Genomic DNA, 56,402 nt, shown 5'->3' with positions numbered 1-56,402 from the left:
GCGGGATGTGTCGGGTGCGGGTGGTCCGTGGCTGGGCGCGCAGTTCCCCGCGCCCCCTTCGCCTACGGGGGTGGTGAGTTCTGTTCTTCGGCGGCTGTCGCGTGCGTTGTGGTTGCTCGCGCAGTTCCCCGCGCCCCTTACGGGGCGCCCAGCGTCCCCGGCGCCAGGGACAGTTCGCGTTCCGCCAGCGTGATCGCCATCCTCGCCACCGCCGGTGGCACCTCGTCCGGGGTCAGGGTGCCGTCCGCGCTCAGGCCGTCCAGGACGACCAGGATCTGAAGGGCGACGATCAGCGGGTCGGGGGTGCGGAACTCGCCGCGGTCGACGCCGTCCGCGAGGAGGCCGGTGAGGCGGGCCCGCCAGCCGGCCTCCTGGTGCGCGACCTGTTCGCGCAGGGCCGGGCGGTAGCGGCTGAGGTGACGGGCGTTGATCCACAGGGCGCTGATGTCGTCCCACGCCGGATGGCCCGTCGTCCGCGCCAGGAAGCGGGCCAGATGCTCCGTCGGGGTGCCGTCGGGGCGCTCCGCCGGGATGAGCGCGTCGAGCTCCGCCGTCGCCGCCGTGCCGAACGCCTCCGCGACCAGCTCCTCCGCCGAGGGGAAGTAGTGACTCACGAGCCCCGGCCGGACATCCAGCTCCTCGCCGATGCGCCGCAGCGTGATGCCCTCCAGACCTTCGGAAAGCGCAATCGAGGCGGCCGACGCAACGATTTCCGCACGTCTGGCGGCCGGTGACTTTCGAATTCGCTTGCGCTCAACGCTTGACGACATGCCCGGCACGTTATTGAGTGTGCGACCAATAAGCAAGCAGGCGGATCGGTCAAGCACCGCTCGGCATCTCGGAGGGCTCGATGGCGTCCACACTTCCCGACCCGTCCCCACGCACCGACGCGGCCGCCGGCGTCCCGGCCGGTGATCAACGGGCGGGCCGGATCGAGGCCCACGGCATCGACGTGATCCCGGACGCGGACCGGCGGGGCAGGGCGCGCGAACTGTTCGCGGTGTGGGCCGCGACGGGCGTGAACTATCTGAGCCTCGTCGTCGGCGGCTCGCTGATCCTGATGGGGCTCGCCCTCTGGCAGGCGATCGCCGTCCTCGTCGTGGGCAGCCTGTTCTCGGTCCTCACCGGTGTGCTCGCCGTCCCCGGCCCGGCCGCGGGCGCGCCCAGCGAAGTCGTCACCCGCGCGCTCTTCGGCGTCATCGGCAACCGCGTGAACAACGCGATCACCGGCTGGCTGATATCCGTCTGCTACTTCGCGCTCAACCTGTCGGCCGCCGCCGTCGCCGCCTTCTCCCTCGTCGCACGGGTCGGCATCACGGTGAACACCCCGGTCAAGGTCGTCGTCATCGTCGCCATCGCCGCGCTCACGCTGACCGTCAGCGTCTACGGCCACGCCATGATCGTGAAGCTGTACCTCCCCATCACGCTCGCCCTCGCGGCGGTCTTCGCCGTGGTCGCCGTCGTGGTCGTCCGGCACACGGACTTCGGGTACGTTCCGCAAGCCCCGCTCACCGGGGCCGGCCTGTGGGCCGCCGTGCTCGCCGGGGTCACGATGGTCGCCTCGGCCCCGCTCTCGTACACCACCAGCGCGGACTTCTCCCGCTATCTGCCGCGGACGACGCCCAAGCGCGCGATCATCGGCTGGACCGCCCTCGGCAACTTCGTCTCCGGCCTCCTGACCTGCCTCATCGGCGTGCTCGCCGCGACCGCCGTCGACATGGCCGACCCGCAGTCGGCCCTGGAATCGATCCTGCCCGGCTGGTTCATCCCGCTCTTCCTGCTCGCGCTCGTCCTCGGCACCATCGCCGTCAACGCCCTCACCGCCTACAGCGCCGGCCTCGCCCTCCAGGCCGTCGGCCTCACCATCCGCCGCCAGGTCAGCGTCCTGTTCGACGGCACGGTCGCCATCGCGCTCACCCTGTACGGGCTGCTGATCTCCAACTTCCTCGACACGGTCAACAACGTCCTTCAGCTGACCGTCGTCCTGCTCGGTCCGTCCGTCGCCGTCTACGCCACCGACATCGTCCTGCGCCGCAACCGCTACGACGGCCCGGCGCTGTGCGACGAGAGCCCCGGAAGCCCGTTCTGGTACCGCGGCGGAGTCAACTGGGCGGGCGCCTTCTCCCTGCTGGCGGGCGCGGGAACGGCCGCGCTCTGTGTTAACACCCTCTACACCGGTCCGATCGCCGCCGCGCTCGACGGTGTCGACCTCGCGCTGCCGGTGGGGATGCTGGTGTCCTGCGCGTGCTACTGGCTGACGATGCGCCGCTCCCTGGCGGCGATCGCCCGCGACTGACCGGACCGCGTCGTGTTACGCGCCGCGCTCGTCCGGCGGCAGCAGGAGCACCTCCAGGGCCCGCGCGCAGGCCCTGGCCCGGTCCAGGAGCCAGGGGATACGGGCGTCGGGCAGCAGCTCCGGCGTCCCGCGCACCGCGAGCGCGAACCGGGCGTGGCCCGCGCGGTCCAGGACCGGCACCGCGAGCGTGCGCACGCCCTGCGCGGACTCGCCGTCGTTCAGGGCGTGCCCAGACGCCCGTACCGACGCCAACTCCCGCTCCAATGCGGCCCGTTCGACGATCGTGCGCTCGGTGAAGGCGGGCAGCGGGGGCAGCGTGCCGAGGTCGCCGTCGCCCGGACGCGGCCAGGCGAGCAGCACCTTGCCGAGCGCCGTGGAGTGCAGCGGGCGGCGCAGCCCCACCTTCGGGGTGACCGAGCCGCCCGCCACGATCACCGCGTACGGGCCGCTCCGCAGCGCCAGATCCGCGGTGGCGCCGGTGCGCTCGGCCAGGTCCGACAGTTCCGGCGCGGCCAGGTGCAGGCCCCGCTGGTGGTACGAGAGGCGGCCCAGCTCGGTCACCGCAGGGCCGAGCCGATAGCGGGCCGTGCGGAAGTCCTGCTCCAGAAAGCCCGCCGCGAGCAGCGTGCGGGCGAGCCGGTGCGCCGTGGAGCCGGACAGTCCGAGGCGCCGGGCCAGATCCGAGGCGCTCAGATCCGGCCCGTTGTCGTGGAAGCAGTGCAGCAGATCGAGGGCGCGGCGCACGGCCTGGGAGCCGGAGGGCGGTCGGGGGGCATCGGTCACGGCGGGCCCAGAGGGAGGTGAGGGAGTGAGGGGACGACAGGAAACGTCCCACATCGCGGCAGCCCCGAGCACCCCTGGCCCCCTGCCGCAACAGTGCGTTCACACCCGCTCCCACATCGTGGGACGTCGCTTGCCGCCCGGCCGCGGCCCGTGCGAGTCTGCGGCCACACCGCACCAACCGTGCCTGTTCCGGACATCCGGGGAAGGGAGCCGCGCCATGCACCACCGTCACCACCGCATCGCGCCCGCCGCCCGCCCGCTCCCGGTCCCGGCCGCCTTCACGCTGCGCCGCCACATCGATCTGGCCCGCGTGACCAGCGCCGCCTGTCGCCGCGCCTGACGCGCCGCCGCGCACCGCTCTTTCTCTCCCCCCTTTCTTTATTGCGGCTTGCCGCCCGTGGGCCCCGCCCGCCCGCGCACCGCCCTGCCTCGAACGCCCCGCACCCTGACACCCGGGACCCGCCATGCCCTCGCACGCCCCGACCCGCACCACCCCCGACACCCTCTGGTTCACCCGTTGTCCCGTGCCCACGGCCACCGGCATCGCCGCCGACCGGCACTGGCTCGCCGAGGAGTTCGCCGCCGACGGCATCGCCGTACGGTCGCTCCAGGACGCCGCGCCGGACGTCGACCGGCAGACCCACTACACGCACGCCCTGCCCGGGCTGTTCCGCGAGGGCGGCAACGTGCCCGCGCTGTGGGCCCGTTCGCGCGGCGAGGAGACCCGGCTCATCGGGCTGACCTGGATCGAGGAGCGGCAGGTCGTCCTCGTCGCCCCCGGCAGCGCGGTGCGCGGCGCCGAGGACCTGCGCGGCCTGCGCCTGGCCGTGCCCCGGCACACCGTCGCCATCGACTTCTGGCGGGCCATGGCCCTGCGCGGCTTCGAGGGCGCCCTCGCCTCCGCCGGCCTCGCCCTGGACGACGCCCGCCTCGTCGACGTACCCGCCGACGGACACCGGGGGCAGTGGGCCGCCGAACTGGCGGCGCTGCGCCGCGGCGACGTCGACGCCGTCTACGTCAAGGGCGCCCTCGCCGTCGAGGCGGCCCGCCGCGCCGGAGCCCGAGTCGCCGTGGAACTGGATGAGTTGCCGGACCGCACGCATCGCGTCAACAACGGCACGCCGCGCCCCATCACCGTCCACCAGCGGCTCCTCGACGACCGGCCCGACCTCGTCGACCGCTTCCTCGCCGTGCTGCTGCGCGCCGCCGACTGGGCCGCCGGGCACCCCGGCGACGTGGCCCGCATCCTCGGCGCCGAGACCGGCGCCGGAGCCGAGGGAGTCGCGGGCGCCTACCGCCCCGGCACCCACCGCACCCTCCACCCCGACCTCTCCACCGACCGCCTCGACCTGCTCGCACGGCAGGAGAACGCCCTGCGCGCGCACGGCTTCCTGCCCGCGCCCGTCGACGTGCACCAGTGGGCCGACCCCGAGCCGCTGCGCCGGGCCCGCCTGCTGCCGACCGCCCCCGAAGCCCCGTGAGGACGCCCGCCATGCGCACCAAGAACTCCGTCGCCGCCCTCGTCGCCGCCGCGGCGCTCACCGCCCTCGCCACCGGCTGCGGCACCTCGCAGGCCGACGAAGGGGCCGCCGGGCAGGTCGTCATCCGCATCCCCGACCCGGGGAACTCCGGCACCCTCGCTCTCGGCAAGAAGGACGGCAGCCTCGACAAGGCGCTCGCCAAGGTGCACGCGAAGGTCGAGTGGACCGGCAGCGCCGGCCCGTTCGCGCCCGCCGCCCAGGCCATGAACGCCGACCAGCTCGACATCGCCACCGGCTCCATCACCTCCGGCGTCACCTCCCTCGCGCAGACGCCCGGCTTCAAGTTCTTCACCGCGACGGCGCCCGACGGGGCCGGTGAGGGCATCCTCGCCAAGAAGGGGTCCGGCATCGACGACGTCGAGGACCTCGTCGGCAAGAAGGTCGCCGTCAACCAGGGCGGCACCGGCGAGTACCTCCTCCTCAAGGCCCTCGCCGAGCACCACATCCCCGCCTCCAAGGTCCAGCGGGTCTATCTGCGCCCCGACCAGACCGCCGCCGTCTTCAACAGCGGCAAGGTCGACGCGTGGGCCGTCTGGTCGACGTACTCGGTCGCCGAACTCGGCACAGGAAAAGCCGAGTTCATCGCGGACGGCAAGGAGATCGGCTCCGACAACTACAGCCTCACCGCCGTCCGCACCGCCTTCGCCGACCGGCACCCCGAGGTCGTCCGCGCCCTCTACGGCTACCTCCACACCACCAGTGCCAAGGAGAAGGCGGACCCGGCCGCGTACCTGAACGTGAACACGGACGCCGGACCGCAGGCCCTGGGCGGCGCCGCGAAGAAGACCCAGATCGCCATCACCCGGCAGGGCGGCACCGTCGAACCCATCGAGGACGCCGACATCGAACGGTTCAAGGCCGTCGCCCGGTTCTACGCCGACCAGAAGGTCACCAAGACCGAGGTCGACGTCGCCGCGCACCTCCTCGACGTGCGGACGCTGTCATGACGACGGCCACGACCGAAGCGAAACCGCGGCCCCGCCCCACCACACTCGTCACCCCGCGCCCGCCCCGGATGCGGCCCCGCCGCCGCGGCTACGCCCTCACCGTCCGCGCCCTCGGACCGCTCCTCCTGCTCGCCGTCTGGTGGATCGCCTCCGCCACCGGCCTGCTCACCAAGGACGTCCTCGCCTCACCGGCCGAAGTCCTCGACGCAGTCGGCGAGTTGTGGGGCAACGGACAGCTGTCCGACGCCCTCGCCACCTCCCTCACCCGCTCCGGCCTCGGCCTCGTCATCGGCCTGGTCGTCGGCCTCACCCTCGGTGTCGTCACCGGCTTCACCCGCCTCGGCGACGAACTCCTCGACTCCTCCCTCCAGACCCTGCGCACCATCCCCTTCCTCTCCCTCGTCCCGCTGTTCATGGTCTGGTTCGGCATCAACGAGACCGCGAAGGTCCTCCTCATCGCCGTCGCCACCACCTTCCCCATGTACGTCTCCACGTACGGCGGCGTCCGCAACGCCGACCGCAAACTCGTCGAGGCGATGCGCAGCTTCGGCATGGGCCGCCTCGCCGTCGTCCGCGAGGTCGTGCTCCCCGGCGCGCTGCCGTCGCTCCTCGCGGGCCTCCGCCTGTCGATGACGCTCAGCGTGATCGCCCTGATCGCCGCCGAGGAGATCAACGCCACCGCGGGCATCGGCTACCTGATGGCGCAGGCCCAGAGCTACGCCCGCACCGACATCCTCGCCGTCTGCATCCTCGTCTACGGCCTGCTCGGCCTCACCGCCGACGCCGCCGTACGCCTCCTCGAACGCGCCCTCATGCCCTGGCGGCGCGCCACCCAGGGAGCCACCCGATGACGACACCCGCCACCGACACGGCCGTCCACATCGCGGGGCTGCGCCGCACCTTCGGCGACCGGCACGTCCTCGACGGACTCGAACTGACCATCCGCCGCGGCGAGTTCGTGGCGCTGCTCGGCGCGAGCGGCAGCGGCAAGACGACGCTGCTGCGCATCCTGGGCGCGCTCGACGCCGCCGACGACGGCGAGGTGCTCGTGCCCCGGGCCCGCACCGTCGTCTTCCAGGAACCCCGGCTCGTCCCCTCCAAGAAGGTCCTCGCCAACGTCACCGTCGCCCTGCCGCGCGGCCGCGCCACCCAGGACCGGGCGCGCACCGCCCTCGCCGAGGTCGGCCTCGAACGGCACGCGGACGCCTGGCCCGGCACCCTCTCCGGCGGCGAGGCGCAGCGCGTCGCCCTCGCCCGCGCCCTGGTCCGCGAGCCCGAACTGCTGCTCCTGGACGAGCCGTTCGCCGCACTCGACGCCCTCACCCGGCTGCGGATGCAGGACCTCGTCGGCGAACTCTGCCGCGTCCACCGCCCGGCCGTCCTCCTCGTCACCCACGACGTCGACGAGGCCGTACGCCTCGCCGACCGGGTCTGCGTCCTGCGCGACGGCCGCCTCGTCACCGACGAGACCGTCCCCGTCGACCACCCCCGCGACCCCGGCGACCCCGCCTTCGCGGCCCTGCGCCGCCGTCTCCTCGCCGACCTCGGCGTCCACGCCTCCGCCTCGTCCGTCTCGTCGCCCTCGTCCCCATTGGAGCGAACCGCATGACCATCACCATCGGCGTCCACAACAGCAACCCGACCCTCTACTACCTCTCCCGCCTCGACCACGCCCAGGAAGAGCTGGCCGCCGTCGGCGAGACCGCCGTCTTCCACCCGTACACCAACGGGGTACGCACCGGCGCCCTGCTCACCGACGGCACCATCGACTTCGGCGGCACCGGCTCCACCCCGCCCGTCACCGCGCAGTCCGCCGGCCACGACATCGTCTACGCGGCCGTCTCCGCGCCCCGCCCCGACCACGGCGCGCTCCTCGTCGCCGAGGACGGCCCCGTGCGCACCGTCACCGACCTCAAGGGCGCCACCGTCCACCTCTCGATCGGCTCCTGGCAGACCCACCTCGTCGCCAAGTCCCTGGACGACGCCGGACTCTCGTACGCCACCGACATCACGCCGGTCCGCTCCGACGACACCAGCGCCGCGCTCCTGCGCTCCGGCGAGATCGCCGCCTGGGTCGCGCAGGGGCCGCAGCTCGTCGCCGCGCTGCGCGAGGGCGGCGTCCGGGTGCTGCTGCGCACCGGCGACGTCATCTCCGACCGCTCCGTCTTCTTCACCCGCCGCGACCTCGCCGAACAGCGCCCCGACGTCGTCGCCGCCCTCGTCCGGGCCCTCCAGCGCGCCGACGACTGGGCGAAGGCGCACCCGCGGGAGGCCGCCGAGATCGCCGCCGAGCACCAGGGCGGCACGGCGGACGACTGGGAGAGCGCGCTGAAGGCGCTGCCCTGGAAGATCGAGGAGGTCAGCGACGCGTTCCTCGCCGAGCAGCAGGAGGCCGCCGACATCTTCGTAAGGACCGGATTCGTCGAGCGCCCGGTCCGGGTCGCCGACGCCGTCGCCCGCACGGCCGGGGAGCAGCGGGCATGAGCGCGAGCGCCCCGCCCGAGGTCCTCTGGTACATCATCCCGCGCGAAGGCGCCTACCCCTGGGAGCCCGAGGGCCGCCGCCCCGTCGACCTCGGCTACCTCCAGCAGCTCGCCGGAACCGTGGAACGGCTCGGCTACACCGGCGCCCTCCTCGCCACCGACCTGTACGACGTGTGGCCGCTCGGCAGCGCGCTGGCCGCCTCGACCAGCACCTCCTTCCAGCCGCTCCTCGCCGTCCACCCCGGTCTGATCTCCCCGACCCTCCTCGCCAAGATGGCGCTGAGCTTCGACACCCTCTTCGGCGGCCGGCTCCGCTTCAACGTCGTCAACGGCTCCACCGCCTCCCTCCAGGAGTACGGGCTCCACGTCGAGCACGACGAACGCTACGAGCTGAGCGCCGAGTACTGGTCGATCGTCAAACGCCTCACGGCCGGCGAGGTCTTCGACCACAAGGGGCGCTTCTACGACCTGAAGAACGCGGGAGGCTCGTTCCGCGACCTCAAGCCGGTCCAGGCCCCGCACGTGCCGCTGTGGTTCGGCGGCTCGTCGGCGCCCGGCATCGAGATGGCCGCGGAACACGTCGACGTGTACCTGACCTGGGGCGAACCCCCGCACCTGCTGAAGGAGAAGCTCGACCGGGTGCGCGAGCGCGCCGCCGCACACGGCCGCACCCTGCGCTACGGCCTGCGTCTGCACCTCATCGTCCGGGACACCGAGGACGAGGCGTGGGCCGCCGCCGACCGTCTCCTCGACGTCACGAGCGAGGCGACCTATGCCCGTCAGCTCGGCGACCGGGCGGGCGAGGACGGCGTCGGCTGGCAGCGCCAGTTCCGCCAGCACGGCGGCCGGGTCCCGGCCCGCGCGAGGGAGTTGGAGACCCACCCGAACCTGTGGCCCGGCATGAGCCTGTTCCGGCCAGGACCCGGCACCGCCGTCGTCGGGTCCACGGCCCAGGTCGTGGAGCGGCTTCAGGAGTACCGGGAGCTGGGCGTCGACACCTTCATCCTCTCTGGCAACCCCCTGCTCGAAGAGGCCTACCGGGTGGCCGAGACCGTCCTGCCCGCGCTGGGGGTGAAAGCGCGGCGCTGAGATCGAAACCGCAACCGGCTGTGTACGGTCGGCCCCGCCCGGGTGTAGACCATCGGTAACACCTGTAGGAGCCAACAGCCCTTAAAGGGAGCCGAGTTGAGCAAGGACCGTACGTACGACTACGTCATCGTCGGGGCCGGGTCGGCCGGCTGCGTGCTCGCGGGGCGGCTGACCGAGGACCCCGCCGTCAGGGTCGCCCTCGTCGAATCGGGGCCCCGCGACCGCAAGACGGAGATCCGGATACCGGCCGCGTTCCCGAAACTGTTCAAGACGCCGTACGACTGGGACTTCGCCACCACCAAGCAAGCCGCTCTGGAAGACCGCGAGTTGTACTGGCCGCGCGGTCACACCCTCGGGGGGTCCTCCTCCATCAACGGGATGATGTGGGTGCGCGGCCACCGCGCCGACTACGACGCGTGGGGCGAGGCGGCGGGGGAGGAGTGGGCGTACGACGCGTTCGCACCGTACTTCCGGCGGGCGGAGCGGTGGGGCGGCGAGCGCCCCGCGCAGTCCGTGTACGGCACCGACGGGCCCCTGCACATCTCGCCGCAGCGCTCCCCGAACCCCACCACGGCCGCGTTCCTGAACGCCTGCCGTTCCCAAGGCCTGCGCGAACTGGGGGAGTTGAACGAGCCGGACCACGCGGGCTTCGGCATGACCCCGGTCAACCAGTACCGCGGGCGCCGCTGGAGTGCCGCCGACGGCTACCTCAAGCCCGCCGCGCGCCGGCCCAACCTCGACATCTACACCGACGCCCGTGTCACCCGGCTCGACTTCGACGGCACCCGGGCCGCCGGGGTCGTGGCCGAAGGCATCTCCGCGGGCACCCTGCGCGCCACCCGTGAGGTCATCCTCAGCGCCGGCGCCGTCGGCTCGCCGCACCTGCTCCAGCAGGCCGGGATCGGCGACCCCGAGACGCTGGCCGCCGCGGGCATCGACACCTTCGTCGCCTCGCCCGGCGTCGGCCGCCACCTCCAGGACCACCTCGCCTACGCGGTCACCGTCCGCTGCCCGCGCCCGGTCTCCCTCACCGGCGCCGACACCCCCGCCAACCTCGCCCGCTTCCTGCTCGGCGGCCGCGGCCCGCTCACCTCGAACGTCGGCGAGGCCATCGCCTTCGTCCCGTCCCGGCCCGAACTGGCCGCACCCGACGTGGAGTTGCTCTTCGCTCCCGTGCCCTTCGTGAACCACGGGCTCACCCCGCCCACCGAACACGGCCTCACCATCGGCGTGATCCTCCTCCAGCCGCACAGCGAGGGCCGCATCACCCCGACCGGCGCGGGCCGGGGCCCCGCCATCGACCCGGACTACCTCACCGCGGACGACGACCTGCGCGCCCTCGTCGCGGGCGTGCGCCGCGCCGAGGAACTCCTCGCCGATCCCGCGCTGAGCCCGCTGCACAACTCGCCCATGGGCGCCTACCCCGGCGTCGTCGACGACGACGCCCTCGCCCGCGCGATCCGGTCCGGCGCCGAGACCCTGTACCACCCGGTCGGCACCTGCCGCATGGGCACGGACGAGAACGCGGTCACCGACCCGCGGTTGCGGGTGCGCGGCACCGAGGCGCTGCGTGTCGTCGACGCCTCCGTCATGCCGCACATCACCCGCGGCCACACGCACGCGCCCACGGTCGCCCTCGCGGAGAAGGCGGTGGAACTGATCCGCGAGGACGCCCGCGACTGAGCCGCGTGCGGACCGGCCTACGAGCCGACGCTCACCGTGAACCGGCGCGGGTTCCCGTCGTTCGCCGCGCCGGACACGTCCGGCTCGCCGTCCGGCCGCACGTCGTCGTACGGGAACGCGTACCCGATCGGCGAGTTGGCGTGCACGATGCGGGACCAGTGGTTCGTCGTCGCTTCCTGGTAGTAGTCGGCGGACGACGCGCCGTTCGGCTGCTCGGGGTGCGTGAGCATGATGCCGCGGTTGAATCCGGCGGCGAGCCGGGCCAGCAGGCCCTTCTTGTCGTCGGAGTCCGACGGATTGTTCGCGAACGGGCCGTAGTTGCAGGTGAAGATGTCCTTCGCGGACGGCTTGGTGAAGGTGTGGCCGCCGTTGAAGGTGAGGGTGTCACCGCTGACCCGGCCGGTGAACACCCCGCGCCCGCCCTGGAGGTCGATGCTGAAGTCGGTGTCCGTGTACTTCGCCCACACCTGGTCGGCGTAGGCGTCGAAGTAGTCGCGGAACGGCATCTGGTCGGGCTGCCCGAAGAACGGCGCCATCAGGTTCTGCGGCGCGATCACGCGCAGCACCTTCCCGTCGCCGCCCTTGATGACGAGCTTGTCCCAGGGCTGCCCGTCCTTCGCGGCCTGCGCGGCGAGATCCGTCGCGATCTTGTCGACGGCGCCGTCCGGCAGCGGGGCGACGGTGTGGGTGGCGTCGCCCTCCAGGGTCAGCCCGATGGGCAGCGCGGTGACCAGGTCGACGTAGCTGATGTTCGCGTACAACTGCTCGGTGTTGAAGGTGAATTCGCAGAACGACCAGGTCTTGCCGTAGTTCGGGTCGGCCTCGGTGGCGAAGGCGGGCTCGACGAGCGACGGGCCCGGGTTGAGGAAGAAGTCGAGCGTGTCGTCCCGGACGAAGTAGACCCGGGCGCCGTACATCTGAGGCAGCGTCACCACCTTCGGCGCGGAACCCGCCGAGCCCAGCGGGATGGCGCAGTCGACGGGCAGCGGGGTCTGCGGGGCGCCCGGCGACTCGGGGTGGTAGACACTGCCGTCGGCCTTGAGCAGCACCCAGTTGCCGGTGGACTGCTCGTGCCCGGTGACGTACGCGTTGACGGCGCCGCTCAACGACTTGTTCTCCAGAGCCAGTTCACAGGTGGCGGGCGCGGCGCCCGCGGTCCAGGACGGCACGGTCAGTGATGCGGCCGCCGTTCCGACGGTCGCTGCGGCACCGGCGAGAAACAGCCTGCGCGATATCACGATCGGTTCTCCCGACATGTGGGGGGTGTGGGGGAGCCCCACTGTGGCGAGAGTGACCAGAAGCGTCAAGACTTATGGCAGGGAGCGCTCCCAGCAAATGATCGCGTTCACATGTTGAAGACGGTCGGTATACAAACGATTGGTCCGTACCTTGCCTGGTCAGGCCCGGTGGGACGGCGATTGTCAGTGGGCGGTGGAAGACTCGGCAGTCCGGAGCGGAAAACGGAAATTCCCTCGATGAGGAGGGCACGACCATGATCACTACAGACTTCGTGAACGGCGGGCCGGTCTGGCTGGACCTCGGTACGCCGGACCTGGACGGGGCGGTCTCCTTCTACGGCGGACTCTTCGGCTGGCAGTTCGCGTCGGCGGGTCCCGAGTACGGCGGATACGGCACCTTCCGGCTCGGCGACAAGGCCGTGGCCGGCGCCATGACCGTCACCCCCGAGCAGGGCGGCCCGGCCTGGAGCGTGTACTTCCAGACCGGTGACGCCGAGGCCACGGCCAAGGCGGTGGAGCAGGCCGGCGGCACCACCCTCTTCCCGCCGATGGACGTCGGCGACCTGGGCCGCATGGCGATGCTCGCCGACCCCGGCGGCGCCGCCTTCGGCATCTGGCAGCCGGGCGTCCACAAGGGCCTGGAGCACGTGACGGAGGACGGCGGGCTGAACTGGGTGGAGCTGTACGTCCCCGACCCGGCCGCCGCCAAGGCGTTCTACGGCACGGTCTTCGGCTGGGGCACGTTCGACGTGGAGTTCCCGGGCGGCACGTACACGACGGTCAACCCGGCGGGCACGGACCCGAACGCCATGTTCGGCGGGATCGTCCCGCTGGACTCCGACCCGGCGGAGGCGCGGGCGGGCGGGCACTGGACGCCGTACATCCACGTCCCGGACGTGGACGCGACGGCCGCCACGACGCAGCGGCTCGGCGGCACCGTCCGCTCCGCCCCGGTCGATGTGCCCGGCGTGGGCCGGATCGCCAAGCTCGCCGATCCGTACGGCGCGGGCTTCGCCGTCCTGAAGGGGGACCCGGACCAGAGTTGAGGACGGGCGGCCGTCCGGCGGGGCGTTGATCGCGCGTTGATCGAACGTTTTTCGCCGGGCGGCAGGCTCGCCCCATGCACGCGAACACGACCTTCCCGCCTGCCGAACCCACCTGGCAGGACCAGGCCCTGTGCGCCCAGACCGGCGGCGACTTCTTCTTCCCCGAACCGGGCAGCTCCGTCAGAGAGGCCAAGCAGATCTGCCGGCTCTGCGAGATCCGGCCGGCCTGTCTGGACTACGCGCTGACCAACGACGAGCGTTTCGGCGTCTGGGGCGGCCTCTCCGAGAAGGAGCGGCACCAGCTCCGGCGCGGCTGACGCACGCCCCAGGGCCTGCCCGCCGGACAGGCCCTAGGGCGTGTCCGGCGGATCTTGTCGCGGGCGCGGGGTCTGGCACGCCCATCTGCGGCGTTGTCGTCGGTTGCCAACGCTCCGCGTTGTCGCCCTCCTCCGCCTTGCAGCTGCACGCACCAAACCCCGCTCGCCAGCACAGAAGGTGCGGGCCACCCGGACGCGACCTGATCCGCCGGACACGCCCTAGCTCGTCGGTGTGGCCCGGATCGCCGAGATGTCGAACTGCAGGCGCACCTTCTCGCTGACCATGGTGCCGCCCGCCTCCAGGCGCTTGTTGTAGACCAGGCCCCACTCGGTGCGGTCGATGGTCGTGGTGCCGTCGAAGCCCGACCGCTCGAAGCCGAAGGGGTCGAGCACCGAGCCCAGATAGTCGAGTTGCAGGTCCACGGAGCGCGTCACGCCGCGGATCGTCAGGTCCCCGGCCATGCGGAACGTCTCGCCGCCCTCGTGGACCGTGGACGTGCTGCGGAACACCATCTCCGGGTGGCGGGCCGCGTCGAAGAAGTCCCGCCCCACGATGTGCGCGTCACGCTGCTCCACACCGGTGTCGACGCTCGCGACCCGGATCACCAGCTCGGCGCGCGACCGGGACGGCACCGCCCCGTCGAAGTACAGCGTGGAGTCGTAGTCGGCGAAGGCGCCCCGCACCGTGGTGACCATCGCGTGGCGCACCGAGAAGCCGATCCGGCTGTGCGGGCGGTCGATGGTCCACTGCCCGGAAAGCGCGCGCAGCGCCGGATCGAGCGCCGCGTCGCCGGCGCTCTCGCCCGGGAACGGCGTACGAGGGCTGACGACGGCCGGGGCCGGATCGACGGTCGCGACCTGGTGGCGACGGTTGAAGATACCCATGCGGGCGGAGCCTCCTTCGGTTTGATCACTCCGTGTTATCACGCCACCGGCGGTGCGCGGACGGCGAGTTGAGCGGTCTCGTCCGAGTTCTTGGTGGTCAGGCGGCGAAAGCTGCACAGGATCGCCATCAATGTGAATGCACGGCCAGACACGCCGATGTCGCTCACCGTCATCACCGACACCTCCGGTAAATCGCTGGGGTCCGCGCGGCGAACCCGGCAGACTCCTCCCATGTCCGCCCCGCGCACCAGTGCCGCCGCCCGCCTCCTCGACGATCTCGCCCCGCTGCCGTACCCACGCCGCACCAGCGAGGCCGCCCGCCGCGCCCGCGTGCTCGCCGCGAACGGCGAACTCGGCGCGATCGTCGCCGAACTGTCGGCCCTCGGCGCCTACGAGCGCGGCATCGCCGCGATCCTCGCCTGCGCCGCACGTGACACCGCCTGGGCGGCCGGACACCTCGCCGACCCCGACCCGTTCGTCCGCGGCCACGCCCGGCGTGCCGCCCGGGCGCCCGGCGTGCCCGACACGGCCTTCGAGGCCGCCCTCGACGACGCGCCCGAAGCCGTCCGCCGCCCGCTGCTGCGGGCCATCGTCGTCCAGCGGCGCACCGCGCTCGCCGACCGTCTCGTCGACCCCGTCCGCGCGCAGTGGGGCGACGCGGAGGCCGCGCGCCTGCTGCCCGGCTGCTCCCCGGAGGTCGTCGACCGCGTCCTGCCGGACGTCTTCCCCGCCGTACGCGGCTGGACGGGGCTCGCCGCGCGGCATCCCGGTGCCGTGCTCGACACCGCCGCGCGCGAACTCGCCGAGGTGCCGGACACCGCCCGCGACGGCTGGTGGCACCACTACGGCCGGGCCCTCGCCGCCGTCGCCCCGGCCGAGCCGCTGCGGGTCCTCGACCTCCTGGACGCGCATCCGCCCCGCCACTTCCCCTGGCCGCTGCGCCCGGTCCTGCGCGTTCTCGCCGCCGCCGACCCGGCCCGCGTGCTGCGCATGATGACCGGCCCCTGGCAGGGGCGGCTCAGTGGTCACGGCACCCTGACGACGGCGGTGCTCCGCGCCGTGGCCCGCTTCGACGGGCCCGAGGCGGCCGCCTACGCCCGTGCCGCCGCCGAGCGGCCCCACGACCTCGCCGCGCTCCTGCGCGCCCAGGCCCCCGCCGACCGGCCCGCCACCTACGAGACGGCCCTCGCCGGACGCGGCACCGCGGACCGCGGCGTCGACTCGGACGTGCTCGACGCGCTGCCCCGCTTCTACGTCGCCGACGTGGCCCGTCCCGCCGCGCAGGCGGCACGCGAGCGCGGCGAACCCTGGGACGTCGTGCTGCTCGCCCAGTCCTACCTGCCGCCCGACGAGGTCCGCGAAGCCCTCGACGCCGCCACCCGCAGACCTGTCGCCGACCATCGCGCCACGGCCTGGCCGCTGTACGTGAGCAACGCGGCCCGCACCGCCGACCCCGCTCGGATCACCGTCGTAGCAGCCGAGTTGGCAGGGCGGTTGAGCAACGAACAGGACCCTGTCCGCTTCGCCGCCCTGAGCGCACTCGCCAACGACGTCCACCCCGCGCTGTGGGAAGCGGCCGCGCTGCCGGACCTCGGCCGGCTCGTCAAGGACGCGCTGGAGGCCCGCGACAGCTCGTACGCCACGCGGCACGCGATCATCGGCCTCGCCGTCGGCATTCTGCGGGAACACGCGGCGAACCCGGAGCGGGAACCCGTCGAGTGGGCGCTCGGGGCGCTGGCCGCCGTCCACCACCATGTGTCGGCGACCGCCCTCGGCGACCTCGACGAAACCCTGCGCCGGGGCCAGGAACACCAGATCTACGCGGTGCTGCGGCGCCGCCTCCTCGAGGACGAGAGCAGGGGCGACTTCCGTCTCCTCCTCGCGCTGGCCCGCTCCCTGGGGCGCCGTGCCGCCGGACTGCCCGAGCTCCAGAGCAAGCTGCGCGCCGCCGTCGAACACGGCGACCACGGCACCTCCTGGGACGCCATCGACCTGTGGCTCGAACCGCGCGAGACCCGCGACGAGCGCGTCGCCGAGGTCCTCGACCTGGTGCCGTCCGCGATCGAACTGCCCTCCGTGGCGACGGTGGTGGCCCACCGGCGCACCGATCTCCTCGACCGCTACCTCGAAGGCCCCGCGCCGTACGGGCGGTTCCTGTCGGGGAAGGGGCCGTGGGCCTTCCCGGCGGAGCACTACGGGCGCGCGGTACGCGGCTGGTTGCCACGCCAACAGCGCGCGTACCTGGCGCAGCTGAAGGCACTCGCCGAGGACGCGTCACTCGACACGGGGCGGCGTGCCGAAGCGATCCGTGCCGCCGCCGATGTGCCGGAGGGCGGCCGGGAGTTCGTCCGGCGGTGGGCCGCCGCGCCGGAGGTCCCCCTCGCCGAAGCGGCGCTCGGCGTACTCGGCCGCACCGCCGACGAGCTGCCCCTGCTGCTCTCGCACGCGGGCGACGACCGGGCCCGCGTCGCCGCGTACGCCCTCACCCAGGCCTCCCGGCAGGCCCGCCCGTCCGAACTCGCCCCGCTCCTCGACGAGTTGCTCACCGGCGACGGCAAGAAGGTCACCAGCCGCAAGGAGGCCGCCCGGCTCACCGCGGTCCGGCTTCCCGCGCCCCAGGCCGCGCACCGCCTCGCCCGCGCCTACGCGGACCCGGCCGCCCACCGCGACGTACGCGCCGCGTGTGTCGCCTTCGCCGCCGACCGGCTGCTCGGCGAGGACGCCACCTGGGAGATCCTCGCCGACGCGGCGTCCGAGGGCAGCGCGGCCGTGCTGCGCCGTGCCGCACTGCGCCTGGCCGTGTACGACGTCGCCCCGGACCGGCGCGCGCGGTACGCCGCCCTCGTCGCCCGGATCGCCGACACGGCGGGTGACGACACGGAACTCGCCGACGCGGCCCTGACCGCCCTGGCCCCCTGGGTGCCGTGGGCGCCGCAGGCCCTCGACGCCCTGGTGCGGCTGCTGACCGACCTGGAGCGGCGGGCCCCCGGGGTATGGAGCGCGGCCGGGGCGGGCCTCGTCACGGCCGCGGGCGGCACCCGGGCGGCGGCGGACGCGCTGACCGGCGCCGTGCGGACCCTGATGGCCGCCGGGCCCGCGCCCGACGCGGGGGAGGGGCGGGACCGGCCCGCGCACCGCCGCGTCGAGAACGTCGCCGGGGTCCTGGCGGGCGCGGCCACGCTGGACCCGGCGATGCGGCCGCTCGCCCGTGAACTGGCCGGCGTCCTGGCTGCCGACGACGCGTTCGTGGCCCCGGCCGCGCGGGTGCGGCTCGCCGCGGTGGACCTCTCGGCGCCGGGTGACGACCTGCGAGCGCTCGCCCGGCTGCACGAGGGACGGCCCGCGCTGGCCCTGCGGACGGCGGAGCGGCTGCGCGAGCGGCTGGGTCGGGGGCTGCGCGGGGAGCGGGTGCCCAGCGCGGTGCTGTTGCCGGTGGCACGGGAGCTGGCCTCGGCCGGGCCCCTCGCCGAGGGGCTGCTCGCCTGGGCCGTCACCGTGGCCCAGGGGGAGCGCGAGGGGTGGCCCGAGCCGTGGCGCGACGTCCTGCGGACCTTGCGGGCCCACCTGTACCCCGATGTCCGCGACGCGTCGGCGCAGGTGAGTACAGCCCCGTAGGAGGCGCGGGGAACTGCGCGAGCAACCACAAACAAGCCGCAGACGCGTCTGCTCGGTGCATGAGCAGACGCGTCTGCGGCTTTCGTCGTGGCCGGCCGCGCCCACGCGGCGGATCCGCACATCGAAACAGCCCCGCGCCCCTTACGGGGCTAGACGGCGGCGGCCCGAGCCGCCATGCGGGCCTTGCGGGCGGAGAGCTTCTCGTCGAACTTGGACGCCTCGGAGTCCAGGCCGCCCATGAACAGGCCGATCTCCTCCTGCGCCTTGAGGCCCTCCGGGCCCAGCCCGCCGATCTCCATGATCTTGAGGAACCGCAGCACGGGCTGGATCACGTCGTCGTGGTGGATCCGCAGGTTGTACACCTCGCCGATCGCCATCTGCGCGGCGGCCCGCTCGAAGCCGGGGATGCCGTGTCCGGGCATCCGGAAGTTGACCACCACGTCGCGCACGGACTGCATCGTCAGGTCGGGCGCCAGCTCGAACGCGGACTTCAGCAGGTTCCGGTAGAACACCATGTGCAGGTTCTCGTCGGTCGCGATGCGCGCCAGCATCCGGTCGCAGACCGGGTCACCGGACTGGTGGCCGGTGTTGCGGTGCGAGACCCGGGTCGCCAGCTCCTGGAACGCGACGTAGGCGATCGAGTGCAGCATCGAGTGGTTGTTGTCCGACTCGTAGCCCTCGCTCATGTGCGACATGCGGAAGGATTCCAGCTGGTCGGGGTCGACGGCGCGCGACGCGAGCAGGTAGTCGCGCATCACGATGCCGTGCCGGCCCTCCTCGGCGGTCCAGCGGTGCACCCAGGTGCCCCACGCGCCGTTGCGCCCGAAGAGCGTCGCGATCTCGTGGTGGTAGCTGGGGAGATTGTCCTCGGTCAGCAGGTTGACGATCAGTGCGGTGCGGCCGACCTCGGTGACCTTCGACTGGTCCTTCGCCCAGGCCTCGCCGTCCTCGAAGTGACCGGGGAAGTTCCGGGCGTCGGACCAGGGCACGTACTCGTGCGGCATCCAGTCCTTGGCGACCTTCAGATGGCGGTTCAGCTCCTTTTCGACCACTTCCTCCAGCGCGTACAGAAGGCGGGCGTCGGTCCATGTGGTCGACGAGCCGAGACGGGGAGAGATGACGGTCACGGGGGCTCCTGGGGGACGGAGGTACAGCGAGCGGTTCTACCTACGGTGTCGTAGGTTACGTTGCCGTAGGTTAAGCGCTCCATAAAGAGCTGTGGTTACACGTAGAGGTCGCGCAGCCTCACTGAGAGGCACGTCACACACCCCTCGAGCTTCTCGAACTCCGAGATGTCCACCAGGACGGGCTCGTGGCCGAGGTCCGCGAGCAGCTCCGCCGATTTGGGCGCGCTGGCCGCCATGAGCAGCCGGTTTCCCCCGAGCAGGACGACATGGGAGCCCGATTCCTCCGGCACGGGAAGGAAGCGCGGGAAGAGCGAGGCGTGGTCGACCAGCGGCTCGTGGCCGATCACCGTGCCGTCGGGGAGCGCCGTGACCGCCGACTTCAGGTGCAGCACCTTGGCCACGGGGACCGCCACCACACGGGCCCCGAGCGGCTCGAAGACGGCCCGCAGCTGCTGGACCCCGGCCGCGTTCGTGCGTCCGCCGCGGCCCACGTAGAGCGTGTCGCCCACCTTCAGTACGTCGCCGCCGTCGAGAGTGCCGGGTTCCCACACCCAGTTGACGGAGCAGCCGAGGCGCGCCACGGTCTGCTCGACCCCCGACGTCTCCTCGCGCCGCGACGCGGCGCCGGAGCGCGCGATCAGCGCGACGTTGCGGAAGACGACGACGGTGTCCTCCACGAACACCGCGTCGGGGCAGTCGTCGGCCGGCTCGACCAGGACCGTCTCCCAGCCGTGCCCCTCCAGCGCCGAGACATACTCCTGCCACTGCTCATCCGCCCGCCCAGGATCGACGGGCGTGCGCTCGACGTGCGTGACGAGCCCCTCCGCCAGGCGCGGGCCTGGCCGGCGGACGAGGGCCTTCTTGCTGGGCACGGGCGATCTCCACGGGTCACGGCGGATGCGGTGCCGCGGATGAGGGGTGACCGCGGCGCGCACATCATGCACAGCCCGGCGGGCGCGGCGGAATCCCCCGTTACGCGGCTGTCACCTCCTTCTCACTCCTTCTCACCCGGGCTGCCCCACGTGCCGGCCCCGCCCCGGCGTCCACCCCCTACCGCTCACCTCCCAGCTCCAGCCACCGCGTCACCCCGATCGACTCCAGGAACGGCAGGTCGTGGCTCGCCACGATCAGCGCCCCTTCGTACGACTCCAGCGCCGACGTCAGCTGTCGCACGCTCGCCATGTCGAGGTTGTTCGTCGGCTCGTCCAGCATGAGCAGCTGGGGCGCGGGCTCGGCGAGCATCAGCGCGGCCAGCGTCGCGCGGAAGCGCTCGCCGCCCGACAGCGTCGCCGCCTGCTGGTCGGCCTTGGCCCCCTTGAACAGGAAGCGGGCCAGCCGCGCCCGGACCCGGTTGACGGTGGCGTCCGGCGCGAACCGGGCCACGTTCTCGGCGACGGTCGCCCCGTCGTCGAGCACATCGAGCCGCTGCGGCAGGAACCGCAGCGGTACGTGTGCGATCACCTCACCCCCGACCGGCGCCAGCTCACCTGCGACGGTCCGCAGCAGCGTCGTCTTGCCCGCCCCGTTCCGGCCGACAAGGGCGACCCGCTCGGGGCCGCGCAGCTCGAACTCGCCGCCCAGCCGGGCCCCGTACGGCAGGGTGAGCGAGCGCAGTGTGAGCACGGAGCGCCCCGGCGGCACCGCCGTGAACGGCAGATCGATCCTGATCTCGTCGTCGTCGCGCACCGCCTCCACGGCCTCGTCGAGCCGCTCCTTGGCCTCGGCGAGCTTCTCCTCGTGCATGATGCGGTGCTTGCCGGCGGAGACCTGCGCCGACCGGCTGCGCAGCTTCATCACCGCCCGCGGCTCCCGTTTCGTGTCGTACATCTTCTGCGCGTAGCGCCTGCGCCGCGCCAACTTCACGTGCGCGTCGCTCAGTTCGCGCTTCTGCTTCTTCAGGTCGGACTCGGCGACCCGGACCATCCGCTCCGCCGCCTCCTGCTCGACGGCGAGCGCCTCCTCGTACGCGGAGAAGTTGCCGCCGTAGCGCGTGACCTCCCCGCCGCGCAGATCGGCGATCTGATCGACCAGGTCGAGGAGCTCACGGTCGTGGCTGACCACGATCAGCACCCCCGGCCAGCTCTCCACGGCCGCGTACAGCCGCTGCCGCGCGTACCGGTCCAGATTGTTGGTGGGTTCGTCGAGCAGCAGGACGTCGGGGCGGCGCAACAGCAGGGCGGCGAGGCGCAGCAGCACCGACTCGCCGCCCGACACCTCCCCGACCGTGCGGTCCAGATCGATGTGGTCCAGGCCCAGTTGGGCGAGCGTGGCGACGGTCCGCTCCTCCACGTCCCAGTCGTCGCCGACCGCGGCGAAGTGCTCCTCTGCCGCATCGCCCGACTCGATGGCGTGCAGCGCGGCCCGGGCGGCCGCGATGCCGAGGACCTCGTCGACGCGCAGCGCGGTGTCGAGCGTGACGTTCTGCGGCAGATGGCCGACCTCGCCGGCCATCCGCACGGTGCCGTCCGCCGGACTCAGCTCACCGGCGATCAGCTTCAACAGGGTTGATTTCCCGGACCCGTTGGAGCCGATCAGGCCGGTGCGGCCGGTCCCGAACGCGACCTGGAGACCGTTGAAGACGGCGGTGCCGTCCGGCCAGGCGTAGTCGAGGCCGGTGACGGCGACGGACGTCGTGGGGGAGCCGGGGTGGCTGTGGGGATGTGACATACAGGCCTCGCGGTTGCTCGGTGCGAACGGTGACGGGATGCGACACGTTCGAGACACCGCGGGACACAGGCAACAAAAAAGGGCCTGTACCGAGGGGAGGACGGCTCATTCGCCGAGGTCTCACACAACGCCGGACACGCAGCGCACAGCGGCTGCGGAACACGCGCGGTGTCTCAAGACCTCAGAAGAGCAACGTCCTTCTCCGTTTCGACGGCAACAGAACCGACACCCAACGTAAGGACCTGTCAGAGAGCTGTCAAAGAATTATCGTGAGGACGTGCCCCACGTGTCCCAAGGCCCTCCCGCACTGCCCGCCCGCCTTCTCCTCCTCGCGTACGACACCGGCAAGGACCGGGTGTCCCGCGCCCCCGACCTGGCCCTCGCCGTCCGCGCCGGAGCGCTGGCCGAACTCGCCGCCCGCGGCCTCGTCCACGAGATCGACGGCATCGTGACCCCGGTGCCCGACGCCGACGTCGACGACCCCGTGCTCGGCCAACTCCTCGAACTGATCCGGGAGTCGAGGCCGCGCTCCTGGCGCCGCCTGATCACCCACCGGGCCCGCGTCACCCGGGACACGGTGCGCCGTGAACTGGTCGCGGACGGCTACCTGGCGGCCGAGCGGCGCCGCGTCCTCGGCCTCTTCCCCGGCACCCGGTACACGCTGCGGCGCGCCGGATACGTGGAGGTGCTGCGCATGGAGGCACGGGTCGCCCTGACCGGACCCGCCGCGCCCGACGCCGTCCACCCCGACCAGGCGGCCCTGCTCGTGCTCGCCGCGGCGGGCCACTTCCGGGGCCTGCTCTCCGGACGCGAACGCCGGCGCCACGCCGACCGGCTCGCCGCCCTCGCCGACCACGCGGGGCCCTGCGTACCGGAGATCCGCCGGGCCCTGGAGGCGGCGGTGAAGTCCGCCGAGGCCGCCCGGGCGTCGGACGGGGGCGGAGGCTGACCCAGGCGTCTCAGGCGTCTCAGGCGGCTCGGGAATCTTGGGCGGCCCGGGCGTCTCGTGCTCAGCCGAGGGCGCCCGAGTCGCGCACCCGCCCCCGGACCAGCAGCGCGACCCCCGTCCCGCCCGCCGCGAGCACCAGCGCCGCCAGCGGGCGGCCCGCCCCGGACCCCGGCAGCTCCACCGCTGCGGCGCCGACCACGGCCGCCGACGCAGCGCAGGCCGCCAGCGCCTCGCCCCAGGTGCGCCGCGCGGGCCGGGTGGCGGTGAGCCCGGTCGACCAGGCGTCGCTCGCCGCGAGGTAACCGACCAGGAGCACCGCCGTGCAGAGCGCCTGCCACGGCGGCGGGTCGCCGAACGCGGCGATCAGCACGGCCGCGCAGGCGAGCGCGGTCGTGCGGTGCCGCGCGAACCGGTACCACCAGCGGATCGAGTGCAGCGTCGGACGCAGATCGAGGCCCGGCGCCGCCCACAGGCCCAGCAGCAGCGCAGCGCAGAACAGAAGGAGGCCGAAGCCGCCGTGACCATCGGCCCACGGCCGGTACGCGGCCACGAGCAGCGCCGCCCCGAGCACCCGCACCGGCAGCGTACGGACGGCATGGACGGCGTACGGCCTCCAGGACGCGGTCGTCGACGCGGTCATCGCGGACGCCCTCCCACCCGGCCGGACAGCAGCGGCGCGAGCGCCAGGTCCAGCGGCTCGCCGGCCGTGTGCCGCAGCACCGGCACCCCGCTGTCGCGCAGCGCGAACCGCATCGCGGCCCGGTCGGCATGCCACAGGCGCAGCCCCAACTCGCCCGCGACATCGCCCGGTTCGACCTCCGGATCGCCGCTCGGGATCTCCACGACGACCGGCCGTCTGGCCCGGGCCTGGAGATCGCGCAGCACCTTCAGCACGCGGGCGTCGCTCAGCGGCGTGAACACGTAGACGAGCGCCCCCTCGGGCAGCGCGGGCGGCGGCACCTGCTGCAGCCCCGGGGCGTCGAAGCCGCGGTCCTTGCGGACGTCGAGGACGCTCTCGACGATGCGGTAGAACGCGGCGTCCGCCGCCTGCGGCTGCAGCCAGCGCGTCGCGCCGCCGACGGAGACGACACCGACCCGGTCGTGCGTGCGCAGATAGGCGCGGGCGAGTCCGGCCGCGGCGCGGACCGTCTCGTCCAGCGAGGAGACACCGGTCGCCGGGTCGACCACGTCACCGAACGCGTCGATCAGCATCACCGTGTCCGCGGCCCGCTCGGCGGCGAACCGGTGCAGCTGCACCGCGCCGCGCCGGGTCGTCGACGGCCAGTGGATGCGCCGCTGCCGCTCACCGGGCTCCCACTGCCGTACGCCGATCAGCTCGACGCCCTCGCCGTACTGCGCGGCCGTGTGCTCGCCGAGGCGCTGCGGCAGCCGCACCGGGACCGGCGTGAACCGCGACCGCCCCGCGTACGGGAACACCGCCACCTCCTGCGCTGCCACCCGCACGCTGCGGCGGACGGTGCCCCCGGCGTCGTACACGTCGAGATCGACCGGACCCAGCGACCAGCGGCCCCACTCCAGGGCGGTGAGCCGCAGGGTGAGCGAGGACCGGCCGACGGTCACCTCGTCGAGCCGGACGCCGGGGCCGAGCGTGACGCCCGGATCGAGCCGGACCTCGCCGCCGTCGTGCGCGACGGCGATCCGCACGGTGACCGTGTCGCCCTCGAAGCAGCGCCGGGGCGTGACGTCCACCGACGTCTCGACGCGGCGCGGATACGCGCGCGGCAGCGACAGCGCGAGCAGCACCAGCGGGCCCGCGGCGAGGGCCAGCAGCCACGCCCTGCCGGTGAGCAGCGCCGCGGCGAGCGCCACCACGGCCACCGTCAGCAGCCGCAGCGTCCGCTCGCCGGGGCGCGGCCCCGGCGGCGGTGGCGGCGGCGCCTGCGCCGGACCGGTCCTGCCCTCCAGGGCGCGCAGCACCGCGGCGCTCGGCGGACCGCCGCCCGGGGCCCCGGCACCGGTCATGAGGGGACCGGCTCCGTGCGGCGCGTCGCCGGGGTCGGCACCGTGCCCGCTATCTCGCGCACGACGGCGTCCGTGGACACCTCGCGCACCCACAACTCCGGCCGCAGCGACACCCGGTGGGCGAGCGCGGGCACCGCGAGGATCTTCAGGTCCTCCGGGATCACGAAGTCGCGCCGCTCCAGGACCGCGCGGGCGCGGGCCAGCTGGACCAGGGCGAGACCGCCGCGCGGGGACGCGCCGATGCTGATCTGGGGGTGGTCGCGCGTGGCGTTCACCAGCGCGACCGCGTACGCGAGGAGGTCGTCGTCGATCTCGACCCGCTCCACGGCGTCCCGCCAGGCCACCACCTCCGCGGGGCTCGCGAGGGTGTCGAGGACCGTCTCGGGCGCGGCCCGCTCCACCCGGGCGCGCAGCATCGCCAGCTCCTGAGCCGACGTCAGATAACCCATGCGCACGCGGAGTTGGAAGCGGTCGAGCTGGGCCTCAGGCAGCGAGTACGTGCCCTCGTACTCCACCGGGTTGGCGGTCGCGATCACCAGGAACGGATCGGGCAGCGGACGCGTCGCCCCGTCCACCGTCACCTGCGACTCGGCCATCGCCTCCAGGAGCGCCGCCTGGGTCTTGGGCGGCGTCCGGTTGATCTCGTCGGCCAGCAGCAGATGGGCGAAGACGGGCCCCGGGTGGAAGACCATCTCGCCGCCGCGCTGGTCGTACAGGGACGCGCCCGTCACGTCGGACGGCAGCAGGTCGGGCGTGAACTGGATCCGGCGGAAGTCCAGGCCGAGCGCCGTCGCGAAGGACCGCGCGAGGAGGGTCTTGCCGAGGCCCGGCAGATCCTCGACGAGGACATGGCCACGGGCCAGGACGCCGAGCATGACCAGTTCGAGGGCGTCGGACTTGCCCACGACGGCACGGCCGACCTCGCGCAGCACGGCACCGGCCCGCTCGCCGGCCTCCTGCGGAGTCATGGGCGCGAGCGTGGGCTGGGCGGGCGGCTCGGCGGACGGCTCGGAGAGGCTTGTCACGACGCTTCTTCCTTCGGCAGGTGCGGACGGGGGCCGGTGCGAGGGGTGCCGAGTGCTTCTAGGCTGTCGACGAGCCGGCCGAGGACGTCGGCCGGGATCGCGCCGTCGGGACCCGTCGTGGGTGGTTCGGGGCCCAGCCAGCCCCACAGTTCGGGGCCGATCAACTCGGCCGCCCGCTCGGGCTGTTGACCGAGGGACACATGGTGGTGCTCGGCGAGCGCGGCCGCGAAGAGCCGGCGCAGCTCGGGCCGCAGGACGGCCCGGTAGCACAGGGCGCCGTCGGGCCCCAGGGAGATCCGCACATTGCGGTGCCACTCGCCCATGCCGGGAGCCCGCGTCCGCAGCAGCCGCACGTCGCCCCGCCGCCCGGAGTCCTGCGCGTCGGCGCCCGCGACGAACCGCGCGCAGAGGAGCGTGCCCGCGCCGAGCGCGACGGCCGCGGCCCCGGCGGCGGTCCAGCCGTCGACGAGCAGGATCAGCACGACCGCGGTGGCCGCGAGCACGGCCACCAGGAGGAGGAGACGGGGGACGGTCAGCGGGGGACGGTCGCGCCGCACCCGTATCGGCTCGGGCGTCGTCATCGGGGCGCCCCCCGCTCGTGCCGCTCCCGCAGCGGCCCGGCGATCTCCTCCAGCGCCTCGGCGGCGGCCACCCGCCGGGAGTCGTCCATGGGGTGCGAGGAGTAGCGCGCCTCCCGGAACAGCGCGGTCAGCCGGGACGCGGCCGTCCCCGCCGCGAGCCCCGCACGCGACGCGCGGGTGAGCAGGTCGGCCGGGCTGTCGGAGGCGTGGCGCGGCACACCCGACGCGGCGAGGGCCTCCTCCATCGCGGCGTAGCAGGCGATCACGGCGGCCCGCGCGTCGGTGCCGTCGGCCAGCGCGCGGCGGCCCTCGCCGATCACGGACAGCAGCAGCTCCCGCTCGGCGTCCTCCTCGGCGGCGACGGGCCGCTCCGGCGGCCGGGGCAGCGACAGGCCGTGCCGGCGCAGCCGGACCACCAGCACCACGACGACGACCACCAGCAGGGCCACGGCGAGCCCCGCCGCCACGACGGACAGCGACACGCCCGACGCGTCGTCCGAGCCACCGACGGGGGACTTCGTGGGGGCGGGCGGGGACGGCAGGACGATCGGCTCACCGGGCCGGGCGTCCGGGTCGCTCGCGGGGAAGTCGTGCAGCACCAGGGCGAGCACCGCGAGCGCGACCGGGCCCACGATCAGCAGCGGCACGAGGACCTGGCGCAGCCGGTCCTCGCGCGGCGACAGCGCGCCGCGGTCGCCCCGGATCCGCGGCCGCAGCCGCCGGAGCACCAGCACCCAGCCCGCCGTCCAGACCAGGGCGATACCGACCGCGAGGAAGGGGGACCTGCCGAGCGGGCCCTCACCCGGGCTCAGCAGTGTCGAGGCGGGGCGCAGCAGCAGGGCGGCGACAGCCAGCGCGACGACGGCGCCCACGGCGACCGCCGGTCCGGGACCCGCCCGGCGAACGTCTCGGCGTACGCGCACCGCGCCTCCCCCCGCATGCCGGTCCACGCATCCTCACACGCGGCGACACCGATGTCAGCCGTCTCCCGGGCCGCGCGGGGAATTCATCGCCGGGCCGCCTGCGTCACCGGTGACGGTCAGTACGACTCCCGCAACAGCTCGGCGAGATAGCCGTCCACGTCGACGTGCCGGCCCTCGTCGCCGGTCGGCACCAGCCGCGTCGTGCCCGTCAGGAACTGCCGCACGTCGTCCGAGCGGACATGCACGACCGCGGTGCCCTCCACGGCGTGGAACTCCAGGACCGTGCGGTCGTAGCCGTACGGCCGCACCCGCACGTCCCCGGCGCCGACCGACTCGGTCAGGCCACTGGTCAGCAGCTCGCGGGCGAACGTCCAGCACACGTCGACGCCCTCGAGGGTCGCCGCGGCGGGGAACGACATACGGACGGCGAACGGGTCGTGCGTGTCGTACCGGAGGGTCGCCGGGATGCTCGCCATGCGCGGCGCGGCAGCGACGAGACGGGCCTCTACGGCTTGCTCGATGACGGTGGACAACGCCTGCTCCCTTGCGACGACTGGACGGAGAGCGACGGACGCTCTGAGGGCCTCTTCTTGAATAGACGGCGGAACGAGCAAATCCGTGCATCTGATGTCGGACGAAAAACGAGTGACCTCTGTCACCGGTTTCAATCGAGGTGCTCTGGACGCGGCCGTGACGGTGGACTAGCTTCGCGCGCCATGGGGGGACAGTGGACATCGAGGCGTCAGAGGACACTGCGCACCGTGGGGCTGGTGGTGACGACGCTGGTGGGAGCCCTGACCTGGGCCACCGGGCCGGCATCCGCGGCCGCTTCCGGGCCCGCCGGGCAGCCCGCCTGGCAGCTGACGGACACCGGCCGTCCGGATGTACGTTTTCGTGGTCTGGCCGCGGTCGACCGGTCCGCCGCCTGGCTGGCCGGAACCGGGGGGACGGTGCTGCGCACCACCGACGGAGGCGCGCACTGGCGTGATGTGTCGCCGCCCGCCGCGGCCGGTCTGGAACTGCGCGACATCGAGGCGTTCGACACGCGCCGCGCGGTCGCCCTGGCGATCGGCGAGGGCGACGCCTCCCGGATCTTCCGCACCGACGACGGCGGCGCGAGCTGGACCGAGTCGTTCCGCAACACCGACCCGAAGGCGTTCTACGACTGCGTGACGTTCTTCGACTCCCGGCACGGCCTCGCGATGAGCGATCCCGTCGACGGCCGGTTCCGCATCCTGTCCACCCGCGACGGCGGCCGGTCCTGGACGGTGCTGCCCAGCGCCGGGATGCCGCCCGCGCAGTCCGGCGAGGCGGGCTTCGCCGCGTCCGGGCAGTGCCTGGTGACCTCGGGCCCGAAGGACGTCTGGCTGGCGACCGGCGGCGGCACGAGCGCCCGCGTGCTGCACTCCGCCGATCGCGGTCTCACCTGGACGGCGAGCGCCACGACGATCCCGGCGGGCGATCCGGCCCGCGGCGTCTTCGGCCTCGCCTTCCGCGACCGCGGCCACGGCATCGCGGTCGGCGGCGACTACCGCGCCGATCAGCCCTCGCCGCGCGCCGCCGCGGTGACCGGCGACGCGGGGCGCACCTGGACCCCGTCCGCCGACGCGCCGCCCGCCTACCGCTCCGGCGTCGCCTGGCTCCCGCACCACCGCGCCGCCGCCCTCGCGGTCGGCCCGACGGGCACCGACCTCACCACGGACGGCGGCCGCACCTGGCGCACCGTCGACACCGGCTCGTACGACACCGTGGACTGCACCCGCGACGGGGGGTGCTGGGCCTCCGGCGAGCGGGGGCGGGCGGCGCGGCTTCGGTAGGCGGTTCCTCGCCCTCCTAGGTCACCCGTCGTTCTCCGCCGACGGGATGAAGGCGCCCGGCACGTCCTCAGGTGCGTACAGCTTCTTCTCGCCCGGGTAGGGCTTGGTCCAGCCGTGCGTCTCGTACCAGGTGAAGTGGTTCATCTGCGCCGGGTTGGCGTAGTCCGGCACGGCGTGCGGGCCGGTCAGCCGCTGTTTCGACTTCCAGGTGGCCCACTCGGCCGCCAGGCCGTCGCGCGCCGCCGGGATCCTGGCCGACGGCGCTGCCGCCGCCGTCGGGTCCTGGGCCGCCGGAGTGTCCACGCCGCAGGACGGCGGGGTCTTCAGGCCGTCGGTGAGCGGGGTGCGGTTGGGCAGTGCGGTGAACGGCGTGTAGTCCGGCTTCTTCGTGAAGGCCGTCGCCATGGGCGTCGCAGCGCTGTCCTTCTGGTTCATCGGGTGCACACCGAGGATCTGCTCGATGGTGCGGATCATCGTGATCTGCGAGTAGTAGCGACTGTCGACCGTGCCGTGCCGCGCCCAGGGGCTGATGATCTGGATCGGCGCGCGGTGGCCGTCGATGTGGTCGAGACCGGCCTGGGAGTCGTCCTCGACCACGAAGATCGCGGAGTCCTTCCAGTACTTGCTGTGCGAGATCGTGTCGACGATGCGGCCGGTCGCGAGGTCGTTGTCCGCGACCTGTGCGGGCGAGTTCGCCGGTCCGCCGGTGTGGTCGCTGGAGAGCCAGAACATGTTCAGGTTCGACGGACCGTTCTTCTCGAAGTCCTTCTTCCAGATCTCGCTCCGGTAGATGTCGGGCACGCTCGTGTCGAACTTCGCGAAGCCGGGCACCGACACGGAGTTGAGCGACGGGATCGGCGACGACGACACCAGGTCGTACGCGGTGTCGGCGCCTGTCGATCGCATGGCCTTGGCGTCGCAGTACAGGTTCTGCCAGCTCGCGTCGGCGGGCTTGGTGAGGAACTGGTGGAACTCGCCGAAGTCCCGTACGGACTTCCCCGCGTCCTGGGCCCCGGTCCACAGGAACCCGGTCCGCTGGTGGCCGAGCGCGTCGTCCTCGGTGTCGTAACTGCGTGTGTACTCACCGGCCGACGACTCGGTGTACTCCGGATCGTCCGCCTGCATCAGCCAGTTGTGGCCCTCGGCCGAGTTCGTGCCGATGTCATAAGTGTTGTCGTACAGGCCGAACTGTTCGGCCAGAGCGTGCTGGTTGGGCGTCACGTTCTCGCCGAACTCCGCGAGCGCCGGATCGCCGTCGCCCTGCGTCATGTCGCCGAAGAGCTGGTCGTAGGTCCGGTTCTCCTTGACGATCAGGAAGACGTGCTTGATCGTCGACGGGTCGCCGAGGCGCTGCGGAACCGGCACCGGCTTCGCCCTGTGCTTGCTGCTCGCCTTCTCGACGGCGCCGTGCGTCCAGCCGTTCTGCTGGAAGACCTTGGACGTCCGGGACCGGATCACGCGATCGCTCGGCAGGGTGAAGTGCTGGACGCTCGACGTCGTGTCGTGGGTGGCGTGCCCGGCCTTCGTGGTGGGCCGGCGCGCGTCCACGCCACGAGTGTTGGAGACGACGACCTGGTCGCCGACGGTGGCGATCTCCGAGGGGAAGTAGTCCGTCGGCAGCAGACCGACGTAACTCACCGGTTCCTGCGGGGCGCTGTACCGGTAGACGGCGACCGCGTCGGCGCGGCCGAGGGTCACCAGGAGGTGGCCGTCGTCGGTGAGCGTCACCGCGTCGGGCTCGTAGCCCACCGATGCCTCGGGCCACGGCTCGGTGGAGATGGTCTGGACGACCTTGTCCTTGGCGGTGTCGATGACCGACACGTCGTTCGTCGCCGTGTTGGTGACGAACAGGGCGCCCTTGTGGGCGTACAGCGCCGTCGGGTGCAGACCGACGGTGATGGCGGACGGCGCGGCGTCCGGCTTCGCCAGGTCGATGACGCTGACCGTGCCGGTGGTGGTGGCCGCGGTCTTCGGGTCGGCCGGGACCTGCGTGTTGTACGAGTTGATGGTGGTGTCGCCGGGCTTCGCCGGACGGCCGCCCTCGTTGCTCACGTACAGCTTGTCGCCGACCCGGACCATGTCGCGGGGGGCGTTGCCGACGGCCCAGCTCTTCGTGATCGCGCCGGTCGCCGCATCGAGGGCGACGACCCGGTTCTGCCCGTTGACCGCGGCGTACACGGTCGTGCCGTCGGCGGCGAACACCGGCTCGCCCACCAGCGCGTGCCTGGGGCCGTCGGCCGGGACGGCGATGGTGGTGGGTGCGGCGACGCTGCCGTCGTCGTTCACGGTGAACCGGGTGTAGCCGTCGGTCTGGCCGAGCCACAGCTGCTTGCCGTCGGGCGAGTACGTCGGGCCCTCCTGGCCCACGCTGTTGCTCGCGATCTTCGGGTTCGACGTCGCGGCGGTGCCGACGAGCTGCTGCTCCTTCCAGCTCTTCAGGTCCACGATGGACAGCGCCGCGCCGCCGTCGGTCACCGACGCCGCGAGGTGCGTGCCGTCGGGGCTGACGGAGGACGACATGATCTTGCCGCTGTTCAGGACCAGCCGGTCGCCGTACGGGGCGATGTACTGGTCGCTCGATATGACCTGGCCGTTCCGGGTGACCTGACCCACCTGGTCGTGGCCGAACGGGACGGTCGACGCGAAGGTGGCTCCGGTGGCGGCCAGGGCGAGTGCCGTGGCACCGACGACGACCAGTGGTCTGCGGCGGCCGACGTGTCTCGGGAGGAAGCCGGTAGGCACCTTCTCGGCACGCCTGCGGCGGCGTGTTACCTGCATGGGATGTCCCTTCATCACTTCGAAGCGGCCTTCAGCAGCTCGACATCGGCGTCGAACTGCCACAGCGGGTTCGGTCCGTCCCCGGTCGGGGTGCGCACCAGGAAGTAGCCGTTGACCTCCTTCGGCCCGTCGCCGTCGGCCATGAACCGTCCGTCGGGTGTGACGTCGAGCTGGTAGACCGCCTGCCCGGTGGCGGCCGTGCCGGGCAGGTGCCAGGACACGACGCAGCGCCAGTCGTTGCCCGGCCCCTCGGCGTCGACCCGGACGCTGCCCTTGTCGCACGCCGCCGTGGCCCGCAGCTGGGCCTCCGTGACGGCGGGGCGGTGCAGCTCCTCGGTCTGGACGACGTAGAGGTGGGCGAACGCGGTGGCGACCGAGCGCTGCACCTTGTCCTGCGTGATCCCCGACCCGGTCGCGGGCGTCGCGCCGGCGACGAGCGTCACCGTCGCGGCGCCGATGCCGAGCAGCGGCAGAACGCCCACCGCGAGCGCGCGGCGCCCCGAACCGTCGGCGGTGAGGTTGGTGAAGTCCCGCCGGACGAAGAGGAGATACGCCAGCGCGGTCGCGGTCACCGCCCAGACGAGGGAGACCGCGATCCCGATGAGCAGCGGCCCGAGCTGCTGCGGGCCGGTGAACAGGCCGTTCCAGGAGATGAAGGCGTAGCCGGGCAGCGCGAGACGCACGGCGACGGGCAGCGGAAGCAGCTGCCCGAGCTGCATCGCGAGGGCCACCAGCGCCGGCAGCAGCAGGCCCATCGGCGAGCGCCCGAGCGCGACCGACCCGAGCAGTCCGATCGCGGACAGGGCGAGGGTCGGGGCGAGCGCGCAGACCCACGCGAGCAGCACCTTCTGCGCCGCGTCCGAGGCCGCCAGCACATGGCCGTCGACGCCGACCAGCGGATGGTTCCCGACGGTCGCGAGCCCGCCCACCGTGCTGGACACGGCGAGCCCCGCCACGAGCACCAGGATCACGGTGAGACTCGCGGCGGCCTTGGCCACGAAGATCCGCCGCGGCGAGCGCACCGCGACGAGCAGATGCCGCCACGTCCCCAGCCGGTCCTCGGCCGCGAACACGTCCCCGGCGACGACGGAGGTCACGAGCGGCAGCGCCCAGCTGCCCGCGAACCCGAGCATCACCAGCGGCCCGGCCCACCCCGTGGCGTGCATCCACCGTCCGAAGAGTGTGTCGACGGGCAGTGAACTCTGCCGACCCACCGCCGCGACGAACAGCCCCGGGGCCACCCAGCACACCAGCACGAGGAGCCGGACGCGCCACTGCGAGACGAGCTTGACGACCTCGAAGCGGTAGCCGCGGGCCACGGGGACGCGGCGGGGCGCGGCAACGTTGTCGGCGGTGAGGGCGGCGGTCATCGGATGGCCTCCTGCGGCTGGGGGAGCGGGTCACCGGGCTCGGCCGACACCTCGGCGGAACGCTCGGCGGGCCCCTCGTCCGGGCCTGCCGTCAGCGCCAGGAACGCCGCCTCCAACGGCGAGACCACGGGCGTCAGTTCGCGCAGGGCGACGCCCGCCTTCACCAGGCGCGTCACCAGGTCGTCGAGTGCGGGAGTCAGCGCGTGGACGACGAGAGCGGCGGCGTCGGTACGGGCCTCGGCGGACTCCACCACGTGGAGTCCCGCGATGTCGGCGGCCGTCCGGCGGGCCGCCTCCGGGTCGGACGTGAGGAGGCGGTAGTCAAGTGCGCGGTCGGCGGCGGCCAGATCGGCCAGGGGGCCGGAGAAGACGACCCGGCCGGTGGCGAGGATGGTGACCTCGGAGCACAGGGCCGCCAGGTCGTCCATCCGGTGGCTCGACATCACGACGGCGGTACCGGCCGCCGCCAGCCGTGTCAGAACGCGGTGGACGTGGCGTTTGCCCGCCGGGTCCAGGCCGTTGGCGGGTTCGTCGAGGATCAGCAGCCGGGGTTCGGTGAGCAACGCGGCGGCCAGACCGAGGCGCTGGCGCATGCCGAGGGAGAAGCCGCGGGTGCGGTCGTCGGCGACATCGGTCAGGCCGACCTGGCCGAGGGCGTCGTCGATCGCGGGCGTGCGCGCGCCGCGGCCGTGCAGCCGGGCGAGCGCGGCGAGGTTCTGCCGCGCGGTCAGCGAGGGGTAGAGGCCGGGACCGTCCACGAATCCGGCGACCCCGTCGGGCGCGGGGAGCCCCCGGCCGACCGGCGCCCCGAGGATCTCCAGCGTGCCGCTGTCCGCGACGCCCAGGCCGAGCAGGAGCCCCAGCAGCGTCGTCTTGCCCGCGCCGTTCGGCCCCGCCAGGCCGTGGATCCGTCCCCGGGGCACCTCCAGATCGATGCCGTCGAGCGCGACGACCTCGCCGAAACTCCTGGTGATGCCGCGGGCCCGTATGGCGTGCGGTCTGTCCATGAGCCACCCTTCCCTTGCAAGCTGCAAGGACCATAGGGAGTTCATAAGTCAGGCATAGGGAAGGTGAGTTGAACGGGCCGGGAACGCGAGGTCATCGGAATCTCAAGTACCGCGCGGCCCGAACGGGCCGGGTCGAAAGAGGCACGCGGTCTTGTGGGTGTCGTTGAACTGTGCATGATCTACGCGTATGGCTACGGGCATCGGTACCGCCGCGATCACCCTTCGCGGGCTGCGCAAGACGTTCGGGGACGTACAGGCCGTCGACGGCATCGATCTCGACGTCGCCGAGGGCGAGTTCTTTTCGCTCCTCGGCCCGTCGGGATCCGGCAAGACGACGGTGCTGCGGCTCGTCGCGGGGTTCGAGACGCCGAGCGGCGGCACCGTCTCGCTGGCGGGCGCGGACGTCACCGGGAGCGCTCCCTTCGAGCGTGACGTCACCACCGTCTTCCAGGACTACGCGCTCTTCCCGCACATGACCGTCGAGCAGAACATCGCCTACGGCCTCAAGGTGCGCGGCGCGTCCCGCAAGGAGCAGGCGGAGCGCACCCGCGCCGCACTGGCCTCCGTGCGCCTGGAAGGGTTCGGCGGACGCAGACCCCGCCAGCTCTCCGGCGGTCAGCGGCAACGCGTCGCGCTGGCACGGGCGCTGGTCGTCCGGCCCCGCGTCCTGCTGCTCGACGAACCGCTCGGCGCGCTCGACCTCAAGCTGCGCGAACAGATGCAGACCGAGCTGAAGGAACTCCAGCGCGAGGTCGGCATCACCTTCGTCCTCGTCACCCACGACCAGGCCGAGGCGCTCGCGCTCAGCGACCGGGTCGCGGTCATGAACGCCGGACGCATCGAACAGGTCGGCACGCCGGGGGAGTTGTACGAGTCGCCCGCCTCCCCCTTCGTCGCGTCGTTCGTCGGGACCTCCAACACCGTCACGGGCCCGGCCGCCGAGCTGATCGTGGGGAAGGCGGGGACGTTCGGCATCAGACCGGAGAAGATCCGGTTGCTCGCCGCCGACGCGGAGCACGATCGCCGTGAGCACAGCGAGGTGCGCGGCACCGTCGCCGACGCCGTCTACCTGGGCGACCACACCCGCGTCGTCGTCGACACCGACGCCGGAGAACGCTTCGTCGTCGTCACGCAGAACCTCGACACGTCCGCCGCCGACGCCCGCGCGCTGCCCGGCGAACGCGTCCTGCTGCGCTGGCACCGCCGCCACAACATCCCCCTGCACCACGCCAGTTGATCCACCTCACGGACCGGGAGAGATCACGTGCGCGCAACCCGAACGCTCATGGCCGCCGCCGCGCTCGGCGGGCTGCTGCTCGCCACCGCCTGCGGCGGCTCCGACGGCGACTCGAAGAGCGGCGGCCAGGGTTTCACCCCGCCGAAGATGTCCGCGCCCAAGTCCCTCGGCAAAACCGAGGGCAAGGTCAATCTGATCGCCTGGGCCGGCTACGCCGAGGACGGATCCAACGACCCGAAGGTCGACTGGGTGACCCCCTTCGAGAAACAGACGGGCTGCCAGGTCAGCACGAAGGTCGCCGGCACCTCCGACGAGATGGTCAGCCTGATGAAGACCGGCCAGTACGACGCGGTCTCCGCCTCCGGCGACGCGTCCCTGCGCCTGATCGCGTCCGGCGACGCGGCCCCCGTGAACACCGACCTCGTCCCCAACTACCGTGACATCTTCGCCGGGTTGAAGATGCAGGCCTGGAACTCCGTCGACAAGGTCGCGTACGGCGTCCCGCACGGCCGCGGCGCCAACCTCCTCATGTACCGCACCGACAAGGTCTCCCCGGCGCCCGACAGCTGGAAGGCCGTCTTCGAGGACGCGGGCACATACAAGGGGCACGTCACCGCGTACGACTCGCCCATCTACATCGCCGACGCCGCCCTGTACCTGATGAAGACCAAGCCCGACCTCGGCATCAAGAACCCCTACGCGCTCGACCAGAAGCAGTTCGACGCCGCCGTGAGCCTGCTGAAGAAGCAGAACGGCAGCATCGGCGAGTACTGGAGCGACTACCTGAAGGAGATCTCCGCCTTCAAGAGCGGCGACTCGGTCGTCGGCACCAGCTGGCAGGTCATCGTGAACACGGCGCAGGGCGAGAAGGCCCCCGTGAAGGCGGTCCTGCCCAAGGAGGGCGCCACCGGCTGGTCCGACACCTGGATGGTCGCGGCGAAGGCCAAGCACCCCAACTGCGCCTACAAATGGCTCGACTGGATCGTCTCGCCCAAGGTCAACGCCCAGGTCGCCGAGTACTTCGGTGAGGCGCCCTCGAACGCCAAGGCCTGCGACGAGACCAGCGACAAGAGCTTCTGCGCCACCTACCACGCCGACGACACCGCGTACTGGAAGCAGGTCCACTACTGGAACACACCCATCCCGCAGTGCCTCGACGGGCGCACCGACGTCACGTGCGTGCCCTACGCGAAGTGGGTGCAGGCCTGGACCGAGATCAAGGGCTGAGAGGGCCGCAATGACTGCTGAGATCGCCGACACGGCCGTCCGGAAGGCGTCCGGGGCGCTGCACCGCAGCCCCCGGCTCCGCCTCGCCCTGCTGCTGGCCGCGCCGCTGACCTGGCTGGTCGTCGCCTACCTCGGATCGCTCGCGGTCCTGTTCCTGTCCGGCCTGTGGACCACCGACCCGTTCACGTCGGACATCGTGCACACCTGGACGCTCGACAACTTCACGACCCTGTTCACGACGCACGTGTACCGCCAAGTGGCGCTGCGCAGCGTGGGAGTCGCCGCGGGCGTCACGGTCCTGTGCGTCGTCATCGCCTTCCCGATCGCCTTCTACACGGCGCGCGTCGCCCGCCCCCGATGGCGGCCGCTGCTCGTCGTCGCGATCCTCACCCCGCTCTGGGCGAGCTATCTGGTGAAGGCGTACGCGTGGCGTGTCATGCTCGCCCAAGGCGGCCTGCTCGACTGGCTGCTGAAACCGTTCGGGCTGGACGGTCCCGGGTACGGACTCACGGCGACGATCCTCGTCCTGACCTACCTCTGGCTCCCGTACATGATCCTGCCGATCCACGCGGGGCTGGAACGCGTCCCGGACAGCCTGCTCGACGCCTCCGCCGACCTCGGCGCCCGCACCTGGCGCACGCTGCGCACCGTGCTGCTGCCGCTGATCCTGCCGTCGGTCGCGGCGGGCTCCGTCTTCACGTTCTCCCTCAGCCTCGGCGACTACATCGCGGTCCAGATCGTCGGCGGGAAGACGCAGTTGATCGGCAACCTCGTCTACTCCAACATCACGCTCGACCTGCCGCTGGCCGCGGCCCTCGGCACGGTCCCGGTCGTCGTCATCGTCCTGTACCTGCTGGCGGTGCGCCGCACGGGCGCGCTGAGCAGTCTGTGAACGGCCCATCCAAACGGTCCATCTGAGGGAGAAGGCTGTGCACCTGTCCCGCCCCGCCCGGATCGCGCTGCGCGTCGGCGCGCTGCTCGGCTTCGCCGTGATCTATGTGCCGCTGCTCCTGGTCGTCGTCAACTCCCTCAACCGTGACCGCAGTTCGGGGTGGCCGCCGGACGGGCTGACCTTCGACTGGTGGCGGGCCGCCTGGCACAGCGCGGGCGCCCGCGACGCGCTGTGGACCTCGGTGAAGGCGGGCCTCGGGGCCACCGCGATCGCGCTCGTCCTCGGCACGCTCATCGCGTTCGCGGTCGCCCGCCACCGCTTCTTCGGCCGCGACGCGCTCTCCTTCGCCGTGGTCCTGCCGATCGCGCTGCCCGGCATCATCACGGGAGTGGCGCTCAACACGGCGTTCCGCACCGTCCTCGAACCCCTCGGCGTCGGCCTCGGCCTCTTCACCGTCGTCGTCGGCCATGCCACGTTCTGCGTGGTGGTCGTCTTCAACAACGTGGCGGCACGCCTGAACCGGCTGTCCGGCACGTACGAGGAAGCGGCGATGGACCTGGGTGCCGACCCCTTCCGCACCTTCCGCGACATCACCTTCCCGCTGACCCGCTCGGCGCTCGCCGCGGGCGGACTGCTCGCGTTCGCGCTGTCCTTCGACGAGATCGTGGTGACGACCTTCACGGCGGGCCCCGGCGTCCAGACGCTTCCCGTCTGGATCTTCTCCAACATGGCCCGACCCCAACAGGCGCCCGTCGTCAACGTCGTGGCCGTCGTCCTGGTACTGCTGTCGGTGATCCCGGTGTACGTGGCCCAGCGGCTGTCGTCCGACACGGCGGCGGGCAGCCGCGTCTAGGCCGCCTCGTCCGCGTCGGGTTCCAGGCTCACCGCGGGGACCCCCAGCATGCGGGTGAGCACCCGGCGTTGACGGTCCGTCAGCGGCCAGGCGAACACCGCCGCCTCCGCCCGGGTGCGGGCGCACAAGGCGGCGGTCTCGCGGACCTTGCCGTAGCTCAGAAGCGTCCGCGAGGAGTACGGCAGGGCCATTCTCGCCGCCCCGCCCGCCGAGACTCCGCGCCGCTGCACGACCCTGCCGACGACCCGTGCGCCGCGCCGCTCCAGTTCCCCGGCCGCCGCGTCCATCAGTGCGCCGAAGTCCTTCTGCTTGCCGGAGAAGAACCCGACGAGCACGACATCGGCGCCCTCGACCACCGGCGCCGCGGGGGCCGGCTCGCGGTCCGCCCCCGCGCGGCGCACCGGTCGCCTGTCGCGCCGTCGATTCTGCTGCATGATGCCAAAGGCTAGGCGATCCACGTCACTTGAGCTTCTCCGCGAGGAGCGGCACCACGTGCTTCAGGGCGTACCGCGTGGACAGGACCGAGTCGGTGGCGAAGGCGCTGGAGATGTTCTTGTCGTCGAAGACCAGCGAGTGGCCCTTCTTCACCCCCGGGATCGCCCGGTACAGCGGATCCGAGCCGATCTTCTTCGCGGTGGTGCCGATCGGCGCCATCACCAGCAGATCGGCGTCGAGCAGCTGGAGGTTCTCCTCCGACACGGACACCGAGAACGCGCTGCCCGCCTTCTTCTCCACCGCCGGGTTGTTCGTGAACCCGAGCCGCTCGACGAAGTCCACCCGGCCGGTGCCGCGCACGTACGCGCCCCAGGTCGTCGCGGTGCGCGAGCCGACCGTGATGGTCCTGTCCTTGAACTCGGGGTGCGCCTTCGCCGCCGCGGCGAACTCCTGCTTCGTGTCGTCGATCAGCTTCTCGCCCTTGTCGGCAAGCCCGAGCGCCTGGGAGACCATGGTGGTCTGCTTCTCCCAGGAGACCTTGTACTGGTCGCCGCCCTTGGGCACTCCGATGGTCGGCGCGATCTTGCTGAGGGTGTCGTAGCGGGTCTGGTCGCCGCTCGACTTGGTGTCCAGGATCAGATCGGGCTTGAGCGCGGCGATCTTCTCGTACTCGGGCTCCAACGTGCCGATCTTCTGCGGCGACTTGTCGTACTTCCCCTTGGCCCACGGCCCGACACCGTCGCCGCCGAACGCCAGCCAGTCGCTCTGCCCGACCGGCTGCACCCCGAGCGCGAGCGCCGTCTCTGCGTCGCCCCAGCCGAGCGCGACGACCCGCTTGGGCTGCTGCTTCACGGTGACGGTGCCGAACTTGGTGGACACCTTCGCGGGGAAGGAACCGGCCGACGTGGCACCGGCGGCGGCCGACGAGTCGTCCTTGTCCGAGCCACAGGCGGCGAGCGTGCCCGTGAGGGTCAGGGCGAGGGCGCCGACGAGCAGGGAGCGGCGGCGGGGAGTGGCGATGGCCATGGAACCTGTTCTCTTCTGTGGGAGGTGGCTGAGCGGGAGTCGCGTTACGGGGCGGGGGTGACGGAGCCGGCGTGGTGCCGGCCCACGGGGACGATCAGGGGCGTGCCCGACACCGGGTCGGGCACGACGGTGCTGCGCAGGCCGAAGACCTCGTCGACGAGCGCCTCGGTGACGATCGCCGAGGGCGCGCCCTCGGCGACGATCCGGCCGTCCTTCATGGCGATGAGGTGATCGGCGTAGCGGCAGGCCAGATTGAGGTCGTGCAGGACGACGACGAGGGTGACGCCGCGCTCCCGGTTGAGGTCGGTGAGCAGGTCGAGGACGTCGAGCTGATGGCTGATGTCCAGGTACGTCGTCGGCTCGTCGAGGAGCAGCACGTCGGTCTCCTGGGCCAGCGCCATCGCGATCCACACGCGCTGGCGCTGGCCGCCGGAGAGTTCGTCGATCGGCCGGTCGGCGAGATCGAGGACGTCGGTGGCGTGCAGGGCGGCGGCCACCGCCTCGTCGTCGGCGGTCGTCCAGCGGCGGAACCAGCCCTGGTGCGGGTAGCGACCCCGGCCCACCAGATCGGCGACCGTGATGGATTCCGGCGCGACCGGCGTCTGCGGCAGAACTCCGAGCACGGCGGCGACGTCCTTCGTCGCCATCTTGTGCACGTCGCGCCCGTCGAGCAGTACCGCGCCGTCGGTCGGCGTGAGCAGCCGGGCCATCGAGCGCAGCAGGGTCGACTTGCCGCAGGCGTTCGGGCCGACGACGACGGTGATGGCGCCCGCCGGTACGTCGACGTCGAGGCCCGAGACGATCCGGCGCTCGCCGTAGCCGAGTTCGAGGCCACGGGCCTGGAGGGTGTGCGGGGATGCCACGGGCTTCTCCTCGGTGGGCCGCGGGGGGTGCGGGGAGGTGTTCATGGGTCAGCCGCCCTGCCCGACCCGGTTGGCGCGGGCCAGCAGCCACAGCAGATACGGGGCGCCGATCACGCTGGTGACGATGCCGGCCGGCAACTGCGTGCCGTCCAGGACGTGCTGGCCGGCGAAGTCGGCGACGCTCACCAGGAGCGCGCCCACGGCGGCGGACGGCAACAGCGCGGCGCCCTGCCCCGGCACCAGGCGCCGGGCGATCGGCGGGGCGAGGAACGCGACGAAGCCGATCGGGCCCGCCGCGGCCGTCGCGAACCCGGCCAGGCCCATGGCGCAGGCGAGCAGGGCGCGCCGGTCCCGCTCGACATGGGCGCCGAGGCCGCCCGCCGCGTCGTCGCCGAGTTGCAGGGCGGACAGCGTGCGGGCGGCGAGCGCGGTGAGCGGCACGAGGACCGCCGCGCCGACGAGCAGCGGCCACACCTGCGGCCAGGACCGGCCGTTGAGACTCCCGGACAGCCACAGGAACGCGTTCTGCGCCTCGGTGACCTCGTCGCGTGTCATCTGGTACGAGATCAGGCTGGACAGGCCCATGCCGATGCCGAGTCCGATGAGGACGAGCCGGTAGCCGGTGACGCCGCCGCGCCAGGCCAGCAGATAGATCGCCGTGCCCGTCAGCAGCGAACCGGCCAGGGCGACGAACGACAACGGCATTCCGCTCAGCCCGGTGAGTCCGCCGGCGAGCACGACGGCCGCGCCCGCGCCCGAACTGACCCCGATCACGTCGGGGCTCGCCAACGGATTGCGCAGCAGCGTCTGGAAGACGGTGCCGGACAGGCCGAAGCAGCAGCCCACCAGGAGGGCCAGCAGGGCGCGCGGCAGCCGCAGCTCGACGATGACGAACCGGCTGCCCGGGTCGCCGCCGCCCAGCAGCGTGCGCACCACGTCCGGCAGCGGCACGGTGTAGTCGCCGTAGCTGAGCGCGAAGCAGAACGCGGCGGCGGTCGCGGCGAGCAGCGCCGCGCTCACCCCGACGAGCCGGGCGCGGCCCCGACGGCGTACCGCCGCGACCCGGGCGGTGGCCGCCCGCAGGTCCGGACCGGGGGAGGCGAGGGTGCCCTTGTCGTCCCGGGCCGGGGAGGTGTCGCTCACAGCTCGACCGCCTTCCGGCGCCGGACGAGGAGGATGAACGGGACCGTGCCGAGCGCCGTGGTCATCACGCCGACCTGCACCTCGCCCGGGCGTGCGATCAGCCGCCCCGCGACGTCCGCGAGCAGCAGCAGGGCCGGTGCGAGCAGCGCGCTGTACGGCAGGATCCAGCGGTGGTCGGGGCCGGTCAGCAGCCGTACGGCGTGCGGTACGGCCAGACCCACGAAGACGAGCGGCCCGGCGACGACGGTCGCCGCCCCGCACAGCAGCACCACGCACGCCGCGGCGCCGAGCCGGGCGAGCGCGATCCGCTGGCCGAGGCCGCGGGCCGTGTCCTCGCCCAGCGCGAGGGTGTTCAGCTGCGGGCCGAGCGCGAGGGCGAGCACACTGCCGACAGCGATGAACGGCAGCGCCTGCCACAGCACTTCGGGCTCCCGCCCGCTGAGCGAGCCCACCTGCCAGAACCGGAACTGTTCGAAGGTCCCGCGGTCGGTGAGCAGCATGGCGCTGGTCAGCGAGGAGAGCGCGGCGGCCACGGCCGCGCCCGCGAGGGCCAGCTTCACCGGGGTGGCGCCCTCCCGGCCCAGGCTGCCGATGCCGTACACGAGGACGGCGGCGACGCACGCGCCGAGGAAGCCGAACCAGATGTACTGATCGGGCTCGGTCAGCGACAGCACGCTGATGGCGAAGACCACCGAGACCGAGGCGCCCGCGTTCACGCCCAACAGGCCCGGATCGGCCAGGGGGTTGCGGGCCACGCCCTGCATCACGGTGCCCGCGAGACCGAGGGCGACACCGGCCAGCAGGCCGGCCGCGGTGCGCGGGATCCGCACCTCCTGGACGATCAGCTGGGCGCGGTCGGACCGGTCGGGGTGGAACACTCCGGCCACCACATCGGCCCACGCGACCTGGCCGGAACCCACCGCGAGGCTGAGGCAGATCGCGGCGACGAGCAGCAGGACGAGCCCGGCGAGACCGAGCGGCAGCCGATCGGTACGTTGACGGTGCGCCGTCGGAGGGCGGGGCGGAGCGGTGGCCCGCGCGGTGAGTTGCACTGATCTGTCCTGTTCAGGGGCGCGGACGACACCCGACGACAATCCGGAGCGACAACCTCCGGACGGTAAGGTCAGGCTAACCTAACACTCGAAAGAGTGGGTGTAGTACCCACCGGGACGCCACCCGCACGACCTCAGGAGACGGCTTGCCGTACGCCACCGAAACCCGCGAACCGGCCACCGGCCAGGTGGAACTGCGTGACCCGGCCCAGCTGCGCGAGATCCTCGGCGAGCCGCACCCCATCGTGATCGACAAGGTCCACGACCGGCTCGACGAGCGGGACCGGGGGCTGATCGCCCGCTCCCCGTTCTGCCTGCTCGCCACCTCCGACGCACGGGGCGGCTGCGACGTCTCGCCGCGCGGCGACGGCCCCGGCTTCGCGCACATCGTCGACGACGGCACCCTCGCCCTGCCGGACCGCCCGGGCAACCGCCGGGGCGACAGCTTCCACAACATCCTGCAGAACCCGCACGCCGGCCTGCTCTTCCTCATACCCGGCGCCAAGGACGTCCTGCGGGTCAACGGCCGCGCCCGGATCCTCACCGACGCGCCCTTCTTCGACCTGATGGAGGCCAAGGGACAACGCCCGCAACTGGCCCTGCTCCTGGACATCGACGAGATCTATCTCCACTGCCCGCAGTCGCTGCGCCGCTCCGGCGTCTGGGACCCGCAGACCTGGCTCTAGGCTTCCCGCATGGCGACTATCACGGGGATTCCCGCGGGCTGGCCGGCCGACGAGACGGCGGCGCGAGCGGTGCAGGACGCGCTGCGCGACCGCGTCGTCCTGGACGAGACAGGGCCGCCGCCCGGCGCGGGCCCGGTCACCGGGATCGACGTCGCCTACGACGACGAGCGCGATCTCGTCGCCGCGGCCGCGGTCGTCCTGGACCCGGCCACGCTCGACATCGTCGAAGAGGCGACGGCCGTGGGACGGGTCGCCTTCCCCTACGTCCCCGGCCTGTTGGCGTTCCGCGAGATTCCCGCGGTCCTCGGCGCCCTGGAGGCGCTGCGCACCGACCCCGGCCTGGTGATCTGCGACGGCTACGGCATCGCACACCCTCGCCGCTTCGGTCTCGCCAGCCATCTGGGCGTGCTCACCGGGCTGCCCACGATGGGCGTCGCCAAGAACCCGTTCGTGTTCGTGGAGGGCGAGTTGGGGCCGGAGCGGGGGAGCGCGGCCCCGCTCCTCGACGGCACCGAGGAGGTCGGCCGCGCCCTGCGCACCCGCGCGGGCGTCAAGCCGGTGTACGTCTCGGTGGGCCACCGCATGTCACTGGACAACGCGTGCGCGCACACGTTGTCCCTCACCCCGACCTACCGCCAACCGGAGACAACGCGCCGCGCCGACCGCCTCTGCCGGGACGCCCTGGCGGCCCTTTAGGCGCGCGGGGAACTGCGCGCCCAGCCACGACGCAGCTGCTGACAAACGACTGTCCGCGCCAAGGTTCTCAACGCTCGGCGGCCACCCGAAACGTGATCCCGGCCTTCCGCAGCCGCGCGATCAGGGCGTCCCCCATCGCCACCGCGGTGGTCACCTGCCCGGCGCTCTCCGGCAGGTCGTCCAGCGCGAGCGACAGCGCGGACTCGGCCAGCATCTTCGCCGTCTCCCCGTAGCCGGGGTCCCCGCCGGACACCTCCGTGAACACCCGCCGTCCGCCGCCCTCGCCCACGAACCGCACCGAGAACCAGCTGTTGGCCCGGCGCTCCGCGTCAGGACCGTCCCCGGGCAGCAGCCGCCCGCCCAGCCAGCGCCGCGCGGGCGGCACCTGAGCCGCCGCGAACAGCGCGCCCGCGGCGGCGACTCCGCCGACCGCGACCGGCAGCGACTTCACCGCCGCGTAGTGCCGGTAGCGGAAGTCGGGGCCGTAGCGCTCCAGGGCCCGCGCCGAGCGCTGCACCACCTGCGGGTCGATCGTCGGCAGCGGCAGCGCCCACGCCCCGACCTCCTTGGCGTAGCGCGGCGCGGCCGTCGGCGCGTACGCGGTACGGCCCACGAGGCGCGGCTGGTGGCGCCGCCGGTCGCGCTGGGCGGCGACCATCTGACGGCCGCGCGCGAACTGGTTCAGCGCGGACGCGAACGTCCCGCCCGAGAACCGGGCGTTGGTCCGCACGAACCCGTCGATCCGCAGCGGCACCCCCTCCGGCAGCTGCCGCACGGTGAAGTAGGCGCCCAGGTCGTGCGGCACCGAGTCGAAACCGCAGGCGTGCACCAGGCGGGCGCCCGTCTCCCGCGCGCGGGCGTCGTGGCGCACGTACATGAGGTCCACGAACTCCGGCTCGCCCGTCAGGTCCACGTAGTCGGTGCCGGCGTCGGCGCACGCGGCGACGATCCCCTCACCGAACTCCAGGTACGGGCCGACGGTGGAGGCCACCACGCGCGCGCGGGCGGCCAGTTCGCGCAGGCTCGCCGGATCGGCGACGTCCGCGCGCAGCAGCGGCAGCACCGCGCATTCCGGGTCGATCCCGGTGAGCCGTTCGCGCAGCCGCTCCAGCTTGGCCGTGTCCCGGCCCGCGATCGCCCAGCGCAGTCCCTCGGGCGCGTGGGCCGCGAGGTACTCGGCCGTGAGCACTCCCACGAAACCGGTCGCCCCGAAGAGCACCACGTCGTACGCCCTGTCCGTCCTGCCGGGCTTCTCAGGCTCGTTCATGACACCCCTCACCATGCGTCCCACGCCGTTGTCGGTGGCTGAGGCTAGCGCGACCCGTGAGCGGGAGCCGCCGGGGGCCCTCCGATCTTGAGGGGCGTCCCGAAATTGGCTAAGCGCTTGCTCGCTAGGGCTTGTGCTGGCCGGGCCGCATTCATAGCATCGTTGGTGTTACATCAGTTGTGTCACAGACGGGCTGGGGGCGTGACCGGATGACGGTGGCAGGCACGGAGACCCGCGACGGGCACGGCGGCCCGCTCGCCGGGGTGCGCGTGGTCGAGCTCGCGGGGATCGGCCCGGGGCCGTTCGCCGCGATGCTCCTCGCCGACCTCGGCGCCGACGTCGTACGGGTCGACCGGCCGGGCGGCGGCGGACTGACGATCGACCCCGAGTACGACATCACCAACCGCAACAAGCGCTCCGTGATCGTCGACCTGAAGGCTGAGGGCGGGGCCGAGCGCGTGCTCGGACTCGTCGACCGCGCGGACGTACTGATCGAGGGCTACCGGCCGGGCATCGCCGAGCGTCTCGGTGTCGGCCCCGCCGACTGCCACGCCCGCAACCCGAAGCTGGTCTACGGCCGGATGACCGGCTGGGGCCAGGAGGGCCCCCTCGCGCAGCGCGCCGGGCACGACATCGCCTACATCGCGCCGACCGGCACCCTCGGCATGTTCGGCGGGCCGGACGAGCCGCCGGCCATTCCGGTCAACCTCGTGGGGGACTTCGCGGGCGGCTCCCTCTACCTCGTCGTCGGCATCCTCGCGGCCCTGCACCACGCCCGCGCCACCGGCACCGGCCAGGTCGTCGACGCCGCCATCGTCGACGGCACCGCCCACCTCGCCTCGATGATCCACGGCATGCTCGCGGCGGGCGCCTGGCAGGACCGGCGCGGTGCCAACCTGCTGGACGGCGGCGCCCCCTTCTACAGCACGTACGAGACGTCCGACGGCCAGTACATGGCGGTCGGCGCACTGGAGCAGCGGTTCTACGGCGAGTTCATCGACCTGCTCGGCCTCGCGGACACCGCCCCCGCGCGCGGAGACCTCTCCCGGTGGGGCGAGCTGCGCGACGCCGTCGCCGCGCGCTTCAAGGAGCGTACGAGGGACGAGTGGACGGCCGTCTTCGAGGGCTCGGACGCCTGTGTCGCCCCCGTCCTGTCGCTGCGAGAGGCGCCCCACCATCCGCACCTCGCCGCCCGCGGCACCTTCGTCGACCACGGCGGCATCACCCAGCCCGCCCCCGCCCCGCGCTTCACGCGGACCCCCACCGCCGTCCGCTCGGGACCCGCCCGGCCCGGCGCCGACACCGCGAGCGTGGCGCGCGACTGGGACGTACCGGCCCTGACCGACGACGAGCCCACCGAACCCCAGAAGAAAGGCAGTTGATCGCGAGCATGGAACGACGCCTGTTCAGCGCCGAGCACGAGGCGTTCCGCGAGACCGTGCGCACCTTCCTCGCCAAGGAGGTGACCCCGCACTACGAGCAGTGGGAGAAGGACGGCATCGTCGCGCGGGAGGCCTGGCTCGCCGCCGGCCGCCAGGGACTGCTGGGACTCGCCGTGCCCGAGGAATACGGGGGCGGCGGCACCACCGACTTCCGCTACAGCGCCGTCCTCGCCGAGGAGTTCACCCGGGCCGGCGCCGCCGGGCTCGCGGTCGGCCTGCACAACGACATCATCGGCCCGTACCTGACCTCGCTCGGCACGGACGAGCAGAAGCGGCGCTGGCTGCCCGGTTTCTGCGACGGCTCGCTGATCACCGCCATCGCCATGACGGAACCGGGCGCCGGCTCCGACCTCCAGGGCATCCGCACCACCGCCGAGGACAAGGGCGACCACTGGCTGCTCAACGGCTCGAAGACCTTCATCTCGAACGGGATCCTGGCCGACCTCGTCATCGTCGTCGCCAAGACCACGCAGGAGGGCGGCGCGCACGGCCTGTCCCTGCTCGTCGTCGAGCGCGGCACGGAAGGCTTCGAGCGCGGCCGCAACCTCGACAAGATCGGCCAGAAGGCGCAGGACACGGCCGAGCTGTTCTTCAACGACGTACGGGTTCCCAAGGAGAATCTGCTCGGTGAGCTGAACGGCGCGTTCATCCACCTGATGACGAACCTCGCGCAGGAGCGCATGGGCATCGCCGTCGCCGCCATCGCCGCCGCCGAGCACCTGCTGGAGATCACCACGACGTACGTCAAGGAGCGCGAGGCCTTCGGGCGGCCGCTCGCCAAGCTGCAGCACATCCGGTTCGAGATCGCCGAGATGGCCACCGAGTGCGCCGTGACCCGGACGTTCCTGGACCGCTGCATCGAGGACCACTCGGACGGCGTCCTCGACGCCGTGCACGCCTCCATGGCCAAGTGGTGGGCCACCGAACTGCAGAAGCGCGTCGCCGACCGCTGCCTGCAACTGCACGGCGGATACGGCTACATGACCGAGTACCGCGTCGCGAAGGCCTTCACCGACGGACGCATCCAGACCATCTACGGCGGGACGACCGAGATCATGAAGGAGATCATCGGCCGCTCGCTGCTGTCCTGAAACCACCCCAGTGACACCCCGTTGAAAGGCACTTCCGTGACCACAGACGCGTACGTCTACGACGCGATCCGCACCCCTCGTGGCCGGGGCAAGGCCAGCGGCTCCCTGCACGGCACCAAGCCGATCGACCTCGTGGTCGGACTCATCCACGAGATCCAGGCCCGCTTCCCGGGTCTCGACCCCGCCGCCATCGACGACATCGTCCTCGGCGTCGTCGGCCCGGTCGGTGACCAGGGCTCCGACATCGCCCGCGTCGCCGCCATCGCGGCCGGACTGCCGGACACGGTCGCGGGCGTGCAGGAGAACCGCTTCTGCGCGTCCGGCCTCGAAGCCGTCAACCTGGCCGCGATGAAGGTTCGTTCCGGCTGGGAGGACCTCGTCCTCGCCGGCGGTGTCGAGTCGATGTCGCGGGTGCCGATGGCCTCCGACGGCGGTGCCTGGTTCGCCGACCCCATGACCAACTTCGAGACCGGGTTCGTGCCGCAGGGCATCGGCGCCGACCTCATCGCGACCATCGAGGGCTTCTCGCGGCGCGACGTCGACGAGTACGCGGCCCTGTCGCAGGAGCGGGCGGCCGCCGCGGTGAAGGACGGCCGCTTCGAGCGGTCGGTGGTCCCGGTCAAGGACCGCAGCGGTCTCACCGTCCTCGACCACGACGAGTTCCTGCGCCCCGGCACGACCGCCGACTCGCTCGCCAAGCTCAAGCCGTCGTTCAAGGACATCGGCGACCTCGGCGGCTTCGACGCCGTCGCGCTGCAGAAGTACCACTGGGTCGAGAAGATCGACCACGTGCACCACGCGGGCAACTCCTCCGGCATCGTCGACGGCGCCTCGCTGGTGGCCATCGGCTCGCGCGAGGTGGGGGAGCGCAACGGGCTTACGCCCCGCGCCCGGATCGTCTCGGCCGCCGTCTCCGGCTCGGAGCCGACCATCATGCTCACCGGCCCGGCGCCCGCCACCCGCAAGGCGCTCGCCAAGGCCGGACTGACCATCGACGACATCGACCTCGTCGAGATCAACGAGGCGTTCGCGGCGGTCGTGCTCCGCTTCGTGAAGGACATGGGGCTGTCGCTGGACAAGGTGAACGTCAACGGCGGCGCGATCGCGCTCGGGCATCCGCTGGGGGCCACCGGCGCGATGATCCTGGGCACGCTCGTCGACGAACTCGAGCGGCGTGACCTCCGGTACGGGCTCGCCACGCTGTGCGTCGGCGGTGGGATGGGCATCGCCACGATCGTGGAACGGGTGTAGCGCCACTGTTTCGTCGCCGGGTGCCGCTTGCGTCGTGGCTGGTCGCGCAGTTCCCCGCGCCCCTGGGCGAGCGGAGCTCGCTTCCAGGGGCGCGGGGAACTGCGCGAGCAACCCACCACGACGCGCACCCGGCGACGAAACAGCACCCCCTTCCCCTGTCCCGCCCCCAACCTCCCCGCACCTGACTTCACGGAGACACACCATGACCGCCAGCACAACCATCCGCTGGGAACAGGACGACACCGGCATCGTCACCCTCGTCCTCGACGATCCCAACCAGTCCGCGAACACCATGAACCAGGCGTTCAAGGACTCCATCGCCGCGATCGCCGACCGCGCCGAGGCCGAGCGCGACTCCATCCGCGGGATCATCTACACCTCCGCCAAGAAGACCTTCTTCGCGGGCGGCGACCTCAAGGACATGATGAAGGCGGGCCCGGAGGACAGCCAGGCCGTCTTCGAGGCCGGCGTCGGCATCAAGAACTCCCTGCGCCGCATCGAGACGCTCGGCAAGCCGGTCGTCGCGGCGATCAACGGCGCGGCCCTGGGCGGCGGCTACGAGATCGCCCTCGCCAGCCACCACCGCATCGCCCTCGACGCCCCCGGCTCGAAGATCGGCCTCCCCGAGGTCACCCTGGGCCTGCTCCCGGCCGGCGGCGGCGTCACCCGCACCGTCCGCCTGATGGGCATCGCCGACGCCCTCCTCAAGGTCCTCCTCCAGGGCACCCAGTACGCCCCGAAGCGCGCGCTGGAGAACGGCCTGGTCCACGAAGTGGCCGCCACCCGCGAGGAGATGATCGAGAAGGCCCGCGCCTTCATCGACGCGAACCCCGAGTCGCAGCAGCCCTGGGACAAGCCCGGCTACCGCATCCCCGGCGGCACCCCGGCCAACCCCAAGTTCGCCGCGAACCTCCCGGCCTTCCCGGCCAACCTCAAGAAGCAGCTCAACGGCGCCCCGTACCCCGCGCCCCGCAACATCCTCGCGGCCGCCGTCGAGGGCTCCCAGGTCGACTTCGAGAGCGCCCTGACCATCGAGGCCCGCTACTTCACCGAGCTGGTCACCGGCCAGACCGCGAAGAACATGATCCAGGCGTTCTTCTTCGACCTCCAGGCGGTCAACTCCGGAGCCAACCGCCCCAAGGGCATCGAGGCCCGCAAGGTACGGAAGGTCGCCGTCCTCGGCGCGGGCATGATGGGCGCGGGCATCGCCTACTCGTGCGCCCGCGCGGGCATCGAGGTTGTCCTCAAGGACGTATCGGCCGAGTCCGCCGCCAAGGGCAGGGCCTACTCCGAGAAGCTCTGCGCCAAGGCCGTCTCCCGCGGCCGCACCACCCAGGAGAAGGCGGACGCGCTGCTCGCGCGGATCACGGCCACCGCCGACCCGCAGGACGTGGCCGGCTGCGACGCCGTCATCGAGGCCGTCTTCGAGGACCCGTCGCTCAAGCACAAGGTGTTCCAGGAGATCCAGGACATCGTCGCCCCCGACGCGCTGCTGTGCTCCAACACCTCGACGCTGCCCATCACCGCCCTCGCCGAAGGCGTCCAGCGGCAGGCCGACTTCATCGGTCTGCACTTCTTCTCGCCGGTCGACAAGATGCCGCTGGTGGAGATCATCAAGGGCGGGCGCACCGGCGACGAGGCGCTGGCCCGCGCCTTCGACCTCGTACGCCAGATCAACAAGACGCCGATCGTCGTGAACGACTCGCGCGGCTTCTTCACGTCCCGCGTGATCGGCCACTTCATCAACGAGGGCGTCGCCATGGTCGGCGAGGGCGTCGAGCCCGCGTCGGTCGAGCAGGCGGCAGGCCAGGCCGGCTACCCGGCCAAGGTCCTCTCCCTGATGGACGAGCTGACCCTCACCCTGCCCCGCAAGATCCGCCAGGAGACGCGGGCCGCCGTCGAGGAGGCGGGCGGCACCTGGACCGAGCACCCGTCGGAGGCCGTCATCGACCGCATGGTCGACGAGTTCGGCCGCACCGGCCGCAGCGGCGGCGCGGGCTTCTACGAGTACGGGGAGGACGGCAGGCGCGGCGCCCTGTGGCCGGGGCTGCGCGAGCACTTCACCAAGCCGGGCACGGAGATCCCCTTCAGGGACATGCAGGAGCGCATGCTCTTCTCCGAGGCGCTCGACACGGTCCGCCTCATCGAGGAGGGCGTCCTCACCTCCGTCGCCGACGCCAACATCGGCTCCATCTTCGGCATCGGCTTCCCCGGCTGGACCGGCGGTGTGCTCCAGTACATCAACGGTTACGAGGGCGGGCTCACCGGATTCGTCGCCCGCTCGCGCGAGCTGGCCGAGCGCTACGGCGACCGCTTCCTGCCGCCCGCGCTGCTCGTGACGAAGGCGGAGAAGGGCGAGACGTTCAGCGACAGCTGAGCCGTCCGCCCGCCGTGGTGGTGCGCCCCGCGACACGGGACGCACCACCACGGCCGGTCACCCGGCGCTTCTGAACGCCGCCCGCAGCTCCTCGCGCAACGACCGCTGGAACGCCGTCACCAGCGCCTGCACCACCAGCGGCTGCATATGGGCCGACAGCGACCGCATCGCCGACACGTGCCCTGGGTCACCGGGGTCCGCCTCGCGCTCCCGGTACGGGCCCCACACCTCTTCCTGGAAGAGCCGGGACAGCGCGTGCGCCGTCTGCCGGGTGTGCTCCAGCAGGATCGTGCGCGCCGCGAGCAGCGTCTCGTGCGCGATCGGCACGTCGAGGAGCTGCACGCCCAGGCGCAACTGCCCCACGTCCACCCGGAAGACGTCCCCGTCCTCCTGGTAGGTCATGACGCCCATCGCCTCCAGCCGGTCCAGGTCCGTGCCGGACAGCGTCCGCCCGCACCGCCGCTCCAGCTCCGCCTGCGGCATGTCCTCCGCCGAGTCCGGCGCCCAACTCGCCACCACCGCGCGGTGCATGGCGAGGTCGTCGGCGCTCAGGTCCCTCGGCAACTGCTCCAGATAGCGCTCGATCGCGGACAGGGTCATGCCCTGGTGCTGCAACTCCTCGATGAGCCCCAGGCGCGACAGATGCTCCTGCCCGTAGTGGCCGACCCGGCGCGGGCCGATCACCGGCGGCGGCAGCAGGCCGCGCGTGCTGTAGAAGCGGATCGTGCGGACCGTGACGGCCGCCCGCGCCGCCAGTTCGTCGACGGTCAGCGTGGGCTCCGGCCCGGCCGGGGCAGCCCCACTGTTCTCGATGTCGGTCGCCATGTCCGCCTCGCGCCTAGCTCTCGGTACCGATCGGGTTCAACAGTATTGCTGACACACCGATGTTGTGAAACTGCCTTATACGCGGGTTCGGGAAACCGGACAAGAGGGCTTCTCGGCATGTGAGAAGGACCGCTATGTGATCTCCGCCACCGCATTCCCGGTGATCTTTGGGGGAAGGTGCACAGTCGGTCCGCACACTGTCAGGGTGTCGCGGGCCGCGGTACTTCCGGACCCCGGGGACCCCACGTCCCCGCGCACCACAGAGCGGACACCCCCACGTGAGCAAGGACGCCGTGAACACGGCCGTGGACGCATCCCCCACGGATGCGCCCCGGACGCCCGCCGACGCGGGCGACGCCGGTTACAGCAAGGCCCTCAAGAGCCGCCACGTCAACATGATCGCCATCGGCGGCGCGATCGGCACCGGACTCTTCCTCGGTGCGGGCGGCCGCCTGCACGACGCGGGCCCCGCGCTCGTCTTCGCCTATCTGGTCTGCGGAATCTTCGCGTACCTGGTCGTGCGCGCCCTCGGTGAGATGGTCGTCTACCGGCCCTCCTCGGGTTCCTTCGTGTCGTACGCGCGCGAGTTCCTCGGCGAGAAGGGCGCCTACGTCGCCGGCTGGATGTACTTCCTCAACTGGTCGATGACGGGCATCGCGGACATCACCGCGATCGCGCTCTACACCCAGTACTGGAGCGCGTTCACCTCCGTACCGCAGTGGGTGCTCGCGCTGATCGCCCTCGCCGTCGTGCTCTCCGTCAACCTCGTCTCGGTGAAGTACTTCGGCGAGATGGAGTTCTGGTTCTCGATCGTGAAGGTGGCGACGCTCGTCGCCTTCCTGTTCGTGGGCATCTTCCTGATCGCCACCCAGCACCCCGTCGACGGCCAGACACCCGGGCTGCACATGATCACCGACCACGGCGGATGGATGCCCAGCGGCACCATGTCGGTGATCCTCGTGATGCAGGGCGTCGTCTTCGCCTACGCGGCCCTGGAGCTGGTCGGCGTCGCGGCGGGTGAGACCGAGGAGCCCCAGAAGATCGTCCCGCGCGCCGTGAACTCGATCATGTGGCGCGTCGGCCTCTTCTACTGCGGCTCCGTGCTGCTGCTCGCCCTGCTGCTGCCGTCGTCGACGTACAAGGCGGGCGAGAGCCCGTTCGTCACCCTGTTCTCCAAGCTGGGGGTCGGCGGCATCGGCGACATCGTCAACCTGGTCGTGCTGACCGCCGCGATGTCGTCGCTCAACTCCGGCCTCTACTCCACCGGCCGCATCCTGCGCTCCATGGCGATGTCGGGCTCCGCCCCGCAGTTCACCGCCCGGATGAACCGCAGCCAGGTGCCCTACGGCGGCATCCTGCTGACGGCGGGCGTCGGCGTGCTGGGTGTCGGCCTGAACTACCTGCTGCCCGCCGACGCCTTCGAGATCGTCATCGAGATCTCGTCCATCGGCATCATCGGCACCTGGGTCATGATCATGGTCGCGCACCTGGCGTTCGTCCGCAGGGCCAAGCAGGGCCTGGTCGAACGCCCCGCGTTCCGGCTGCCCGGGTCCCCGGTCACCGAGATCGTCACGATCGTCTTCCTGCTGCTCGTCCTCGGCCTCATGTGGAACGACGCCGAGACCGGCCGCAAGACGCTCAGCCTGATCCCGGTCGTCGCGCTGCTGCTCGTCATCGGCTGGTTCCGCGCCCGCCGCAACATCGCCCGCAAGGCGGCGGAGCCGCTGACCGGGGCGACGAAGGACGAGTAGCCCCGGCCCGTTGTCGGTGCCTGCGGTGGCGCCGCGCGGCCCGAACCGGGCCGTGAGCTGGGCGAGTTGGCCATGCGTGCCGGGTGGGTAGGACAAAGGCATGGCTCTGATTCCGTGGGACGTTCACCTCAAAACGGGACAACTAGCCTCCTTCGCGGCCCTGTTGACCACCGCCGTCTTCGGCTCGGCCCGGCTGCGGTCCCGGCGTCCCCCGCCCGCCCGGGCCATCGCGCCGCCACCGCCCCCCGAGCCGTGTCTGCGGGCCCATGTCGTGCCGACCCACTCCGCGCCGGCCGACCCCGCGCACACCGCGGCCGTCACGGACCTGTGCACCCGGGTCTCCGAGCTCGCCTCGGACCTGGCCAAGCGGTACGGCGGCGAGGGGTAGCCGGGGAGGCCGGTGGACCCGGCCGTCGTGCGGGGTGGACCCTCGGCGGCCGGGATCTCCACCTCTCCTTCCACCCGTGGGTCCAGGTGCGAAGAGCCCGGTGTCAGCAGTCTTGAGGGCATGACAACCACCGACTGGATCACCGACATCGCCCTCGTCCTCGTCGTCTTCCGGCAACTGCGGGAAGGCCGCCTCGACCTCAAGACCTTCCTGATCCCGCTGGCGATCGTGGCCTTCGTGGCCCACACCTACCTCGACAGCGTGCCCACCGCGGGCAACGACCTGGTGCTGATCGGCGCGCTGATGGCCGTCGGCGCCGCGCTCGGCATCGCGGGCGGCGTCTACACCCGGATCCGCACCGCCGGCGGACACCTGCTGATCAAGGCCGGTGCCGTCTCCGCGATCCTGTGGGTGCTCGGCATGGGCGCCCGGATGGGCTTCCAGGTGTGGGTCGAGCACGGCGGCGCCGACCATGTCGCCCGGTTCAGCCTCGCCCACCACATCACCACGGACCAGGCCTGGGTCGCGGCCTTCGTCCTGATGGCACTCACCGAGGTGGTCACGCGGGTGGCCACGATCTACATCCGGAGCCGGCTGGTGGCCCGTGACGGGCGGCAGACGGCGACGGCCGAGGCCGTACCGGCTCTCGACCGCACGGTCTGACCGTGGGTTATGGTCACGCCGTGTCCGAAGCGCCGAGCCGTCCCGAGACTCCGAGCACTCCCGAGATCCAGAGCACCCACGCCCCCGGGCCGGCTCCGCACCAGGAGCACGGCCCGCGGGTCGTACCCGCCCAGGACCCCCGCGTGCAGTACGTCCTGACCCTGGGCGTCATCGTCGCGGGGGTCTGGACGATCCGGCCGCTGGGCCTCAGTGGCCGGGGCCTCGCGGTCGCCGCCCTCCTGCTGGTCAACTGCGTCGTCCTCGCGGCCCGGCACCTGCCCGAGTCCAAGGTCCCCCCACGCGTCGCCCTGATCTGGCTGACCTTCGGCGTCGTCGCCGCGGCGGCCCTGATCGGCGTCAGCCGAACCGGCTCCTGCTATCTCTTCGCCTACTTCCTCGTCGGCCACATCGGCCACCGCCTGGAAACCCGGAAGGCCCTCACCCTCGCCGCGCTGTGCAGCCTGCTCTGCGGCGCCGTCCTGTACTTCCGCATCGGCCCCGGCCACAACTTCCTGCCCTGGACGCTCGGCCTCACCACCGGTGCCCCGGTCCTGATGGGCATCGTCAACCGCACCCGCCAGCGCGAGGTCGAGGCCGTGGTCGAGGCGGCCGAGTCCGCGGAGCGCGCCGCGCGGGCCGAGGCCCAGGCCGCCGTCCTCACCGAGCGCGGCCGGATCGCCCGCGACGTGCACGACGTCCTGGCCCACTCCCTGGCGGGCATCAACATGCAGCTCGAACTGGCCGACGCGCTCCTCGACACCGGCGACCTGGACCAGGTCCGCGAGGCGAACAAGAAGGCGCACAGCATGGTCAAGGAGAGCCTGAAGCAGGCCCAGTGGACCGTGCACGCGCTCCGCGAGGACTCCCTGCCGCTCCTGGAGAGCCTGACGTCGATGATCGAGTCGTCCGGCCACCACGACGCCCTCACCGTCACCGGAACCGTCCGCGAGGTGCCGTCCCGGGTCACCCAGAACCTGCTGCGCATCGCCCAGGAGGCGCTGACCAACGCGGCCCGCTACGCGCCCGGCGGCGAGGTCCGGGTGGAGCTGGACTTCGCCGCGGCATCGACCACACTGAGGATCCGCAA

The 56,402-nt window shown here is 72.4% G+C and carries 52 protein-coding genes (1 of these 52 cut by a window edge); 28 read left to right on the top strand and 24 right to left on the bottom strand.

The window, feature by feature from the left end:
- Positions 1-137: 137 nt before the first annotated feature.
- Entirely contained in the window at positions 138-770 is a 633-nt protein-coding gene (locus ACFVDP_RS06430; RefSeq protein ID WP_383484106.1) for a TetR/AcrR family transcriptional regulator, read from the bottom strand.
- Positions 771-850: 80 nt separating this feature from the next.
- On the opposite strand from ACFVDP_RS06430, the gene ACFVDP_RS06425 reads away from it, so the two are divergent.
- A complete protein-coding gene (locus ACFVDP_RS06425; RefSeq protein ID WP_383484103.1) occupies positions 851-2,296 on the top strand; it encodes a purine-cytosine permease family protein in 1,446 nt (481 codons plus the stop codon).
- Positions 2,297-2,311: 15 nt separating this feature from the next.
- Here the strand turns inward: ACFVDP_RS06425 and ACFVDP_RS06420 are convergent, their stop codons facing one another.
- Positions 2,312-3,079 carry an IclR family transcriptional regulator gene (locus ACFVDP_RS06420; protein ID WP_383484100.1) on the bottom strand — a complete coding sequence of 256 codons (768 nt, stop codon included), beginning with the start codon at positions 3,077-3,079 and terminating at the stop codon, positions 2,312-2,314.
- A gap of 217 nt (positions 3,080-3,296) precedes the next feature.
- Here ACFVDP_RS06420 and ACFVDP_RS06415 point away from each other — a divergent pair, with 217 nt between their 5' ends.
- The 8 genes from ACFVDP_RS06415 to ACFVDP_RS06380 all read left to right on the top strand — a co-directional run bounded on the left by ACFVDP_RS06415 (position 3,297) and on the right by ACFVDP_RS06380 (position 10,822).
- On the top strand, positions 3,297-3,419 hold the full coding sequence (locus ACFVDP_RS06415; RefSeq protein ID WP_383484097.1) for a putative leader peptide: 123 nt from the start codon (positions 3,297-3,299) through the stop codon (positions 3,417-3,419).
- 124 nt (positions 3,420-3,543) lie between these two features.
- Positions 3,544-4,560: an ABC transporter substrate-binding protein gene (locus ACFVDP_RS06410; RefSeq protein WP_383484094.1), complete on the top strand. Its 1,017-nt coding sequence runs from the start codon at positions 3,544-3,546 to the stop codon at positions 4,558-4,560.
- 11 nt (positions 4,561-4,571) lie between these two features.
- Positions 4,572-5,567, top strand: a complete 996-nt coding sequence (locus tag ACFVDP_RS06405) for an NrtA/SsuA/CpmA family ABC transporter substrate-binding protein (RefSeq protein WP_383484091.1) — start codon at positions 4,572-4,574, stop codon at positions 5,565-5,567.
- Positions 5,564-6,418: an ABC transporter permease gene (locus tag ACFVDP_RS06400; protein WP_383484088.1), complete on the top strand. Its 855-nt coding sequence runs from the start codon at positions 5,564-5,566 to the stop codon at positions 6,416-6,418. Before ACFVDP_RS06405 ends, ACFVDP_RS06400 begins: the two co-directional genes overlap by 4 nt.
- Positions 6,415-7,176 (top strand): ABC transporter ATP-binding protein, encoded by a 762-nt coding sequence (locus tag ACFVDP_RS06395; RefSeq protein WP_383484085.1) that lies wholly within the window; start codon positions 6,415-6,417, stop codon positions 7,174-7,176. The genes ACFVDP_RS06400 and ACFVDP_RS06395 overlap by 4 nt, the downstream gene beginning before the upstream one ends.
- Positions 7,173-8,051: an ABC transporter substrate-binding protein gene (locus ACFVDP_RS06390; protein WP_383484082.1), complete on the top strand. Its 879-nt coding sequence runs from the start codon at positions 7,173-7,175 to the stop codon at positions 8,049-8,051. The genes ACFVDP_RS06395 and ACFVDP_RS06390 overlap by 4 nt, the downstream gene beginning before the upstream one ends.
- A complete protein-coding gene (locus ACFVDP_RS06385) occupies positions 8,048-9,139 on the top strand; it encodes an LLM class flavin-dependent oxidoreductase (protein ID WP_383484078.1) in 1,092 nt (363 codons plus the stop codon). Before ACFVDP_RS06390 ends, ACFVDP_RS06385 begins: the two co-directional genes overlap by 4 nt.
- A gap of 96 nt (positions 9,140-9,235) precedes the next feature.
- Positions 9,236-10,822 carry a GMC family oxidoreductase gene (locus tag ACFVDP_RS06380; protein WP_383484075.1) on the top strand — a complete coding sequence of 529 codons (1,587 nt, stop codon included), beginning with the start codon at positions 9,236-9,238 and terminating at the stop codon, positions 10,820-10,822.
- 17 nt (positions 10,823-10,839) lie between these two features.
- Here the strand turns inward: ACFVDP_RS06380 and ACFVDP_RS06375 are convergent, their stop codons facing one another.
- A complete protein-coding gene (locus ACFVDP_RS06375; protein WP_383484395.1) occupies positions 10,840-12,060 on the bottom strand; it encodes a glycoside hydrolase family 64 protein in 1,221 nt (406 codons plus the stop codon).
- A gap of 254 nt (positions 12,061-12,314) precedes the next feature.
- On the opposite strand from ACFVDP_RS06375, the gene ACFVDP_RS06370 reads away from it, so the two are divergent.
- Positions 12,315-13,106, top strand: coding sequence for a VOC family protein (locus ACFVDP_RS06370; RefSeq protein WP_383484072.1), 792 nt, complete (start codon positions 12,315-12,317; stop codon positions 13,104-13,106).
- Between the two features lie 74 nt (positions 13,107-13,180).
- The gene (locus tag ACFVDP_RS06365; protein ID WP_383484068.1) at positions 13,181-13,423 is read left to right on the top strand and encodes a WhiB family transcriptional regulator; all 243 of its coding nucleotides are present in this window, start codon (positions 13,181-13,183) and stop codon (positions 13,421-13,423) included.
- 219 nt (positions 13,424-13,642) lie between these two features.
- Here the strand turns inward: ACFVDP_RS06365 and ACFVDP_RS06360 are convergent, their stop codons facing one another.
- The gene (locus tag ACFVDP_RS06360; protein WP_383484065.1) at positions 13,643-14,308 is read right to left on the bottom strand and encodes a YceI family protein; all 666 of its coding nucleotides are present in this window, start codon (positions 14,306-14,308) and stop codon (positions 13,643-13,645) included.
- Between the two features lie 38 nt (positions 14,309-14,346).
- Positions 14,347-14,481, bottom strand: coding sequence for a hypothetical protein (locus ACFVDP_RS06355; RefSeq protein WP_383484062.1), 135 nt, complete (start codon positions 14,479-14,481; stop codon positions 14,347-14,349).
- Positions 14,482-14,539: 58 nt separating this feature from the next.
- Here ACFVDP_RS06355 and ACFVDP_RS06350 point away from each other — a divergent pair, with 58 nt between their 5' ends.
- Positions 14,540-17,923, top strand: coding sequence for a hypothetical protein (locus ACFVDP_RS06350; protein WP_383484060.1), 3,384 nt, complete (start codon positions 14,540-14,542; stop codon positions 17,921-17,923).
- Between the two features lie 149 nt (positions 17,924-18,072).
- Here ACFVDP_RS06350 and ACFVDP_RS06345 read toward each other — a convergent pair whose 3' ends face one another.
- From ACFVDP_RS06345 to ACFVDP_RS06335, 3 genes are all read right to left on the bottom strand, one after another.
- The gene (locus tag ACFVDP_RS06345; protein ID WP_383484057.1) at positions 18,073-19,050 is read right to left on the bottom strand and encodes an acyl-ACP desaturase; all 978 of its coding nucleotides are present in this window, start codon (positions 19,048-19,050) and stop codon (positions 18,073-18,075) included.
- A 95-nt stretch (positions 19,051-19,145) separates the two neighbouring features.
- Positions 19,146-19,922 (bottom strand): dimethylargininase, encoded by a 777-nt coding sequence (gene ddaH, locus ACFVDP_RS06340; RefSeq protein ID WP_383484054.1) that lies wholly within the window; start codon positions 19,920-19,922, stop codon positions 19,146-19,148.
- A 178-nt stretch (positions 19,923-20,100) separates the two neighbouring features.
- Positions 20,101-21,717 carry an ABC-F family ATP-binding cassette domain-containing protein gene (locus ACFVDP_RS06335; protein WP_383484051.1) on the bottom strand — a complete coding sequence of 539 codons (1,617 nt, stop codon included), beginning with the start codon at positions 21,715-21,717 and terminating at the stop codon, positions 20,101-20,103.
- 277 nt (positions 21,718-21,994) lie between these two features.
- Here ACFVDP_RS06335 and ACFVDP_RS06330 point away from each other — a divergent pair, with 277 nt between their 5' ends.
- A complete protein-coding gene (locus tag ACFVDP_RS06330; protein ID WP_383484049.1) occupies positions 21,995-22,666 on the top strand; it encodes a GPP34 family phosphoprotein in 672 nt (223 codons plus the stop codon).
- A 61-nt stretch (positions 22,667-22,727) separates the two neighbouring features.
- Here the strand turns inward: ACFVDP_RS06330 and ACFVDP_RS06325 are convergent, their stop codons facing one another.
- The 6 genes from ACFVDP_RS06325 to ACFVDP_RS06300 form a co-directional block, all read right to left on the bottom strand.
- The gene (locus ACFVDP_RS06325; protein WP_383484046.1) at positions 22,728-23,306 is read right to left on the bottom strand and encodes a hypothetical protein; all 579 of its coding nucleotides are present in this window, start codon (positions 23,304-23,306) and stop codon (positions 22,728-22,730) included.
- Positions 23,303-24,649: a DUF58 domain-containing protein gene (locus tag ACFVDP_RS06320; protein WP_383484042.1), complete on the bottom strand. Its 1,347-nt coding sequence runs from the start codon at positions 24,647-24,649 to the stop codon at positions 23,303-23,305. Before ACFVDP_RS06320 ends, ACFVDP_RS06325 begins: the two co-directional genes overlap by 4 nt.
- Entirely contained in the window at positions 24,646-25,617 is a 972-nt protein-coding gene (locus tag ACFVDP_RS06315; RefSeq protein WP_383484392.1) for an AAA family ATPase, read from the bottom strand. Before ACFVDP_RS06315 ends, ACFVDP_RS06320 begins: the two co-directional genes overlap by 4 nt.
- Positions 25,618-25,670: 53 nt before the next feature.
- Entirely contained in the window at positions 25,671-26,255 is a 585-nt protein-coding gene (locus tag ACFVDP_RS06310) for a hypothetical protein (RefSeq protein WP_383484039.1), read from the bottom strand.
- The gene (locus ACFVDP_RS06305) at positions 26,252-27,178 is read right to left on the bottom strand and encodes a DUF4129 domain-containing protein (RefSeq protein ID WP_383484036.1); all 927 of its coding nucleotides are present in this window, start codon (positions 27,176-27,178) and stop codon (positions 26,252-26,254) included. Before ACFVDP_RS06305 ends, ACFVDP_RS06310 begins: the two co-directional genes overlap by 4 nt.
- Positions 27,179-27,294: 116 nt before the next feature.
- Positions 27,295-27,711, bottom strand: coding sequence for an SsgA family sporulation/cell division regulator (locus ACFVDP_RS06300; protein ID WP_383484033.1), 417 nt, complete (start codon positions 27,709-27,711; stop codon positions 27,295-27,297).
- Between the two features lie 183 nt (positions 27,712-27,894).
- On the opposite strand from ACFVDP_RS06300, the gene ACFVDP_RS06295 reads away from it, so the two are divergent.
- The gene (locus ACFVDP_RS06295; RefSeq protein ID WP_383484030.1) at positions 27,895-28,995 is read left to right on the top strand and encodes a WD40/YVTN/BNR-like repeat-containing protein; all 1,101 of its coding nucleotides are present in this window, start codon (positions 27,895-27,897) and stop codon (positions 28,993-28,995) included.
- Between the two features lie 21 nt (positions 28,996-29,016).
- Here the strand turns inward: ACFVDP_RS06295 and ACFVDP_RS06290 are convergent, their stop codons facing one another.
- Genes ACFVDP_RS06290 through ACFVDP_RS06280 form a run of 3 tightly spaced genes read right to left on the bottom strand, consistent with a single transcriptional unit; the run spans position 29,017 to position 34,150 of the window.
- Positions 29,017-31,773: an alkaline phosphatase family protein gene (locus ACFVDP_RS06290; RefSeq protein ID WP_383484027.1), complete on the bottom strand. Its 2,757-nt coding sequence runs from the start codon at positions 31,771-31,773 to the stop codon at positions 29,017-29,019.
- A gap of 14 nt (positions 31,774-31,787) precedes the next feature.
- A complete protein-coding gene (locus tag ACFVDP_RS06285) occupies positions 31,788-33,143 on the bottom strand; it encodes an ABC transporter permease (protein ID WP_383484024.1) in 1,356 nt (451 codons plus the stop codon).
- A complete protein-coding gene (locus tag ACFVDP_RS06280; protein ID WP_383484021.1) occupies positions 33,140-34,150 on the bottom strand; it encodes an ABC transporter ATP-binding protein in 1,011 nt (336 codons plus the stop codon). The genes ACFVDP_RS06285 and ACFVDP_RS06280 overlap by 4 nt, the downstream gene beginning before the upstream one ends.
- 187 nt (positions 34,151-34,337) lie before the next feature.
- On the opposite strand from ACFVDP_RS06280, the gene ACFVDP_RS06275 reads away from it, so the two are divergent.
- Genes ACFVDP_RS06275 through ACFVDP_RS06260 form a run of 4 tightly spaced genes read left to right on the top strand, consistent with a single transcriptional unit; the run spans position 34,338 to position 38,359 of the window.
- Positions 34,338-35,387: an ABC transporter ATP-binding protein gene (locus ACFVDP_RS06275; RefSeq protein WP_383484018.1), complete on the top strand. Its 1,050-nt coding sequence runs from the start codon at positions 34,338-34,340 to the stop codon at positions 35,385-35,387.
- A gap of 27 nt (positions 35,388-35,414) precedes the next feature.
- Positions 35,415-36,614, top strand: a complete 1,200-nt coding sequence (locus ACFVDP_RS06270) for an ABC transporter substrate-binding protein (RefSeq protein ID WP_383484016.1) — start codon at positions 35,415-35,417, stop codon at positions 36,612-36,614.
- A gap of 10 nt (positions 36,615-36,624) precedes the next feature.
- Positions 36,625-37,506, top strand: coding sequence for an ABC transporter permease (locus ACFVDP_RS06265; protein WP_383484013.1), 882 nt, complete (start codon positions 36,625-36,627; stop codon positions 37,504-37,506).
- A gap of 37 nt (positions 37,507-37,543) precedes the next feature.
- The gene (locus ACFVDP_RS06260; protein WP_383484010.1) at positions 37,544-38,359 is read left to right on the top strand and encodes an ABC transporter permease; all 816 of its coding nucleotides are present in this window, start codon (positions 37,544-37,546) and stop codon (positions 38,357-38,359) included.
- Here ACFVDP_RS06260 and ACFVDP_RS06255 read toward each other — a convergent pair.
- The 5 genes from ACFVDP_RS06255 to ACFVDP_RS06235 are packed head-to-tail and all read right to left on the bottom strand — an operon-like array spanning position 38,356 to position 42,878.
- On the bottom strand, positions 38,356-38,793 hold the full coding sequence (locus ACFVDP_RS06255) for a hypothetical protein (protein WP_383484008.1): 438 nt from the start codon (positions 38,791-38,793) through the stop codon (positions 38,356-38,358). The genes ACFVDP_RS06260 and ACFVDP_RS06255 overlap by 4 nt on opposite strands.
- A gap of 25 nt (positions 38,794-38,818) precedes the next feature.
- Positions 38,819-39,820: an ABC transporter substrate-binding protein gene (locus tag ACFVDP_RS06250; protein ID WP_383484005.1), complete on the bottom strand. Its 1,002-nt coding sequence runs from the start codon at positions 39,818-39,820 to the stop codon at positions 38,819-38,821.
- Between the two features lie 44 nt (positions 39,821-39,864).
- Complete coding sequence (locus tag ACFVDP_RS06245) at positions 39,865-40,683, bottom strand: ABC transporter ATP-binding protein (RefSeq protein WP_383484002.1); 819 nt, start codon at positions 40,681-40,683, stop codon at positions 39,865-39,867.
- Between the two features lie 48 nt (positions 40,684-40,731).
- Positions 40,732-41,826 carry a FecCD family ABC transporter permease gene (locus tag ACFVDP_RS06240; RefSeq protein ID WP_383483999.1) on the bottom strand — a complete coding sequence of 365 codons (1,095 nt, stop codon included), beginning with the start codon at positions 41,824-41,826 and terminating at the stop codon, positions 40,732-40,734.
- A complete protein-coding gene (locus ACFVDP_RS06235; protein WP_383483996.1) occupies positions 41,823-42,878 on the bottom strand; it encodes a FecCD family ABC transporter permease in 1,056 nt (351 codons plus the stop codon). The genes ACFVDP_RS06240 and ACFVDP_RS06235 overlap by 4 nt, the downstream gene beginning before the upstream one ends.
- A 146-nt stretch (positions 42,879-43,024) precedes the next feature.
- On the opposite strand from ACFVDP_RS06235, the gene ACFVDP_RS06230 reads away from it, so the two are divergent.
- Both ACFVDP_RS06230 and ACFVDP_RS06225 read left to right on the top strand, forming a co-directional pair.
- A complete protein-coding gene (locus ACFVDP_RS06230) occupies positions 43,025-43,564 on the top strand; it encodes an MSMEG_1061 family FMN-dependent PPOX-type flavoprotein (RefSeq protein WP_383483993.1) in 540 nt (179 codons plus the stop codon).
- A gap of 9 nt (positions 43,565-43,573) precedes the next feature.
- Positions 43,574-44,260: an endonuclease V gene (locus ACFVDP_RS06225; protein ID WP_383483990.1), complete on the top strand. Its 687-nt coding sequence runs from the start codon at positions 43,574-43,576 to the stop codon at positions 44,258-44,260.
- A 67-nt stretch (positions 44,261-44,327) separates the two neighbouring features.
- Here the strand turns inward: ACFVDP_RS06225 and ACFVDP_RS06220 are convergent, their stop codons facing one another.
- Positions 44,328-45,527 carry a saccharopine dehydrogenase family protein gene (locus ACFVDP_RS06220; protein ID WP_383483987.1) on the bottom strand — a complete coding sequence of 400 codons (1,200 nt, stop codon included), beginning with the start codon at positions 45,525-45,527 and terminating at the stop codon, positions 44,328-44,330.
- A gap of 209 nt (positions 45,528-45,736) precedes the next feature.
- Here ACFVDP_RS06220 and ACFVDP_RS06215 point away from each other — a divergent pair, with 209 nt between their 5' ends.
- The 4 genes from ACFVDP_RS06215 to ACFVDP_RS06200 all read left to right on the top strand — a co-directional run bounded on the left by ACFVDP_RS06215 (position 45,737) and on the right by ACFVDP_RS06200 (position 51,688).
- A complete protein-coding gene (locus tag ACFVDP_RS06215) occupies positions 45,737-46,909 on the top strand; it encodes a CaiB/BaiF CoA transferase family protein (protein ID WP_383483984.1) in 1,173 nt (390 codons plus the stop codon).
- 8 nt (positions 46,910-46,917) lie between these two features.
- Complete coding sequence (locus ACFVDP_RS06210) at positions 46,918-48,060, top strand: acyl-CoA dehydrogenase family protein (RefSeq protein WP_383483981.1); 1,143 nt, start codon at positions 46,918-46,920, stop codon at positions 48,058-48,060.
- Between the two features lie 36 nt (positions 48,061-48,096).
- Positions 48,097-49,311, top strand: a complete 1,215-nt coding sequence (locus tag ACFVDP_RS06205; protein ID WP_383483979.1) for an acetyl-CoA C-acetyltransferase — start codon at positions 48,097-48,099, stop codon at positions 49,309-49,311.
- Positions 49,312-49,513: 202 nt separating this feature from the next.
- Positions 49,514-51,688 (top strand): 3-hydroxyacyl-CoA dehydrogenase NAD-binding domain-containing protein, encoded by a 2,175-nt coding sequence (locus tag ACFVDP_RS06200; RefSeq protein ID WP_383483976.1) that lies wholly within the window; start codon positions 49,514-49,516, stop codon positions 51,686-51,688.
- Positions 51,689-51,745: 57 nt separating this feature from the next.
- Here ACFVDP_RS06200 and ACFVDP_RS06195 read toward each other — a convergent pair whose 3' ends face one another.
- Positions 51,746-52,513, bottom strand: coding sequence for a MerR family transcriptional regulator (locus ACFVDP_RS06195; protein WP_383483973.1), 768 nt, complete (start codon positions 52,511-52,513; stop codon positions 51,746-51,748).
- A gap of 278 nt (positions 52,514-52,791) precedes the next feature.
- Between ACFVDP_RS06195 and ACFVDP_RS06190 the strand changes: the two genes are divergently transcribed.
- From ACFVDP_RS06190 to ACFVDP_RS06175, 4 genes are all read left to right on the top strand, one after another.
- Positions 52,792-54,264, top strand: coding sequence for an amino acid permease (locus ACFVDP_RS06190; protein ID WP_383483970.1), 1,473 nt, complete (start codon positions 52,792-52,794; stop codon positions 54,262-54,264).
- 100 nt (positions 54,265-54,364) lie between these two features.
- A complete protein-coding gene (locus tag ACFVDP_RS06185; RefSeq protein ID WP_383483967.1) occupies positions 54,365-54,652 on the top strand; it encodes a hypothetical protein in 288 nt (95 codons plus the stop codon).
- 120 nt (positions 54,653-54,772) lie between these two features.
- Positions 54,773-55,315, top strand: coding sequence for a hypothetical protein (locus ACFVDP_RS06180; RefSeq protein WP_383483964.1), 543 nt, complete (start codon positions 54,773-54,775; stop codon positions 55,313-55,315).
- Positions 55,316-55,458: 143 nt separating this feature from the next.
- Positions 55,459-56,402 carry the 5' portion of a sensor histidine kinase gene (locus ACFVDP_RS06175; RefSeq protein ID WP_383484389.1) on the top strand. It continues 166 nt past the right edge of the window, so only the first 944 of its 1,110 coding nucleotides appear in the window; its start codon is at positions 55,459-55,461; its stop codon lies beyond the right edge, outside the window.

The organism is Streptomyces sp. NPDC057694 (genome assembly GCF_042799415.1).
Classification (GTDB): Bacteria; Actinomycetota; Actinomycetes; order Streptomycetales; family Streptomycetaceae; genus Streptomyces.
This window is presented reverse-complemented; position numbering and strand designations above follow the sequence as displayed.

Coding starts and splice junctions, on each gene's coding strand:
- ACFVDP_RS06430 (WP_383484106.1), bottom strand. CDS start 770: ATGTCGTCAAGCGTTGAGCGCAAGCGAATTCGAAAGTCACCGGCCGCC.
- ACFVDP_RS06425 (WP_383484103.1), top strand. CDS start 851: ATGGCGTCCACACTTCCCGACCCGTCCCCACGCACCGACGCGGCCGCC.
- ACFVDP_RS06415 (WP_383484097.1), top strand. CDS start 3,297: ATGCACCACCGTCACCACCGCATCGCGCCCGCCGCCCGCCCGCTCCCG.
- ACFVDP_RS06410 (WP_383484094.1), top strand. CDS start 3,544: ATGCCCTCGCACGCCCCGACCCGCACCACCCCCGACACCCTCTGGTTC.
- ACFVDP_RS06405 (WP_383484091.1), top strand. CDS start 4,572: ATGCGCACCAAGAACTCCGTCGCCGCCCTCGTCGCCGCCGCGGCGCTC.
- ACFVDP_RS06400 (WP_383484088.1), top strand. CDS start 5,564: ATGACGACGGCCACGACCGAAGCGAAACCGCGGCCCCGCCCCACCACA.
- ACFVDP_RS06395 (WP_383484085.1), top strand. CDS start 6,415: ATGACGACACCCGCCACCGACACGGCCGTCCACATCGCGGGGCTGCGC.
- ACFVDP_RS06390 (WP_383484082.1), top strand. CDS start 7,173: ATGACCATCACCATCGGCGTCCACAACAGCAACCCGACCCTCTACTAC.
- ACFVDP_RS06385 (WP_383484078.1), top strand. CDS start 8,048: ATGAGCGCGAGCGCCCCGCCCGAGGTCCTCTGGTACATCATCCCGCGC.
- ACFVDP_RS06370 (WP_383484072.1), top strand. CDS start 12,315: ATGATCACTACAGACTTCGTGAACGGCGGGCCGGTCTGGCTGGACCTC.
- ACFVDP_RS06365 (WP_383484068.1), top strand. CDS start 13,181: ATGCACGCGAACACGACCTTCCCGCCTGCCGAACCCACCTGGCAGGAC.
- ACFVDP_RS06360 (WP_383484065.1), bottom strand. CDS start 14,308: ATGGGTATCTTCAACCGTCGCCACCAGGTCGCGACCGTCGATCCGGCC.
- ACFVDP_RS06355 (WP_383484062.1), bottom strand. CDS start 14,481: ATGACGGTGAGCGACATCGGCGTGTCTGGCCGTGCATTCACATTGATG.
- ACFVDP_RS06350 (WP_383484060.1), top strand. CDS start 14,540: ATGTCCGCCCCGCGCACCAGTGCCGCCGCCCGCCTCCTCGACGATCTC.
- ACFVDP_RS06335 (WP_383484051.1), bottom strand. CDS start 21,717: ATGTCACATCCCCACAGCCACCCCGGCTCCCCCACGACGTCCGTCGCC.
- ACFVDP_RS06325 (WP_383484046.1), bottom strand. CDS start 23,306: ATGACCGCGTCGACGACCGCGTCCTGGAGGCCGTACGCCGTCCATGCC.
- ACFVDP_RS06320 (WP_383484042.1), bottom strand. CDS start 24,649: ATGACCGGTGCCGGGGCCCCGGGCGGCGGTCCGCCGAGCGCCGCGGTG.
- ACFVDP_RS06315 (WP_383484392.1), bottom strand. CDS start 25,617: ATGACTCCGCAGGAGGCCGGCGAGCGGGCCGGTGCCGTGCTGCGCGAG.
- ACFVDP_RS06310 (WP_383484039.1), bottom strand. CDS start 26,255: ATGACGACGCCCGAGCCGATACGGGTGCGGCGCGACCGTCCCCCGCTG.
- ACFVDP_RS06295 (WP_383484030.1), top strand. CDS start 27,895: ATGGGGGGACAGTGGACATCGAGGCGTCAGAGGACACTGCGCACCGTG.
- ACFVDP_RS06290 (WP_383484027.1), bottom strand. CDS start 31,773: ATGCAGGTAACACGCCGCCGCAGGCGTGCCGAGAAGGTGCCTACCGGC.
- ACFVDP_RS06285 (WP_383484024.1), bottom strand. CDS start 33,143: ATGACCGCCGCCCTCACCGCCGACAACGTTGCCGCGCCCCGCCGCGTC.
- ACFVDP_RS06280 (WP_383484021.1), bottom strand. CDS start 34,150: ATGGACAGACCGCACGCCATACGGGCCCGCGGCATCACCAGGAGTTTC.
- ACFVDP_RS06275 (WP_383484018.1), top strand. CDS start 34,338: ATGGCTACGGGCATCGGTACCGCCGCGATCACCCTTCGCGGGCTGCGC.
- ACFVDP_RS06265 (WP_383484013.1), top strand. CDS start 36,625: ATGACTGCTGAGATCGCCGACACGGCCGTCCGGAAGGCGTCCGGGGCG.
- ACFVDP_RS06255 (WP_383484008.1), bottom strand. CDS start 38,793: ATGCAGCAGAATCGACGGCGCGACAGGCGACCGGTGCGCCGCGCGGGG.
- ACFVDP_RS06250 (WP_383484005.1), bottom strand. CDS start 39,820: ATGGCCATCGCCACTCCCCGCCGCCGCTCCCTGCTCGTCGGCGCCCTC.
- ACFVDP_RS06225 (WP_383483990.1), top strand. CDS start 43,574: ATGGCGACTATCACGGGGATTCCCGCGGGCTGGCCGGCCGACGAGACG.
- ACFVDP_RS06220 (WP_383483987.1), bottom strand. CDS start 45,527: ATGAACGAGCCTGAGAAGCCCGGCAGGACGGACAGGGCGTACGACGTG.
- ACFVDP_RS06215 (WP_383483984.1), top strand. CDS start 45,737: ATGACGGTGGCAGGCACGGAGACCCGCGACGGGCACGGCGGCCCGCTC.
- ACFVDP_RS06210 (WP_383483981.1), top strand. CDS start 46,918: ATGGAACGACGCCTGTTCAGCGCCGAGCACGAGGCGTTCCGCGAGACC.
- ACFVDP_RS06200 (WP_383483976.1), top strand. CDS start 49,514: ATGACCGCCAGCACAACCATCCGCTGGGAACAGGACGACACCGGCATC.
- ACFVDP_RS06195 (WP_383483973.1), bottom strand. CDS start 52,513: ATGGCGACCGACATCGAGAACAGTGGGGCTGCCCCGGCCGGGCCGGAG.
- ACFVDP_RS06185 (WP_383483967.1), top strand. CDS start 54,365: ATGGCTCTGATTCCGTGGGACGTTCACCTCAAAACGGGACAACTAGCC.
- ACFVDP_RS06180 (WP_383483964.1), top strand. CDS start 54,773: ATGACAACCACCGACTGGATCACCGACATCGCCCTCGTCCTCGTCGTC.